This is a genomic window from Porphyromonas sp. COT-108 OH2963, assembly GCF_000768895.1.
Taxonomy (GTDB): domain Bacteria; phylum Bacteroidota; class Bacteroidia; order Bacteroidales; family Porphyromonadaceae; genus Porphyromonas_A; species Porphyromonas_A canoris.
This window is the reverse complement of sequence record NZ_JRAP01000012.1, coordinates 1-57,671: the sequence shown is the minus strand read 5'-3', so window position 1 is coordinate 57,671 and position 57,671 is coordinate 1. Positions and strand designations below refer to the sequence as shown.

Sequence of the window (57,671 nt, the reverse complement as noted above, 5' to 3'; positions counted from 1 at the left end):
GCCTTATATCATATTAGAGTAAGGGCGTCTCGTATATTATGACTAAATTTGCAATGTCTAAAATTATAATGAAGTAACTATATGTTGGCATACATAACATGGGAAGCAGATCCTATCATCCTTACTCTGGGAAGAGTTCGGTTGAGTTGGTATGGTCTGTTGTTCGCTGTCGGACTTTTGGTTTTCGGGTACTACATCCTCGATAAGATGTGGAAAAGAGAGCAGTTACCTGAGAAATGGTTTACCCATCTTGTTATTTATACCGTTCTCGGAACATTTATCGGTGCACGGTTGGGACACGTTCTCTTCTACAATCCATCCTACTATCTGGCAAATCCGATAGAGATTCTCAAGACATGGGAAGGAGGTTTGGCAAGTCACGGAGGTGTGCTCGGTATCATCATTGCCATCTATTTTTATAGTAAGAAAGTGAGTCATAAGAGTATGCTCTGGGTGTTCGACCGTCTTGCCGTACCGAGTGGATTGGTGGCGGCAATGATACGTACCGGAAACCTTATGAACCATGAGATATACGGCAGACCTACGGATCTTCCTTGGGGATTTCGCTTTATCACCAATCTTTACGGTGGTGAGATCCACGGTGGAGAGCCTGTATTCTCTCTTCCGTCCCACCCTACGCAGATCTATGAAGCTCTTGCTTATCTTATCATATTCGCAATATGTATGTATCTCTACTGGAAACGCGATGCGTATAAAAAGACCGGTCTCATCTTCGGAGTGTTTATGACCCTTCTTTTTACTGCTCGTTTCTTCATAGAGTTTTTGAAGAATCCTCAGGAAGATTTCGAGGTAGATATGCTCCTGAATATGGGGCAGCTGCTCAGTATTCCTTTTATCATAGTGGGGATTGCTTCCATAGTGTACAGCCAAAAGGCAAAACAGAATAATATTTAACACTAAAAACTACGATATAAAAATGTATTACATTCCAAAGGTAAACGACTCTACCTACTATCTTGGCGTAAACGACAGAACGAAACATCTCTTTGAAAACCTGTGGCCTCTGCCTGCCGGTGTGGCGTACAACTCTTATCTGATCAAAGACGAAAAGAATGTACTCATAGACACCGTCGATATTTGCTATGCAGACAGATTCCTTAACAATCTTGAGAGAATACTTGGTAACGAACCGCTTCACTATCTGATCGTGGATCACATGGAGCCGGATCACTCAGGTTCTATCCGTGTTCTTAAACACAAGTATCCCGATATTCAGTTTGTGGTGAATAAGAAAAGTGCCGATATGCTTAAGGGCTACTTCGACATCACGGACAATGTCGTGATCGTTGACGAAAGCACTAAGCTCAACATCGGATCCCGCGAACTCCAATTCATCTTTGCTCCCATGGTGCACTGGCCAGAAGTGATGTTCACTTACGATGCTAAGGAAAAGGTGCTCTTCTCTGCTGATGCGTTCGGATCTTTCGGTACGTTGGATGGTGGTATTTTCGATGAAGAGGTAGATCGTACAGCGTTCTACAACGAAGTGTATCGCTACTATTCCAACATTGTGGGCAAGTATGGCTCGTTTACACAAAAAGCGATAGCCAAGTGTGCCGGCCTTGAAATCGGAACCATTTGTGCCACTCACGGACCTGTTTGGAGAAAGTATGCCGGAGAGATCATTGCTCTTTACGACAAGCTCAGCAAGGATGAGTGGGAAGTGGGAGCCACCATTATCTACGGTTCCATGTACGGACACACCGAAGAGGTGGCGGAAGTGATCGGACGTTCATTGGCTCATCACGGCGTGAAGAATGTGGTACTCTGCAACGCATCCACGATGCACCCCTCTTATGTCCTCTCCAATGTCTTCCGTTATAAGGCTGTGGTACTTGGTTGCCCAACGTACAACAACGGACTTTATCCTGTGGTAGAGACAGCGATGAACATGATCGAGAGCCGTGGTGTCAAGGGTAAGCTTTTTGCCTGCTTCGGTTCTTACACATGGAATGGTGCTGCCGTGAAGAATCTCAAACCCTTTGCCGAAACCATGAAATGGGAGACACTCGAAGAGAACAGTGTGGAGATCCAGATGGAGATGAAGGATGCAGACATCGCCGCAGCATGGGATCTCGGAAAGCGTCTGGCAGAACAGCTGTTGAAAGACTAAGATACAGAAGTATATTCCATACAACACAAAAGATTTATGAGACTTATTATCCAACCCGACTATGATCGGATGTCGCTATGGGCAGCAGAGTACGTTGCAAAACGTATTGCCGATGCTGCTCCTACCGCAGACCGACCATTTGTATTGGGACTGCCTACCGGCTCTACGCCGATGGGATTGTACAAGAACCTTATCCGTCTTCACAAGGAGGGTAAGGTCTCTTTCCGCAACGTTGTAACGTTCAACATGGACGAGTACATCGGGCTGCCGCAAGACCATGAACAGAGCTACCACACCTTTATGTGGACCAACTTCTTCTCCCATATAGACATCCCGAAAGAGAATGTCAATATCCTCAACGGCAATGCCCCCGATATACAAGCCGAGTGTGAGGCATACGAGGCAAAGATGAAGCAGGTTGGCGGAGTAGATATATTCCTTGGCGGTATAGGTCCGGACGGACACATTGCATTCAACGAGCCGGGATCTTCGCTTGCCTCACGCACAAGAGTGAAGACGCTGACATCGGATACGATAGCGGCAAACTCCCGTTTCTTCGGCGGCGATATATCTAAAGTACCTGCCACAGCAGTAACAGTGGGTGTGGGTACCGTGATGGACGCCAAAGAGGTTATCATTCTGGTCAATGGCTTAGGCAAGGCACGTGCGCTCTACCATGCGGTGGAGGGAAGCATCAATCAGATGTGGACCATCTCCGCACTGCAGATGCACCCGAAAGGCATCATTGTCTGCGACGAAGATGCTACGGCAGAGCTGAAAGTGGGAACCTATAAGTATTTCAAAGACATCGAGCGTGCAAACCTCTAAGAGGCTTTGAAGAGAGTTCGGTGATGAGATAAAGGTGGCTTGAATAACATCGGTTCAGTGAGAGAAGATTAAGAGCATACCTTTATCCATAAAGCAAAAAAATCACTACTAAAAGGGTTGTAACACCTGTTAGTAGTGATTTTTTTGCTTTCAGACGGCAAACAGTTCCGTTTGAAAGTGTGCTTTCGCACTTACCTGTATGATTATAATATCAATTGGTTCTACTTCTATTTTTGAGAAGCCGGACTCAAAGTCAATACCCTAAGTACCTCGGCATCCTTATTGATGTTTTCCAGATGTAGCTTGTTTTTTGTCCACTCTTTCTTTACAAATACAAACTCCTGCCATTTTTTGAGCCAAGGTTCTTTGTCAATATCGACATAAGTAACAATGCTCAAGGCATCATTTTGGAATCTATACGTTCCCTTTCTTTCCCAAGTAAGCCCTTTTTTGTAGGTAATATAAACAACACCCTCCTCTACATTACCACCGGACTTTCCCTCATTTTCATTTTTTATCGTTGCCTTAGGGTTGAGCTTGGTCAAGTCTCCCGACATAAAAACAAGGGTAACATCTCCGGAACCATCTTCGTGTGTGGCTGTGCCTTGCCATACATGATTTCTTAGAAGAGGTTGTCCGCAATCGGGCACTTGGTTATTTATATCACACGAAACAAAAAGGATCGGCAAGATAGCCGAAACGACCAAAGAAAAAAGTTTAGTAAGTTTTGTTGCATTCATAGCTGTTGGCTTTTTAGAATTTAGTATTGAAAAATAAAAGTTTACGGTCATAAATATAATAATTATTCTCAGAACAAACTCGCCCCGATCCATAAATCTTGCTCCGGACTTTTCGGCTGTGAACGTAGTGCTGTTGCGAAACAGATGGGGTTTTAATGGATCGTGTCGAGGTAAGAGCGTCAGGCTTACTCCCTTGTAATCAGATAGAACCGATATGCCGGGCGGTATCGGTACGGATGATCTGCTTTTTGCAGGTAGAGCAAAATGTGAACCTGTTTACAAGAGAGATTTAATGTGTTTATTTTTGCTTCCGAACAGATTAAAAACTCCAAATCGAGCTTTATTCTCCGCAAATCAAGGCTTGTTCCCTGTAAATCGAGGCTTGGTTTGTAAGATTCAAGATTTGATTTCTGCCATTCGAGCCTTGAAGTCTCATTCTGTTCACTTTCAAAGCAGTTTTTAATGCCTTATAAAAGAGATTTTGAAAGTGAATATAGAAAGATCTTTGCGCCATGCCTCACGCTTCGGTATCTGTTTTTTTGTAACTTTAGGCGCGTTAAACCTTGATGAACAGAGTATTTCTCTTTCGTCTTTGTAAGAATGATACAGGAATAAGATATGAAAAAATACATTGGGTTACTGCTATTCTTTGCCCTTTCGATGAGCATGGCGAGTCAGGAGAAAGAGGTTCTGATCATGGGAACGATGCACTCCGTACCTGCCATTGTAAAGAACAGCTACAAGCCTCTGCTACGCTATGCCATGAAGTATAAGCCGGAAGCGGTTTATGTGGAGTTTATCTGCCCGAACGATACCGTTAGTCTGCAATTTTTTACACCCCGATTTCTCCACATATCGGACTCTCTCAGAGCCGTAAAGAGCATGGACGAGAGCCGATTTGAAGAGCTTCGCACCCTGCCATTGGCAGAGCTGACGGAGGAGGATTTCGGGTTCCTTTCCGAAGCATATCTTATCAAGAGAGACCGGGTAAACCATCTCTACTACAACTATCTGCGAAAGTATGGCGTGAAAGGAGCGGATAAAGCGTTTGGAAATGAGAATGAGGATCTCTCCTTCAAGCTCGCAACTGCAATGAATATCAGGGAACTCTACTGCATGGACGACCAGCAGACCACGGATAAGTACTACAAGGCATGGTCTCAAACCCGTAAGGCAGGGGAGAAGAATGGAGACAACAGAGAGGGGGATCGGTTGATAAAGAGAGACTACAACCGCTCTATCCTTCCGGCTCTATTGGGTCGTCTCGGCAAGTACACCAATAGTCCGGCTTCTCTGTATCGGAAACATCTTGTCAATTCGTTCCGATACGTGAAGTCTTCCACCCCGTACAGCGAAGAGGCTGCAAAGTATTGGGACGAAAGGAACAGCCGTATGGCAAAAAATATTGCTTCTCAAGTAAGAGACAATTCTCACCTGAGAAGCATTGTGATAGTAGGTGCAGGGCACGTTGTGGGGCTGAAAGAGGCTCTCGAAAAATGCTATCCGGAGCTGAAAGTGAGGTTGATGTACCACTAACCTTTCCGCTCCTCTCTATCTGCCCATCCTATTTTTTAGCCAGATTCCACCTGAACGAGAGCAAAACTTCACTCGGTCGGAGGAAGAAGGTAGAGGAGTGAGCGTTCAGACCATTTCGGCTCTCTACGCGGTATATATCGTTCTGTCCCAAGTTCCGAACACTTAGTACCACCGTAGCCCAAGGGAATACATACTGAGATTCTCCATCAAAGAACCATATCCCTCTGCGTTTGCCGCCTTCGATGTCCGAGTTTTTGCTGTCGTACATATTGGCACTCGCTTTCAGTGTCCACAGTGAGGTCGGGCGGGCATACATGGAGAACGAGTGGTACATATTGGTCTGTTTAGCCTCCTTTCTGTCGCTATCCTTCAGTCCGAAAAGGGATAGAGAGTAGTTCCCACTGTATTTGAAGCTCAGTTTTCTCGAAGCCAGCCACTCTATTGTAGGGGATGCCATGACTCCTTGAGTGCGGTGATCGAACACTTTTTCCTGCTGTACGATCTTGCCTTTGGCTATGGAGTGGTTCACCTCTAAGTTGGTCGTGAGACCGATGGAGCGGAAAGACTTTTGCACGGAGAGCGATTGATAGAACGACTCACTATGGGTCTCCCTCCAGTCCGGTCTGGATATGATGTAAATGCCATCGAGGTAAGAGGATGAGCTGCGAGGGGATAGTGCGTTCGTGTATCGCAGATTGTAGGATGCGGAGAAGAAGTTGAGCACATCTTTATAAGCGGAGTAGAGCCATGCCGAAGAGGCTCTTGTCTTCCACCAGGCGGCTTCGCCCGTTCCTATTCTGCCTATCCCTCGGAAGATGTATGGCGTATAAAGAGAGAGAGGATAAGAGCCGTCGCCCTCGTTGTAGCTGCATCCCAGAGTGGAGTAGAAGCTTGAAGATGGCTCGTATCTCAAGTAAAGAGACGGGGTGAAGCGAATATCGTTTTGAGAGATTAGGATAGGCTTCTCTTTCGATCCCTTTTCATTCGAGGAGGCAAGCATCCATGTTACGGCAGGAGTAAGGGAGAGACGGATGTACTTATAGTTCCAAATCAAGGAGGGATTAAGGGTTGTCTTGGCTTCCTGATAGGTAATACTGCCCGAAGTGGGGTGAGTACCGGCAAACTTCAGACCCGTCAATGAGCTGGAGAGTTCCTCTCTGTTGAGATCCACATTCACGCCCAGATCAAGCTCCCATCCCTTTCCGGTGTAGTAGTAAGAGAGAGAAGCCGCATTGCCGAAGCTTTTGCTCTCGATCTTTTGAAGTATGTCCGTGGCTCCGTCAGAGAGTCCTTTGGGAGCATGAAGCGCAAGAGAGTTGGGGCGATAAGTACCAAAAAGATTATCCGAAAACCTTATCCGTCCCTTTCCGAACTTTTTGCTCCACTCTATATCATTGGATAGCGTACCGGATGGAGACTTTGTAAACTCCTCGTAAGGGTGTTTGTTGGCTATCTTTTCTCCTTGCAGCTCTTTGTGCAGAAGCGAAAACTCGGTCTTCACTCTGGTATATCTCGACTGTCCGTTGAACGTATAGCTGCTCTCCAAAGAGAGTTGATGGTGCTTGTGAGACAGGATCTGCTCCTCCTCTATCTTGGTCCGTTCGGTGGGAGAAGTCCTGAAAAGAGTGGTGTATAACGCACGTCTGTCTGCCTTGTCAAAGCCATAGTTCACGTTCATACGCCATTGGGCATCTTCCGAAAACTTCCTTATATGATTGGCAGAACCGCTTGCGGATTGGTTTATTCTGCCTTTGGCTCTCACGATATGATCGCCAAGATCGGCACTTGAAGAGAAAAAGTCGCTGCCTTTACTCTGTCCACGGCTTATGATGCTCCATGGTGAACCATCGTAACCAAAGCGATTCATTTCCGAAAGGATCTCTTTCCCCTCATTATTGCCCTTGGCTATCAGCATCGTTTGAAAGGTCTTTCCGAATGTGGAAGCCGATCCCTCCACCAAATATTGCGGTTTGGCATCTCTGTTGATACCTGCTCCGGTCTCCAACGAATAGATCCAGTTCAACTTCGCTTTCTCGGTCAGACGGATGTTTAGAGCCGTTTCTTCACTTCTGGAAATATCTTTATCCATCTTTATTGCCTCGTGATTTTCCAGTAACTCAACGGATGCAACATCTTCCGTAGTGAGGTTCCTTGTTACCTGCGAATATCGTCCTCCCATCAGATCCATACCTTCGACGTACAGCTTGCTCAGGTCTTTGCCTTGGTATCTTATCTTTCCCGATGTGTCTACACTCATTCCCGGTATCCGCTTTAAGACATCTTCGAGAGAGCGATCGCCTAATGCTTTGAGCTGATTGACCGAATAGCTCGTCGTGTCTCCACGTTGGCGCACGGGAGTGGAGTGTACAACAACCTCTTTCAACTTCTCTGTCCGAGGCTCCATAAAGAAACTCTGACCGTTCAGAACGGCTCCGAGATCCGTTTTGGTCAGCTTCTTATAAGAGAGGTGATTGAATAAGAGGATCACTTTAACCTTACCGATCTCCTGCTTGGTCGTTATTTTGAAGAATCCTTTTTCATCTGTAAATGTTCCGCCGAGTATTTTCCCGTTATCACCGGAAACGACAGACACCGAGACATGATGCACTCCGTTGTTGTTGCCTTTCTCTTTAACCCATCCGGAGATTGTGTTTTGAGCATGAAGCAGAGCGGTAGAGCCTACCAAAAAGAGGGCAAAAAGAGAGAGAATACGCAGGTTTATCTTAGACGTTATCATCTTTCAAGCGGTATATAGTTCATCTTTTCCCAAGTGGGTGTAAGCATTGGTTCTCCATTGGAAATGATCTTAACATCCGGCGAAGTCTGGATCAAGAAGCCGAAAGGATCTGCTATAAAGTTTCCGTAAAGCTCTTCTACCTTCTGCTTCGATGCCTTTTTGCTGCTGATATGAGGCAGAAGAGAGGATCTCGCTTTAGCGTAACTCTTCTGCTCTGTCTGCTCTTCAAAGCCGAGAAAAGAGAATTCAAAAATACCTTCCATATCTTTCGCTTCAAGTATCAGACCCGGCAATCCCCACAGCTTCCAAGGTCCGGCGGAAGACGGGATCTCTTGCGTGTACCACACTTGCCACTCTCGTCCCATGTACGAAGCACGGGCAAGAGTGCAGCTGTATGCTCCAATCCGTTTGGTGCTATCCGCTAAGATGCGCCATTCGGGGGCGGTAACCTTTTCGGTGTAGGAGTACTCCTCTTCGAGTATCCGGTATGAGACCTCACGCTGTTGCTTATCGAACGAGGAGCGTATATATATTGGCTCTCCCTCCTCTTCGATATTCGGATCTTCCCACATCGCCTCTTTTACGCTGCTTCCGGTACTGATTTTGGATAAAAGGGTAGAGTCTATGAAAGCCAATACCTTGCTGTAATAGTGGCTCTCATCGGGCATAATCTCCAAAATCATCTCCTCCGGATCCGGCTTTTTATTCTTTGAGATTTCGTACTGTTTATGCAACAGATAGTGAACTTTATAGCCGTAGGTCTGCCCATAAACAGATAAAGTCGCCACGAAGAGCAGGGCAGAAAGGAGTGTTGCCTTTCTCATTTTCATCACTTTTCCAGATAAACAAAATCTCTGAGCAGATCTTCCTGAGACAGCTTATTGCCATTCTGATCCGTAACGGTAACCTTTGCTCCCGGATATATAGAGCGAAAGTAGCCGACAGGATCGGATATAAAGAAAGCGAAAGCCTCCAATACCTGTTTCTTTTTCCCCATGTGCTTATTTTCCCAAGCATCCTTGTACTTCGAGAAGTCGCCGTACAGCTTTTCCGGAGTAGTGGCAGAGAAAGAGGATAGAGCGAATGAGAAGAGACCTTCACTATCTTTAGCCTCGACGATGAGTCCGGGCAGACCCCACAGTTTCCATGGTCCTGCAGGAGACGGAATATCGGGTGTGTACCACGCTATCCACTCTCTTCCGAGATATTGAGCCTTGGCCATGATGCAGTTGTAACCGCTCTTTACCGCAGTGCTATCCTGCACCACTTCCCAGGCAGGGCGGGTCAGCTCCTCCGTGTAGTGGAATAAATCGACATTGACAGCATGAATAGTCTCTCTGCTGTTGCTCGAAAAATCATTCTTGACACCGATATTCAGACTAGGTCTTACACTCGATCTTTGCCTTGCCAGAACAGCCTTGGTGCGGTCTTTGTCCTTGTCAAAAGAGGATTGATATATGGAATCTCCCACCTCGAACCAGCGGTCAAAGAAGAAGCTCTTATCCGATGAAATCTCCAAAACAGCCTCTGTATATGAAGATTTATTCTTTGCTTTCTTAGGCATATACGAGCCCTGCACCTTGTAGACAGCTCTATAAACCTCATTGTTTTCCGCCATGGCACTTCCTGCCATACAGAACAGCAGAGCAGCCAGCAAGGCAAAAGTAAGATTCTGTTTCGCTCTCATATCGTTATCTTTCCAAATAAACAAACTCGTTCCGTAGCTCTTCTCCGGTGATCTCTCTACCATCTTTATCCTCTATGCGCTTTATTCTTCCCGGCATTGTGGTATGCAGATACCCGACCGGATCGGATATAAAGAACGAAAGAGTTTCCACCACCTGTTTCTTCTTTCTTGTCTGTCGCTTCTTCCAGGCATCTTTATACTTCGAGAAGTCGCCGTACAGCCTTTCAGGAGTAGTGGCAGAGAACGAGGCGAGAGTAAATGAGAAAACTCCCTCACTATCTTTAGCTTCGACGATAAGCCCGGGCAGACCCCACAGTTTCCAAGGTCCAGTGGGAGAGGGAATATCGGATGTGTACCACGCTATCCACTCTCTTCCGAGATATTGAGCCTTAGCCATGACACAGTTGTAACCGCTCTTTACTGCCGTGCTATCCTGTATCACCTCCCAGGCAGGGCGGTTCAGCTCCTCTTCGTAACAGTACAAATCCACTCCGATGACATGGGATGTCTCTCTGTTGTTATCTGCAAAGAAGCTCTTCACACCTATTTTCAGACCGGGAGCCACACCCGTTCTCCGTTTTGCCTGAGCGGCTCTAAGCATATCTCCGTCCAAGTCCAATGATGCTTGGTAAACGGAGTCGCCGACCTGAAACCAGCGGTCGAAGAAGAAACTTCTATCCGGATAGATCTCCAGAACAGCCTCTGTATATGAACCCTTATCTACGGCTTCTTGAGGCGTGTACGAGCCTCTTACCTGATAGATGGCTCTATAAACTTCACTGCTTTGTGCGGTGGCACTTTCCGCTGTTCCGAGTAGCAGAGAGAGCAACAGGCATACAGGAAAAATGATTTGTCTCATAAGTGTATGGTGTATTCGTGGTTGTTTGCTTTGCAAGGTAAGTAAAATATTTCTATAAAAAGTCGGATATTTTCTCTTTTGCACTTTTTTAATGCTTCTTGAATAGATTTGTATTGAAACTCTCATCTTTCAGCTGTTGAAGCCGTTCTGTACGGAGGAAACTTTCTCCCTGTCGAACAACTCTTTTTAACTCGTATAGAAGTTTTGTTTATCATGTTCAGAAGTTCGGATAAACAGGAATAATTGTGTAAATCAAGCCCGGATTTCTGCAAATCAAGGCTTGATTTGTTGCAGTCAAGTTTCGATTTTTGGAAGTCAAGCCCCGATTTACGGTAGTGAAAGTATTCGGAGTGCGTTTTGAACCCGTTAAAAGAGACTTGTAAATAGGTTTGTGTAGATTTTTGAACTCTACCGCCCCACAAACTTTACCGAAAGGGGATAAAAGTAAAGAGCTGATTTCATTACGAAAATCAGCTCTTTATCTTTTTTATTGGTCGGGTATGACATAGTCCGATAAAGTTTAATCTTTTTGTTATGCTTGTTAAAAAACTTTATATTTGCGTCGGATGATTTAATATAGAAGCGGATATTGCAGCCCTTAATGGTGTTTTGCTGTCATTCATTTGCTATTGAATCTATAATATTTGCATTATGAGAAAACTCACAAAAATTTAATTATGAAGAATAGAGATTTTATCATTACAACAACAAACAATATAGAAGGTTATGCTGTTAAGCGTTATGTAGAAACCATCTGCGTAAATATGGTTCTCGGAACCAATTTTTTTTCTGATTTCTCAGCTTCAATAACAGATATATTTGGAGGGTATTCATATTCCTATCAAAAGAAAATGGACCTTATATATAAGGATGCAACCAATAAGCTAAAAGAGAAAGCAAAAAGAAAGGGAGCAAACTGTATTTTAGGTTTCAAGGTCGATTTTGATGAGATTTCCGGAAAGGGGAAATCTATGATAATGCTATCTGCTTCCGGGACAGCTTGTATCATAGAAGAAAAAGAAGATAATAAATTCAAAGTTTTGCGTGAATACTCAATAGATGGGGCTGAGTTGGAAAGGGAAATGCTAAGGCAATCCATCGTTTCCGGTATAAATGATGGAGAGGAGATAAAAGAAGAGTGGAGGACATTCCTTCTTGAAAACCCACAAGAAGAAATAATAGACAATCTATTGGACAGATTTATCCAAAACTCTGGAAGGACAACAGAAGAAATAAGCTTTATCACGCAATATTTGGGAGCGATACCCAAAGAGATGGTTACGAGAAGAGCGTACGAAAAGAGAAAAGAGAACAAAGCAGTCATGGGTGATCTCATAGTTGCTTGCAATCTATTTGACTCGGAGAGAATACTCTTGGCAATAAAAGAAGACCTTACAAACTCTACTTATCTTTTAAGGACTCAATCCGATTCATACGATATTGAAGACCTCAAAAGGATGGAAGAGATGGAGCATATAATAGATAATCTCCCGGATGTTGGTAGTTTTATCTCTACTAAAGGGCTTTTCAGCAAAGGGGAGAAGAGGCAATACATTTGCCCTAATGGACACAAGAATGATGAAAGCAATGAGTTTTGTGAAGACTTGAATTGTGGACTAAACATTAAGGGTCTGTTTTCTTATCAAGTAGATTCAATAAACGAGTTCAAGAAAAAGTTATCAAGCCTCAGGACACTATTTAACAAAGCTTGAAACAGAATAAATGACAAATAGTAGTATTTAAGTCAGCGCCATTGTTGAGACAAAACTATGAATTATGTTGTAAACTAAAGACTTCAAAAATGTTCCCTAAAAACATTTCTCTCCAACAAAATAGGAATAAGTGATATAAAGGAGTGCTGCTTTTGCTCATCTCGATAGACTTTGAAAACAGCTTCGGTACGACTCTAAGGGTAATGCGGAACTTATATTCTATGGATTTGTTCTAAAATCGGTTGCTATCGTAGAAGAACGATTTTCAAACAGGGTAGAAGCGAGGCGAGAAGCCAAACATCTTTTTCCTGAATCGGCTATCTTGAAAAGAGAAACGGTCTTCTCCATTCCAAAGAGTATGGAATGGGGAAGACCGTAATCCGTTTTGATGCAGAGGGAGAGAGGTTATCCGTTGCTCTCTATCTCTTCCACTATTTTGTCTATCTCTTCTTGCAGACTTTTCAGCTCGCCTTTGCACTCTTTTATCATCGAGGCTGTGGCTCTGCTTAGCTTCAAGATCTCTTCTATCGGAAGCTCGTTCCGCTCGATGAGGGAGAGGTTCTCCTCTATCTCTTTCAGCGTTTGGGTATAGTTGAATTTCTTTTTAGCCATATTTTTGTTTGTCTAATCGTTGTACTCTTCTTCTCTCTTTTCCACTCCGGTAACGGTGGCAGATACCGCTCCGTCGCCCAATAATATTTTCACATCTTCGCCCGGATGAGTCTGTGAAGCAGAGCGAATGCTCTTGCCATCCGATCCGACAAAAAGCGCATACCCGGAAGAGAGGATTCTGTCCGGGCTTAAAAGGCGCAGCCGTTCCTCCAAAGAGGAGAGTCTTTGCCGTTGCAGCGGTTCCCATGATGCTATGGAGCGTTTCAGTCGAGCAGTGTCGGATGCTATTCTGCTCTCTGTTCGTGCCGTCAGCGATGCCCAAAAGCGTTGCAGACGGAGGTAGTGTGCGCCCACTCTTTGCTCTATCTCCGAGGTGCGCAGGTATAGTAGCTGTCTCTGTTTGTGCATCAATACCCGGAGTCTGCTCTCTAACAGCTGTTTCTGCCCACCCATCAATCTTACCAAACGCTCCTCTGCGGAGGAGACGGCAGAGATATAGTATAGATTTTTATCTATGAGAAAGGTGGCGACGGCAGTAGGTGTCTTTAGAGCGGTGTGTGCCACCATGTCCAAGATAGAGAGGTCTCTGTCGTGCCCTATACCGGATATGACGGGGTAGGGATATTGTGCAACATGTTCGCAGAGTGTGGCATTGTCAAACGCCAAAAGGTCTAAGCGGCTTCCTCCTCCCCGAATGATGACAACGGCATCGTACTCCTGCCCGGAGTCCATAATGGCATCGAGAGCGGAGATGATGCTTGCCGGCGCTTCATTCCCCTGCATAATGGCAGGAAAGAGTGTAGCTGCAAAGCGGATGTTATAGTCGTTGCGTGTGAGTTGGTTATGGAAGTCGCCCCATCCGGCAGCCGTAGCCGAAGAGATTACCGCTATCTTTCGGGGAAGAGGAGAGAGTGGAAGAGCTCTGTTCATATCCCAAATGCCGGATGCTTTCAGTGCTGCTATGGTAGCCTCTCTCTGCTTTCGCATGGCTCCCAAAGAGTAGGTGGCATCCACGCCGACAATATTCAGAGAAAGCCCATATACCGGGCTGTATCTGACGTAAACCATAAGGAGCAGTTCCAAACCTTCGCTCAGCTCCACCCCTGCCTCTTCGTAAAACTTTTCGGAGATGAGTCTGTACTGACTGCTCCATATCATTGCCCGAATGGATGCTACTATCTTTCCCTGGTCGTTTTTCTCTATCAGATCCATGTAGCAGTGTCCGGAGCTTCTATTGACCTGCATGCCGGAAACTTCTGCCACCACCCACAGCGGACGAGTGAACGATGAAGAGATGAGATCTTCCACTATCCCGGTAAGCTCGCTTAGGCGTAGACCGGATGCAACACTACTGTGCTCATCGGCATAAAAGGTTCTGCTGGGAGGGGGCATATCTGATACTTTATGGCGGTTATCCTCTTAGGGTAGACTCGAAATCTATCCGGTGGTCTATGCTTCTACCGAGAGTGAGTTGGTCTGCATACTCCAGCTCGTCCCCTATGGCTATGCCACGAGAGATCACAGAGACTTTGACATCGAGATTTTTAAGGAGACGGTAGATGTAGAAGTTGGTCGTATCTCCCTCCATGGTGGTACTCAGTGCGAGCAAGACCTCTTCTACGCCTTCGCTTTTGACCCTGTCGGGAATATCGTCGATGTGCAGTTCGGAAGGTCCTACACCGTCCATCGGGGAGATCACTCCGCCCAAAACGTGATATAGACCATTGAAACGTCCGGTGTTCTCAACAGCCAAAACCTCCTTTACACTCTCCACCACGCAGAGGATACGGGAGTCTCTGGCTGGGTTGGAGCAGATCATGCAGAGGTCTGTATCGGAAAGATTGTGGCAACGGTCGCAGTAGTGAATGCCCTCGACCAAAGCATCTATCTTGGCAGATATGTTCTTGGTAAACTGTTTCTCCTGTCTCAGGAGATAGAGAGCCAGCTTCAATGCACTTTTACTGCCTACTCCGGGCAGAGTGCTTAGAGCATCTACCGCTTCTTGCAGCAGGCGAGACTGTTGGTCTAACCGTATCATCCTTCCCGGTTGAACGTGCGTTTGCGGAATACGAAGTCTTTACCCAGATACTTCTCTCTTACGATCTCGTTCTCGGCAAGCTCTTCGGCTGTTCCCTGGAAAAGCACTCGCCCCTCGAACAGAAGATAAGCACGGTCCGTGATGGATAGTGTCTCGTACACGTTGTGGTCGGTGATGAGAATACCGATATTCTTTTCACGCAACTTGGCAACAATACTCTGAATATCCTGTACCGCTATGGGGTCTACTCCGGCAAAAGGTTCGTCGAGCATCACAAACTTGGGCTCTATGGCGAGGCAACGGGCTATCTCCGCTCTTCTCCGCTCACCACCCGAAAGACGATCCCCCAGATTGTGTCTCACTTTATGGAGACCAAACTCGGAGATGAGGCTTTCTAACTTCTCTTTCTGATACTCTTTAGGCTTACTGGTCATCTCCAATACGGAGCGGATGTTATCCTCTACGGTCATCTTTCTGAATACGGAAGCCTCCTGAGCAAGATAGGATATGCCTTTCCTCGCTCGCTTGTAAATGGGTTCGTGAGTAATCTCTTCGTCATCGAGGAAAATCTTTCCCTCATTGGGGAGAACCAGACCAACGGTCATGTAAAATGTAGTGGTCTTGCCTGCTCCATTGGGTCCCAAGAGTCCTACAATCTCGCCTTGAGATACTTCAATGGATACGTGGTTGACCACGGTTCTGTTCTTATATTTTTTTACTAAGTCTTCCGTCCGGAGTTTCATAGGATATATGCTTGCTTGTTATGCCTTTCAAAAATAGACATTTTGCCCCATACAGCCAAGTGCATACGTATGCCCTCTCTTGCGGAGAGTGGCAGACCGGAAGAAGGTAGAAGACAAGCGAGGGATACTTAGGTTTAGGTATTGCATGATAATGATAATTGACGGATATTTGTGTAAGTATATGCGATTAAACAGTTCTATTACAGATATTTTACCGATATGAAAACAGAACACCACAATCACACTCACTCCCATTGTCATGAGCATTCGCACGGACATCACGGGCATGATCACTGCCACCATGGCAAGGATCTGAGGGGAAGAAAGCTGCTATGGGTTACGATCTTGAACTTTTCCATCACGATTTTTCAGATTGTAGGAGGAATACTTTCCAACAGTCTCTCCCTGATCTCCGATGCCATACATAATCTGGGAGACTCGTCTGCAATCTTTATTGCATTCCTTGCAGGAAAGCACGCAGAGAAGCAACCAGATACCAGAAAGACATTTGGCTATAAGCGGACAGAGATATTGGCTGCCCTGTTTAATGCCGTGGTACTTATAGGGATATGCGTCTACCTTTTCGTGGAGGCCTATCACCGCTTTTTGAATCCGGAGCCGATACGTGGGGCGATGATGCTTGCCGTGGCGATATTCGGACTTTTGGCAAATCTGATCTCTGTGGTCATACTCCATAAGGATCGTGAGCACAACCTGAATGTGAAGGCTGCATATCTTCATCTTCTTGGAGATACGCTCTCTTCGGTCGCTGTAATCATGGGAGGTATAGCAATATGGTTGTGGAATCTTTACTGGCTGGATCCTCTTGTAACGGTCTTGGTGGGCATCTATATCATTGTGCATACATGGGGTATAGTGAAGCAGACTGTGAGCATACTGATGCAGAGTGCTCCGGAAGAGATAGATCCTTCTCTGCTGAAAGAGGAGGTAGAGGCAATCAAAGGAATAAAGAATCTGCACCACCTGCATATCTGGAGACTGGATGACGAACACATGCTCTTGGAGGCGCATGTTAATCTGGAAGAGGATCTCAGACTGTCGGAAGCAGGAGCATTGAGAGAGCAGGTGGAGCATCTGCTCATGCAGAAGTTCGGTATAGGACACACGACTCTTCAGATAGAATATGACGGATGCAATGGCAGGCGTGATCTGATACAAAAGGATGAGTTGAGATAGCAGGGAAAGATATTTTTAAGCGTAATTCTTATGTGTAGCGAGCAATCTTCCAAGCCTAAAAATGCCTATAAAAAAGGTATCCGGTTTTACGATAACTTCATTACGGGAAGCACTTGGTGGTCTCATCTCTACATGAACTGCCTCTGGCAGGTGGACGATAATAAGATAGCAAGAGAGGTAATGGGGATGATTCCTTCCGGTTTTTCCGGTCGCCTGCTGGATGTCCCTGCCGGAACGCTAGTCTTTACTGCTTCTACCTATGCCGGTCTACCCAATGCTTCTATCGTGGGAGTGGACTACTCTCGCGAGATGCTTGCTGTGGCAGAACAGAGAAAACAGGATATGGGACTCTCTCAACTCTCGTTGGAATGGGGAGATGTGGGGCAACTGCCGTATGAAGATGAGAGTTTCGATATAGTCCTTTGCATGAACGGATTTCACGCTTTTCCCGATAAAGAGCGTGCTCTTGCCGAACTGTACAGAGTACTGAAGCCGGGAGGTTGCTTTCTTGGAAATTTCTACGTCAAGGGAGAAAGGAGGATCGGTGATGCTCTTGTACGTTTGGTACTGAACCGTAAGGGCGTTTTTGTCCCTCCTCATTTTACCAAGGAGGAGATGGCGGAGAAGTTTAAGTCTCTTTATAAAGGCGGAGTGGAGGTCAGCAACCACAACTCCATAATGGTATTTAGGTGTATCAAATAAGCAGATATGAGAAAAGGCATTCGAGAATTTCCGAATGCCTTTTTCTGCTGAATGAATCGGATAGATTTTGTTTAAGGAGCTAGACTTATGGAAGCTGTCCTTGAATCTCCATCTTCAAAGATAATTTTTACCGTGAGTTCGTATTCCGGCAGATTCACGGGAGGGTTAATCCATCCCAAATAGGCTATCTCGCTTGAATGAAGACCGAACAGCTTGTATTTAGAATAGTCTATATCGGAAACCTTACCATATATCGGTTGTGAGGAGTTCTTTTCTATTCCCAAATCGTAAAGAAGGAACATTTAAGTTAAGTTCATGATAAAAAGAAACGGGTAATTCCTGCCACTATTCCACAGAGTATAAAGCCAAAAGCAATGGGTATTAAGGCAGAGATGGTTGTCCACTTGATGCTCTTGGTCTCCTTGTATATGGTATAGAGTGTGGTGCTACAAGGGTTGTGCAACAGACTGAAAAGCATAACGCAGATGGCTGTAAGCGGTGTCCATCCTCCGGCTCTTAATATGTTTTCGGTAATGCCTGCATTTTCGCCTTCAAAGAGTATTCCGGCACCATCTCCCAATCCGGAGAGTTCGGGTACCGTAAGTATAGTAAGCATAAGTATTGTCGGGATGACAACTTCATTCGCAGGGATGGCTACGATGTAGGCAAGAAGAATAACTCCATTCAGACCAAAGAAAAGCCCAAACTCGTCAAAGAGATCCACAACATGGGCTGCCAGACTGATATTCCCGATTTCGATGTTGCAAATCAGCCAAATGAGAGCTCCTGCCGGAGCCGCAAAAACAACTGCTCGTCCCAATACAACCAGTGTCCTGTCTACCAAAGAGGAGTAGAGTGTCTGCCAAAAACGTGGTGGACGATATGGTGGAAGTTCCAGGTTGAAAGTAGAGACTTCCCCCTTGAGTAGTGTCTTGCTAAGCAGGAAGCTACTGCCAAACATAAATACGATTCCCAAAAGGGCAACAGCCAATACCGACAAGATGGAGAGTGTGCCGGAGAGGCGGGCAGGAACTAAAGGGCCTATGAATATGGATGCCAAAAGTATTTGTGTCGGCCAACGCCCATTGCAGAGGGAAAAGTTGTTGGTGATTATTGCCAACAGCCTCTCTCTGGGGCTGTCTATAATACGAGTAGAGACTATTGCCGCAGCATTGCATCCGAATCCCATGGTCATTGTGAGTGCCTGTTTGCCGTGTGCTCCTGCTCTTTTGAAAAGTCCGTCCATGTTGAATGCCACTCTTGGGAGGTAGCCGAAATCTTCCAGAAGAGTAAACAGAGGAAAGAAGATAGCCATGGGAGGGAGCATCACAGAGACAACCCATGCGGTCGTGAGATAGACGCCATCTATAAGGAATCCGGATAAAAGAGCAGGCAGAAAACTTTCGGTCCAACCTTTTAGGAGAGGGTACAGTTTTCCCACAAGAAAAGAGGAGAGCAGCTGGGAGGGATAATTGCTCCCGACAATAGTAATCCAGAGGACTACGGCAAGAAGAGAAATCATAATGGGATAACCCCATCGCTTGCTTGCCAATATCTTATCCAGCTTGGCATCAAACTCTCTTCTTTTATTGTTCTCTTCGTACTTTATCGCTTCACTGCAGATATCCTCTGCATCGGCATATATAGCTTCGGAAACCTTATCGTGGAAGTCTTTCCCGACTTCCCACTTCCATTTGTTGGCTGTTTGTATAATATGCTCTCTCTCTTTCATATCATTGAAGTAGTATTTCTTCGTCTATCCATTTGCCGCTTCTTACAGCTTCTATAATCTTTGCGTCTCCCTCGATGAGTCTCATCGCAACCCATTTGGCATTGGGAAGATCGGGATAGACATTTTTTACTTCTTGCTCCACAGCCTCTATGGCTTCGGCTGCTTTTCCGCTAAGATTCTGTATTCGATGAGGCCGGCAGACAATATCTCCTTTAATAACCTGAGAAATGGTCTTGAGTAGAAGATCCAAGCCCTCTCCGCTTCTGGCTGAAACAAGTGCAACGGGTATGCCAAGCCTCCTTTCAAGTATTTTGGCATCTATCGTAATCCCCATGGAGCGAGCTTCATCTATGAGATTGACAACCAAAATAGCATTCTCTGTTATTTCCAAGATTTGGAGAGTTAGGTTCAGATTACGCTCCAAACGGGTTGCGTCTGCAACGATAATCGTAGCGTCCGGCTGACCGAAGAGAATAAAGTTGCGTGCAATCTCTTCATCCTCGCTACGAGAAAAAAGGGAATAAGTACCGGGTAAGTCCACAATGCGATACTTCTCTCCTTCATAGGTATAACTCCCTTCGGCTCTTGCTACGGTCTTTCCGGGCCAATTGCCTGTATGCTGATGGAGTCCTGTAAGACCATTGAAGAGAGTACTCTTGCCTGTGTTGGGATTACCGGCAAGGGCTATTGTGTACTTGGTTCCACTGGTATTCGAGCCTCCTTGAAGTACATTTTGTCTTTTCATGACTGCTCAACTTTATCGACATAAATGTAGCCTGCTTGCTCTTTGCGCAGTGCAATGGCAGTATTTCGTACTAAAAAGGCTTTTGTCTCTCCGGTTGGGCTGCAGAGATATAGTCTCACAAGAGAGCCTTTTACAAATCCAAGATCCAACAGACGTTTTCTTCTGTCTCCTGCCAATTGGTAGCCAAGACCTTTTACTTTGGCAACCTCTCCAAATTCAAGATCCCATAATGAACTATTGCCTTTGGGAGTAATATCATACTTATAAGGAGGAGCTATTGGAATCTCTTCGTTTGGCTGAGGTATTGGGGAGCCATGTGGGTCGTACTTGGGGTGATGAAGACTTACAGAGAGCTCTTCCAACTTCTGAGGAGAGAGTTTGTGTTCCATTTTCTCTGCAAGCTTATGCCACTCCTCTGATGAGTATCCTGTCTTTTCGGCAAGATAGGTCTCGTATAGCCTGTGTGCTCTGGAGAGGTGTTGCCCCATATTTTTACCTGCATCGGTAAGAGTGAATGTCTTATAGTCGAGAGTTGTCAGCCATCCTCGCTTGGTTGCCTTCAATAAGAAAGATTGCGCTTCCTCCTCTCTGATATTCCAGAAAGAAGTAGCACAATCCAACGTGATGCACTCCATCTGTTTGGAGTACATTTTTTTCATAAGATCTTCAAGAGGAACGTCTTCCTTCTTGGAGATAAAGAGACTTCTCCTGAGCCAGACTATATATATCAGGCTCAGAAGAAGTAAGAGTATGAGTACTATTGTCATTTAACTTCGATCACGAGGTACTGGCTTAAACTCCAGAACTCTTTTGTGTTCTTAATGTTTAGAGTAAGATTACCGTCGGAACCCTTATCCAATGAGTATGAACTTGCAGGGTGTTTAGTGTGGAGTACAGCCTTTTTCTCAAATAGAGGAATGGTGTGAAGCTCTCTGCGGTCCATCTTGATGAAGTAATCTTTGTTGAAGCCTTCTGCCAAAACTTTTGGAGAGGAGAAGATAGATCCTCCGGTAAGGATTTTGTGCTCCTTAAGTTCCGAAGATGTTCCAAAGCAATAGAACACTGCATTAAGAGCAGCATCTTGTTGTGCAATAGCTGCTTGTTGTGCTGCATTTTCTTGAGCAAGGACATCCACATTTTGAGCAGATCTCACAAGTGCACTATCAAGCTGTTCTATTTTGACGTCTCTCATTGCAAGTTCATTACGAAGAGCAACGAGTTCGCTCTCTTTTCTCTGAATTTCATCGGTCATTCTCTTGATCTTGCTGCCCAAAAGTTTTGCCGCTGCAGAGTTTTTCATCAGCTGCTCATTGAGAAGTTCGATCTTTTCTCTATTCTCTTTAAGAGTGCTTGCAACCAACTGCATGTTATTCTTAATCTGTTCACGAGTAGAAGCAGTAAGCTCACCACTTTTGTGTTTGATCGCAACAAAGTTTTCTGCTGCACGAATCTCTTCAAAGCTTTGTTCTACCTCATTGATTACGGTTAGCATTTCTTCCAGATTGCTTTCAGTTGTTCTGGATACCATTTCCAAGGAATCATATTTCGCTTGCAGGTTCTTATATGCGGAAGAATGCTTTCCACAAGAAGAGACAAGAGTCATTGCGCAAATAGCGAGAGTAATAAATGCTGTTTTTTTCATATTCAAATCTGTTTTAAAGTGATCTTTTCACTTGTTAGACATGAAGGAGATAAAGACTCCTTATACTTATTCTTATGTACACGCTCAGGAGTGGGAGAGGGAGCAATGAGCACCACAATCTCACCACGAGGCGGTTGATTTCTAAAATATTCACACAATTCTGAGGATGTCCCTCTATGGTACTCCTCATGTATTTTTGATATTTCCCGTACCACTACGACTTCTCTTTCCGGCTCAAGAAGTATTGATAGCTGTTCTAATAGCTTTAACAATCTTGTTGGAGCCTCATATAAAATGGTTGTAGTTGTACGCTTGGAAATATCTTCCAACAGAGTTTGCCTTCCCTTTTTCTGTGGTAGAAAACCCTCGAATGAGAATCTATCACAAGGTAAACCGGAGGCAACAAGAGCCGGAACAAAGGCAGTGGCACCGGGAAGACACTCAACCTTAAGATTCAGCAGTAAGCATTCCCGTACCAAAATAAATCCCGGATCTGAAATCCCCGGTGTTCCTGCATCAGAGACCAAAACTACTTTTTGCCCATCCGCGATGGCAGTAGCTATGGACTTTGCCGTAGTATGCTCATTGTGCATGTGATGGCTACGAAGTTCTCTCGGAGAGATCTCGAAATGGCGTAGAAGTTTAAGTGTTGTTCGAGTATCTTCCGCAAGCACGACGTCGGCTTCTCTAAGCAGCCTCAAGGCTCTCAGAGTAATATCTTCCAAATTCCCAATAGGGGTTGGTATGATAGTCAGCCATCCCATTTTGCAAAAGTTTTATGCGTAATATCTTTCCACTATTTCAAGAAACGCTTTTGCTGCCGGTTCATCCGTTTTTACCCAAGGATAGTTAGCTGCAAGATGTTTTGTTGCAGAAGAGAAGTCTACTAAATGAGTCAGTGTATCCAACTCACTTTCAATCAAACTCTCGCTATCCAAGAATAGCTCTCTTCGGAAGTAAAAATAGTCAAACATACTGATGTACTCCCTTAAAGGGTTTACGACCTCCTTTTTTATGCTGTTAGCCATGGTTGGTTTCTCAACCTGACTTGTCATAGCTTTAGGAATGAACATAACATCAGAAGCCGAAGTTTCTTCTTCGATTTGTCTTTCTTCTTGTATCTCAGTATCTGCCGTCTTTAGCTCTGCCTTGAGAGCATCAAGCTTGTGAGACAAATCGGTAATAAGATCTTCTATCTGTTCAATATAACGTTCTATGTTTTTGTTAGATACCATTTATAAGACATTGAAATGTATAATAAACTTCCTGTTTCTGCTGTCGAAAGGTGCGGCTTCTTTCATGATTCGAGCAATATGCAGTTCAGTTGGAGAGAACCATGCATAGCTAAATTGGTATTCATTTGTTACCCCTTCTGCTATCTCTGTCATTGATATGGGAAGATGCTTAGGCTCTTTCAGGGCTTCTGACAGCACATTGTATGTATGAAGACCTAAAGATGGATTTAGCCCAAAAACAGGGGAAATTGCCCAGAAAACTCCAGGTCTGATATTGTTGACACTCACATCCAGACTCTGAACCTCTTGATATCGCAGAACAATCTTTCTTGAAGATATATGGGGGATATTTTTGTTTTCTGTCTTATTGGTTACCGTGTAAGAACTCAATTTCCCTTTGATGTCCCAATCCATAGCAATATCATGCAAGCTATTAGAGATAAGAGTCGGTTTAGAGTTATCCTGTCCTTCAATCTTGGAAGTTTCATGTCCAAGCATATGAGGAATTCTGGTTATGTTTTCTGCAAACTTAACCTCGTATCCCGAATAGACTCCATCTGCTCCTTTTTGCAGCGAAGCGGTGAGATATGGCTTTGTCTCATTGAGCTTTTTTATATTAGGAATGGTTCTTATCTCTACTTTATCCTCTCCTGATCTTACATAACTAAGGGTTGTATGATACTTGATGTCCGGACGAAACAGATCGAGAATATTTGTATTTTCCAATGATAGGTGTCCTTCTTTCCACAATTGTTCTTGCACAAATATCGGAGTATCATCTGAAAAAAGATATTCACGAATCACTACGGATGAGATGTTAAGAGTCTCGGGAGGTGGAACGGGATTTGGGGTCGGATCCGGACCTTTCCCCCCCAAACAACCGGATAAGAGGGAAGTGGCAAACAGCAATCCAACCAGTCTAATAAAGTTTGTGTTCATAGTGCTTTTATGGTTTTTAGATTGGTAATAGTGTAACCAAGTTTTACAAAGAAGACCCTTCGGTTGGGAGGGGATCTGTTATCGTGTCATTCTTAGACTCTCCGGATAAACTCCCTTTTCCTCTCTTACATATTACAAGAGAGTCATAGAATCTCCTGCTTTTCTCTTCTATTTCCGGTGTGAGGTTGTCATTAACCAACTTCAGAACTAAAGTTGCCACGGCAAGGTCATCCGTAAAGCCGAGAATCGGGATCAACATATCCGGAATAATATCTATCGGGAGAATGAAGTATCCTAAAGCTCCGGAGATGTAAATCTTCTTTGCTATGGGAGTAGAAGGTGCTTTCATGACATAGTAAAGCCGTATCATGGGAAGCAAAACACTCTCTCCAACAAGATGTTTCACCTGCAAAAGCTTCTTTCCCCAATCACCTTCCGAGAAGTGAGATGCATAGCTTTTGATATCGCGTAAGCCCTTTATAGCCATCTTTGCATGTGATAGTTTCATAGCTTTTTTGCGTTCTATACACCCCAAAGGTAAGAAAAATCTTCTATAGTAATCCCTCTTCTGCGTAGCTATAATATCCGTAATCAGAGTAGATGAGGTGGTCTAATAACTTAATTCCGATCGTTTGGCACGCTTTATTTAAGGATTCTGTGAGTTGGTCATCCGCAGAAGATGGTAGTAGAGATCCGCTGGGATGGTTGTGTACAAGTATGATGCCGGTCGCATTATGGTACAGAGCCTTTTTGAGGATAACCCTTATATCCGCCACCGATTCAGTCATTCCTCCGGTAGATATTTCCAAAGGTGGAATCGTAAGTTTTTGACTGATGTTAAAGCATAATAGCCAAACACTTTCCGTAGCTAAACCAAAGAGGTATCGTTTCATATAGTTATAGACCTTTTGGCTGTCGTTCAATATCTCTTCCTTTGCTCTGTAAAACTCTTTGTCTTTTTCCAGACGCACTCCAAGCTCTAATGCTGCCAATATCTTTGCTAATTTTGCAGGACCTATTCCTCTTATCTTACTGTCCGATACACGCTCGGCGTGGGTTTTATACATGGAATAGAGGTTGTTGTCATGACTCTTCAAGATATTTCGAGCCATCTCTATTACATTTTGCTCTTTTGTCCCCGTATTAAGGATGAGCGCAAGAAGCTCCGTTGTGTCCAGATTTTTTACTCCATATCTGAGGAGTTTTTCTCTTGGACGCTCCTCTTCCAACATCTCTTTTACTTTCAGATGAAGGTTGGTTTTCTTCTGATTAAACATAAGGAATACGCTAAGTGGTAAAAAGAAAATGACATCTGCCTTCGTATTTTGTGTAAAGGCAGATGTCATTTATACTATTGGAGCACTTTTATTCTTTAGCTCTACTTACATACGAGCCGTCACGAGTGTCTATCACAATCTTTTCTCCTTCTGTTATGAATAGAGGAACACGAACCGTAGCACCTGTTTCTACCGTTGCAGGCTTTAGAGCATTTGTTGCGGTATCTCCTTTAACACCGGGTTCTGTGTATGTTATTTCAAGGATAACATGGGGTGGAAGTTCACAGGTTAGTATTGTCTCATTACCTGCATGTACCATAGCTTCTACCATATCTCCTTCTTTTAGAAACTCCACACCGGAAATGGTCTCTCCCGGAATTTGAATCTGCTCAAATGTTTCAGGGTGCATGAAGTTGTATCCCATATCATCCTTATAAAGGTATTGGTATGGTCTACGTTCGATACGCACTTCTTCCACTTTTACACCTGAGTTCCAAGTTTTCTCCAATACTCTTCCGTTGGAAAGGTTTTTGAGCTTTGTACGTACAAAAGCAGGACCCTTGCCCGGTTTAACATGGAGAAATTCTACGATCGTAAAGTACACGCCATCAATGTCAAGGCACATACCATTGCGAAAATCTGCTGTTGTTGCCATTCTTCTAAAGTATTTAATGTTATTATTCTATTTCTATTCCTCAATGATGAGATCAAAGTCAGAGAGAATAATTCTCTCCACGTTGTCCACAATCTCCTTTGCCACAAGTTTTACCTTTTGTCCTTTGACCGGATGGAATTGTACTGTTTGCAGAACCGGATTGTTCTTGATGTTGGAAAACTCTCCTTCCAATACCTTTGTGTCATCTATGTACAGAACATAAGAGTGGATATGTCCTCTTCCATCCCTTTGTTGATTTGGTAACAGTCTGAAACCCGAGATTTTATAAGGAGTATCGAGAAGAAGCTCCAAGCTCCTTTCTCCCTTTGGAAAGTGAAGTAGAGAATAGGGCTTGCCGTCGAGGAGTTTTTCTTTTGCCTCTTTCTCTTGTGGCGAAAGTAGTGTTATCCTGCTTGCAGAAAGGTAGAATGTCCGCTCTGCCATATCTCCGCTTGTATGGAAGTCGGAGTCATAGGCAATAGCTTTCACCACACCGTGATCTTGCAATCTGAATGGTTTACTGTACTTAATCCCATTCGAAACGGAGGGAGCGGAGCCGTCCGTTGTATAGTATATCTCCAATCCGGGAGAAGACAAAGAGATAGACACTTCATCATTAAGATCTCTGCGTATAACCGGAATATCCGAAACTATCGCCGGAGCCATATAGGCTTCCACCTTATTGATACAGATAGGACCTCGACTCTCTTCAAACAGAATCTTCAAGCCGTCTGTCTTTATGGAATTGAATCTTAACAGTCTTTTGTAGCCTATTGTAGTGGTCTCTTCTGCAAACGAAACAGGCAGCCAGTTCTCTCCATCTTTATAGAAGACCGAGAACTTACGTACTCTTTGTCCTAATGGGATGTACTCTTGAAGCATAAGTCGGTTAATGGCTTGCTTTGTTGGAAGGAAAAAGACTAGCTCTCCGGAAGAAACGCCATCCGCCGTTGCCCAATAGCTGTCATAGTTATCGTCTAGAACATTAGATGCAGACCATTGCTCTCCTCTTACGTTGCTTGCTTTCGCGGAAGCCTTGCCGAGAAGAAGAGGAGAGGCAAATTCACGGTCAAGCAGAGCTTTCCACTCCATGATGCTAGCGCTATCCTTAGGATGAATAGTGCCATTCAGATCAACCGGAAAGTTAAGAAGCAGAGTGGCATTACGCCCTACACTGCCATAATATATATCCATCAGTTTGGCGGGAGACTTCACTTGATGATCCTCTCTTTGGTGATAGAACCATCCCGGACGGATGGAAACATCACACTCTCCGGGAAGCCAATCCTCACCATGTTCCTGTCCGACCATATTTTTACGTCCACCTTCTTCTCCAATGGTCATGGGGCTCCAGTTGGTTGTCCCTGCATAACCTATCTCGTTTCCTATCCAGCGAATATCCGGAACAGTCCCTCCGAATATCATTGCTGTAGGATGAAGCTCGCGGATGATCTTCTTGGCATCTTCGTAGCGGTAGTATGTCTTAGGGTCTATATTCCTGTGCGTATCTGCTCCTCCATACCAACCATCCCCTCCATTGGCTCCATCGAACCAGTACTCGAAGATCGGACCATATCCTGTCAGGAGCTCTCTCATTTGCTCATGGAATATATCCACGTACTCCGACATTCCATAGTGTTTGCTGTTTCGATCCCAAGGAGAGAGGTAGATGCCGAACTTTAGGTCGTATTTCCTGCACGCCTCGGAGAGATCTTTGACCAAGTCTCCTTTCCCATCTTTCCATGGGCTGCTCTTCACACTGTAATCCGTAGTCTTTGTAGGCCAGAGGCAGAAGCCGTCATGGTGTTTTGCCGTCAGCAGTATACCCTTAAAACCGGACGCTTTTATGATTCTTGCCCACTGATCACAGTCGAGACGCTTCGGATTGAACGTCGATGCCGGAGTGTTGCCATAGCCCCACTCCAGATCGTTGAACGTATTGAGTCCGAAGTGGACAAAGGCATAGGTCTCCAGTTTTTGCCACTCCACCTGTTCGGGTGTTGGTATAGGGAATATTGGAGCCGGGGCTTTAACTTTGGCTTGCGGCTGTAAGAGAGAGCAGCCTCCCACGATAGAGGAGAGGGCAATAGCAGCCAAAGAGCCCCATAAAGCCTTCATCGGATGCGAACTATTCTTCTTTTTTATGTCGGATATTTTCATCTTCCTACTTTTCTGTTTGGGCAAACTCCATCAGGTAAGCCTTTATGAAGTCATCTATATCTCCATCCATGACACCACCCACATCCGATGTTTGGTATCCTGTTCTGTGATCCTTCACGCGGCGATCGTCGAATACATAGCTGCGTATCTGCGAACCCCACTCTATTTTCAGCTTAGAGTCTTCTATCTCATTCTGTGCACGACGACGGCGTGCAAGTTCAAGATCGTAGAGCTGACTCTTCAAGAGGCGGATGGCATTCTCTCTATTACCGAGCTGGGAACGGCTTTCGGTATTTTCGATGGCAATCTCCATCGTTTCTCCCGTATCGGGATCTTTGTAGGTATAATGCAGGCGAACGCCGGTTTCTACCTTATTAACGTTCTGTCCTCCTGCACCTCCGCTTCGGAACGTATCCCACGTAATGTCGGAAGGATTGATGTTGATCTCTATACTGTCGTCCACCAACGGAACCACAAATACAGAGGCAAAAGAGGTCATCCGCTTCCCTTGAGCATTATAGGGAGATACGCGCACAAGGCGGTGTACACCGTTTTCGCTTTTGAGATAGCCGTATGCCATTTCGCCTTCTACCTGCAACGTACAGGTTTTTATGCCGGCTTCATCTCCGTCTTGCCAGTTGGTAATGGTAACGCTGTAACCTTTATCCTCACACCATCTCTGGTACATTCTGGCAAGCATGGAAGCCCAATCTTGTCCTTCCGTACCGCCTGCTCCGGAGTTTATCTTCAGTACTGCTCCAAGATGATCCTCCTCTTTTCGCAGCATGTTCTTCAGTTCCAGATCTTCCGTCAGCTTCAGAGCATTGGCGTATGCTTCGTCCACCTCCTCTTCGGAGATGATTCCCTCTTTCAGGTACTCTAAAGAGAGAGCAAGCTCTTCGGTTGCAGTGTCTACCGCATCGAATCCGTTGAGCCAGCCTTTCAGCTCTTTTACTCGTTTCATTACGCTTTCGGCACGTTTTGCATCCTGCCAAAAGACGGGATCTTGCGTGCGAAGCTCTTCTTCTTCTAATTCGATACGCTTCGTATCGACGTCAAAGATACCCCCTTAGCGCATCTCGGCGCTCCAACAAGTTGCTTAGTTGGTCTGTTGTTATCATGTTTATGATAGGTGTTAATACTTAAATTTTCAATTATTTGAACAGCAAAAATAGTAAAAACTTGCCAATACGGGGGAGTTTTAGTGTATATGTTCCAAGATATGAACGTCATGTTCAGGACAATCCGATATTCTGGGAGCCTCCATGTCTTGAGGAACGTCTCCTCTTCCCACTCTCACTCCGCCTCTATACTTGGCTCCCGGAATCAACAGACCATGATAGAGAACCTGCCTCACCCGGCTTCTCTGATCGGCGGTAAACCCAAGGTTTCGACAGTAGAAGTAGTCCATTATGTTGAAAGAGGTAAATATACCCTGAAAATCACACTTGTTCCGTTCAAACAGACGCTTGATATGCTCCGGGTTATTTTTATCAAAAGAGGGAGACGAGACATACTCCTGTACCTTCTTTATGTAGTGTTCTCTGTCGTACTGTTGGGTATCCGGGCAGTGATCACTATCTGTGCAGGGAGGAGGTGGCGGGCTACTTTCTTTATCTTTTTCCGTGAAGGCATGATACAGACCTACATAGTGTCCGAGTTCGTGTGCAAGAGTGTTGCCCACATAGGTGGCTATGTGGTTGGAGTTGTATTTAAGAAAATCGCTGTTGATCACGACACTGCTGGCATAAATCCAGTTTTTGCTTGCAATGTAGTTCGTATTGACCTGCGAAAGACCCTTTACGGGATGAGATTCGGGCATATATGGAAGAGTTGCCACTCCCAATGTTACCGTATTGCTGTTCTTTTTTCTTGTGAATTTGAAGATGAATACATTGATGTACGCATTGAAATCCCAGCACATGTCTATCACATTCTGCGTTTTTGTGCCGACAATCTCATCGAATGGTGTCTCTGCTTTGTGCCACACATGTCTCTTGATACCCTTTTCCGGAAGAGGTTTTCCATCAGAATCCACAGATGCCAAAACAAACTCGACATTGTTATCAACGGTGTTTCCTCCCAGAGCTCCCCGATATCTTTCATTGACATGTTTAAGGTACTCTTCAAGTTTTTCTGTTTTTACGGCTGCAACCTCCGGAACATCTTTGTGCGTAAGGAGGTGGAAGATAACCGGAATTTTGTATCGTGCACTCGCTTTGTCAAGAGGCAGTCCGGACTGCTTTATCTGCAGGTTATCGGAATATATCCCTGAAGAGACCTTTATTGTTCCTTGGCGCTCTAATGAGGAGTCGAAGGAGTTTACGGATACCGTCAGCACGGTGTTGCCTTGTCCGCTTAGAGGATATAGCTTGATCCAATGAGGTGGCTCTTCTATTTTCCAAGCTCCTTGACTTTTTATGGTTACTCTTTTGGTGTTGCTGTTGAAGTCGAAGTCGATACTTTTTTCGGAGAACGACAAAACTTTATCATTTATTTCGTTTCTGTTTTTCGATCGACACCCTCCAAGCAGAAATATGGATGTCAGGAATAGGAGAGGGAAAAGATATTTTCTCATTATTGCTATGCTTTTGGGTTAGATTTTACAGCGGCAAAGAACGCAAAAAAAAGCCATAGTACAATCTTTGCGATCTGTACGGCAGAAAATATGTTCCGATTTCAGCCTTTTTCCTATTGGAGAGATGACCATTCGCAGGGAGCTTTTATATAAAAACGGATGGGTGCGAGATCATCCTCCGAAAACTCTTGGGAGAGCATTTTAGAGAATCGAGAAAGTTTTCCTTTATTTATATCGTTGGTTGTGAGAGGTATAGTGAAAATCGCGAATTTGGAAAAAATTTTTTCTCAGTCCGTTTGATGAGGCTTCTTCGCGTTAATAAGCATGAAATTTAACGCCTGTCTCTGTAAACGTTTACTAATAAGGAAATCTGCCTTTTCAAGGGCTTTTTAGGGTGGAAATACGTAGTTTGTTGATTATTAGCGTTTTGATGTTTTTGGCTAAACACGTTAATCGAATCCGGTAAACGTGTTTAATGAAATCGGTAAACGTGTTCACTGAAAAATTAAACACGTTAAGCCGAAAGAATATGCTCGTTTACTGTTTTTGCTTAACAGGTATCGGAATTTTTGTTAATAAAATGGCACTGATTTAACAATTCGGTCGTGCTCTGAAAATGACCCCTCCGAGCAAAATAGAGAGCGAGAAAAAAGCGGGCATTTTTCGGGATGGAATATATAAAAATGAGGGACGGGATGACTCGCTTGAATGGGGTAGAATAAAAAGAGATCCGGCACACTCGAACCTCCGAAAAGGAGAGTAGAGTGTGCCGGATCGGTATCATCGGTCGGGCATATAAGCCCGGAGTATTTACTTGGCGTAGCTTACGGCTCTGGTTTCACGGATTACCGTAATCTTTACTTGTCCCGGATAGGTAAGCTCGTCCTGAATCCGTTTTGCGATGTCTGCGCTCAACATGTCTGTGTCGGCATCTGTAACTTTATCGGATCCAACAATCACACGAAGCTCTCTACCTGCTTGGATGGCATACGTTTTCACTACTCCCGGATAAGATAGAGCCAGCTCTTCGAGGTCTTTGAGACGCTTGATGTACGCTTCGGCTATCTCTCTGCGTGCTCCCGGACGCGCTCCGGATATGGCATCACATACTTGTACAATAGGGGAGAGTAGGGATGTCATCTCTATCTCATCGTGGTGAGCACCTACGGCGTTGCAGATGTCCGGTTTCTCTTTGTACTTCTCGCAGAGCTGCATACCGAGTAGAGCGTGTGGAAGCTCCGGTTCGTCATCGGGTACTTTGCCTATATCGTGTAGCAGACCTGCACGTTTTGCCTTCTTCGGATTCAGCCCCAGTTCGGCAGCCATAATGGCACAGAGGTTGGCTGTTTCGCGAGAGTGTTGCAGAAGATTCTGCCCATAAGAGGAGCGGTACTTCATTTTTCCCACGAGACGGATAAGTTCGGGGTGGAGACCGTGTATGCCCAAGTCTATCACCGTACGCTTACCGGTGTCTACGATCTCGTCTTCTATCTGCTTGCGAACCTTGGCTACCACCTCTTCGATACGTGCAGGGTGGATGCGGCCATCCTGAACCAGCTGGTGAAGTACAAGGCGAGCGATCTCACGGCGAACGGGGTCGAAGCAGCTGAGGACTATCGCTTCCGGTGTGTCGTCGACGATGATTTCGACTCCGGTTGCCGCCTCCAATGCTCTGATGTTTCTGCCTTCACGTCCTATTATTCTACCTTTAATCTCATCCGATTCTATGTGAAAGACGGTGATGGAATTTTCGATGGCCGTTTCTGTTGCAAGGCGTTGGATGGATTTTATTACCACTTTCTTCGCTTCCATGTTGGCAGTTAGCTTGGCCTCTTCCATGATATCGTTGATCGTTGCAGAGGCTTGAGTGCGTGCTTCGGCTATTTGAGACTCTACGAGCTTTCCCCTTGCCTGCTCTGCGGTAAGGCCGGCTATGTGTTGGAGTTCCAGTAGCTGTTGTTCTTTGATTTGGGCAAGCTCGTCTTCTTTAGCCGTGAGCCCCTCCATGCGCAACTCCAGATCTCTTCTCAACTGTTCGTTGGATTCGATCTTTCTGTTGAGCTCTTGTTGTCTCTCAGAGAGCTGTTCGTCTCTGTTCTTGAGCTTGCTTTCTATGCTTTGGATCTTGGATTGTCTCTGTGCCACTTCGCGTTCGAGAGCGGCTTTTTGCTTTATGAACTGCTCTTTTACCTCCAGCAGTTTGTTTTTCTTTATGACTTCAGCCTCCTCTTTGGCTTTTTGTAGAAAGTGTTGGCTGCGTGTACGGGCTGCATCGGAAAGGAACTTCCAAAGCAATACTCCTCCGATGACGAGGATAGCAATACAGATAAGTACAGGAATAACAATATTGTTCATTCTACTCAAATATAAGGGTGTAACACTGTCTCCCTCCATAGGAAGACCTTTGTAAGTAAATGAACAGGATGAATAAAACAGTGATAAATAGTTGTGCCCCTTTCCCCAATAAATTCAGGCGGTAGTATGGCGGTCTTCAAAACTCTCTAAGGAGTGGCGACGAAGCCTGTCAATGATGCTCTCTATCCGTGTTGCCAATGCTGTCTGACTATCTTTCTCGGCTTTGTTCTCCTCTACCAACGTGGCAAAGTGAAGGGCGACAAACAGAAGAAGCTTGGTGTCTGAGATGGTCGGGAACTTCCTTTTGTAGGCATTGATAAAGTGATTGACTTCTGTCTCAGCCTTGCGAAAGAATATTTCTTCCTCTCTCTGAATGTTGAGCGAGATCCGTTCTCCCATTAAAGTGAGATGGATGGTAAACTTGTTTGCAGGTTTATCCACACTGTTTTCACTCTGTTTAGGGACAGACATAGGGAGGCTCAAGGGTTGTTATTATTTATTGTTTTTATGCATTCTGCCACTTTGCCGGACAACTCTCGAAGGTGATCCCTGTAATCCACAAGGTGTGCCACGGATGTGGGACTCTCTTCCAGGTAAGACTCGGCAATGCTGAGTTTTCGCTTGAGATCCTCTGTCTCTTCATCCTGTTTCCGGCACTTTAGGGAGAGAGCTTTATTCTCTATTTGCAACTGACGCATCCGGACAGACAAATCACTATTTTGTCTCAATAGCTGTCCTATCCTCTCCTCAAGTTCTTCAAGCAGTATGTTGTAGTCTTTCAGTACCATTACACGAAAACTCAAACAAAATTAGCAATTTAACCTTGAAGCACCAACTTTTCTCCCATTTTTCTATATCTTTGCTCCGTACAAAGTATTTAGGTATGAATCCGACAGTTCTGAAAAAAATAATGATAGCTGCCTCTGTTCTCGGATTGATGCTGTTACTGGCAGCCGTTGTATGTTATTTCATTATGGAAGGATGGCGTCAGCTGTTCTTTTCTTTTGCCGGAGCGATTCTGGCGCTGAATATGTTTTTCATCTTTTTCATGGCAAGAACCAACTATCGGAGGCTTGCCCGGAAAGGAGATCGAACGTGATTCTATTTTCAAGACAATATATAAACACAAAGATTTAGATGATTAAGAAAAGTGCATTACAAGTGGCTCGTGCATCTTATATGCCAAAGATGCCTAAGGCACTTAGAGGACAGGTGATTGCCGTGGAGGGCAATGCCACTCAATCGGTAGCGGATCAGGATGCTATCAAAAACTTATTCCCCAACACTTACGGGCTTCCTCTTATAGAGTTTCAACCGGCTAAGGAGACGAGAGAATATGCTCCCATCCACACCGGAGTGATTCTGTCGGGCGGACAAGCACCGGGCGGACACAACGTTATAGCCGGTCTCTTTGACGGACTTAAGGCTCTGCATCCGGACAGCAAGCTGTACGGTTTCCTGATGGGACCAAGCGGACTTGTGGAGCACAAGTACATGGAACTCACGGCAGATATCATAGAAGAGTATCGCAATACGGGCGGCTTCGACATTATCGGTTCCGGACGTACCAAGTTGGAGACTAAGGAGCAGTTCGATAAAGGTTTGGAGGTTCTCCAAGAGCTGAATATCGGAGCTTTGGTCATCATCGGAGGAGACGACTCCAATACCAACGCTTGTGTTCTGGCAGAATATTATGCCAAGATAGGAGCAGGTGTACAGGTGATAGGCTGCCCGAAAACGATAGACGGAGACCTTAAGAACGAGCAGATAGAGACTTCCTTCGGGTTCGATACTGCCTGCAAGGTGTACTCCGAAGTGATCGGCAACATCCAAAGAGACTGCAACTCTGCAAGGAAATACTGGCACTTCATCAAGCTGATGGGGCGTTCGGCTTCTCACATCACTTTGGAGTGCGCTCTTCAGACGCAGCCCAACTATGTGATCATCTCGGAAGAGGTCGAGGCTAACAACCTTTCGCTCGATGACGTGATCACTCGCATCGCACAGATTGTGGCAGATAGAGCTGCGGCAGGGAACAACTTCGGTACGGTGCTTATCCCTGAAGGGCTTATCGAGTTCGTACCGGCAATGAAAGCACTTATAGCGGAGCTGAACGACTTCCTTGCCGAGAATGCCGTGGAGTATGCACGTATCAAACGTTCGGAGCAACGCAACTATATCATTTCCAAACTCTCTGCAAAGAACGCAGCGGTGTTTGCTTCCCTCCCTCATGATGTGGCACGACAGCTTACGCTCGACAGAGACCCGCACGGCAACGTACAGGTGTCTCTCATCGAAACCGAAAAGCTCGTTGCGGAGATGGTAGGCGCGAAGCTCAAGCAGTGGAAAGAGGACGGGCTTTATGTCGGAAAGTATCTTGCCCAGACGCACTTCTTCGGTTATGAGGGAAGATGTGCCGCTCCGTCCAACTTCGATGCCGACTACTGTTACAGCCTCGGCTACAATGCCGCCTGCCTTATAGGCGAAGGCAAGACCGGATACATGAGTTCGATCTCCAACACCACCGCCCCCGCATCCGAATGGAAAGCAGGAGGAGTGCCCATCACAATGATGATGAACATGGAGCGACGTCATGGCGAGATGAAGCCCGTTATACAGAAAGCTCTCGTGAAGCTCGACGGTGCGCCGTTCAAGACAATGGCTGCGGAGCGTGAGATATGGGCGAAAGAGACACTCTATATCTACCCCGGACCCATCCAGTATTTCGGTCCGACAGAAGTGTGCGACCAGCCTACGAAGACGCTTCAGCTCGAACAACAAAAATAATGCCCACCATCTGAGACCTTTGCATTTCGCTTAAACGTGTTGAGTGGAAGCGCAGAGATTTATACTATAAATATTAAACCAGATCGGAGGTCGTGCGATGAATAGCCATCGGCGACCTCCTTTATTTATGTATCCCTTTCCCATATTGTTCCCGAGAGATCTCTCCGGAGGGAAATCCCCTTGCGGAGGGAGAAATATTTTCATCCGAACGAAAAAATATCTGCTTGCGGAAGGAAAAATATTTCTGCATATACGAAAAAATATTTCTGCATATACGAAAATTTATTTTTGCATATACGAAAAAATATTTCTGCATATACAGAAATTTATTTACGTGCGCACAGAAAAAAAGTTTCATGGCATGGAGAAAAATTTCTATGAGCATGGAGAAAAATTTCTATGGGCATGGAAAAAAATTTCTATGGGCATGGAAAAAAATTTCTATGGGCATGGAAAAAAATTTCTATGGGCATGGAAAAAATTTCTATGGGCATGAAAAAAAATTTCTATGGGCATGAAAAAAAATTTCTATGGGCATGGAATTTTTACCCCCTGCCGAAGGCGTTTTTTCTGCATAAGTTTCCGCCAAAAGTTTCTACTCTTTTTGCGGAGACCTTCGAGGACTCTTGATCCGCTTTGTTTGCAAAACATTGTGCCGCTTTGCTGCCCGGTTTCAGGCTGTCCGATGCCGGACTTGCTCTATTTTGTCGCCACAACCGTCCTCCTTTCTGAAATCTATTGTGTAATTTTGTGCCCGAACCGAATCGTACAAATGCCCGCCGGAATGGGCAAAACAACTCAAGACTCCAATGCTGAAAGAACGTAAAGACATAGCTCCCGCCTCGTTTGGCCCCGAACAGCTCAAAGGACACATGGCAATACTGGGGGCAAACATCATTTTCGGTGTCAATACGGCTGTTACAAAGATGATTCTCCATCCCGGAGCTTTGGACCCGCTCAGTATATCGTTCCTGCGGTTCGGAGGTGCCATGCTGTCGTTTTGGATCCTCTCTCTGTTCCTCCCGAAAGAAAGGGTCGCCCGGAGAGACTACATCTATATCGCGTTGGCATCTCTGTTCGGTGTACTGGGCAACCAGATCGCCTTCCTCGTCGGGCTGCAGCAGACCTCTCCCACGAATGCCGCGATGATCGTCTCTTTGGGCCCTGTCGTGGTACTGATCCTCGCCACGGTCGTGCAGAAAGAACCGCTTACTTTCAGGAAAGGGTTCGGCGTTCTGCTGGGAGCACTGGGGGCTATCCGGCTGGCTCTCATGGGCGGTACCGTGGATTTTTCGTTCGGAGGCGACTCTTTCGGCATACTCCTCCTGTTCGTCGGATCGCTCTTCTATGCCTTCTATCTCACTCTGTTCAAGCGGATCATCATGACCTACACACCGGTTACGCTGATGAAGTGGATGTTTCTTTTCGCCACGGTCGCTTCCGTACCCTTTTCGGGCGTGAGTCTGCTCCGCAGCGACCTCTTCGGACAGACTGCTTCCTACTACGGCATGCTTGCCTATCTCGTCTTCGGTGCCACGTTTGTGGCTTATCTGCTCATCCCCATAGCACAGCGGAAGATTCGCCCCACGGTCGTGAGCATGTACGGCTACATTCAGCCGATACTCACCATCGGCATCGCCATCTTACTCGGCTTGGACAGCTGGCAGTGGAGCAAGCTCCCCTCCATGGCTATGATCTTTCTGGGGGTCTATCTCGTAACAACAAGTAAAAAACGTATCGCCTGACAGACGGGAAAGAGTCCGCTCCGAGACCACTCTCCTTCCCCTCTTTTATAGGAATATTCAACAATAAAACGTATCTTTGATAAAGGCAAAGTACCAACTAAATGGAAGAAATTATGAAGAATCTTAATAACAACAGCAAAAAGAACTCCCTGTCGGCAAGTTTCGTTTTTGAAACAAGTTGGGAAGTGTGTTACAAAGTCGGAGGCATACATACGGTCCTCTCCACACGTGCCCGTACAATGGTGGAAGAGCACGGAGCCGATAATATATTATTTGTAGGACCTCTGTTCGGAGACGGAGATCTTGCCAAGCGCGAATTTGTTCCTTTTTCTTCCAAAAGAGGTAAGCACGGCAAATGGTTTTCTTGGGCGGAAAAAGCATCCGAAAGGCTGAATCTCCCCATACGGGTCGGGCAGTGGAATGTTCCGGGACAGCCGTTCGTCGCTTTGGTGGATCACTCCGCGCTGTTCGAGCAGAAAGGAATCCTTTACTACGAAGCGTGGGAGAGATACGGCATAGACGGCAATGTCGGCTACGGTGATTATGACGAGAGCTGTCTCTTCTCCACCGCTGCGGCGATGGTGATGAAAGATGCGTACGACCATCTTTTGTCTCAAGAGCAGAAAGCAAACGCCCTGGCGATCTTCAACGAATGGATGACCGGCTTCGGGCTGCTGTATCTCAAGACACATGCTCCCGAAATCAGACGGATATTCATTACTCATGCCACCTCAACGGGACGTTCCATCTGCAGCAATGGCAAACCTTTGTACAGCGAACTGCCTGCATACAATGGCGATCAGATGGCTTGGGAACTCAACATACAGGGTAAACACAATATCGAAAAGGCAGCAGCACACCATGCCGATGGCTTTGGAACGGTGAGCGAAGTAACGGATAAAGAGTGCGCCCAACTGCTTCAGAAAAAGGCGGATGTGGTACTGCCCAACGGCTTTGAACCGGACTTTGTCCCTGCAACTTCCGCATCGAGAAGTCGCCTTAGAAAGCGTGCCAGAACGCGCTTGATAGAGATAGCATCCAAGCTTTACGGTGAAGAAATACCGGAAGATACTTTTATAGCCATCACCTCAGGGCGAGGAGAGTTTCGCAACAAGGGGCTGGATATGTTTCTGGACGTGATGGGACGGCTCAGCGAACAGCTGCCGGAGGGTGCATCGGTACTTGCAGTGATCCTTGTTCCCGGCTGGATAGAAAGTCCGAGAGCCGATTTGGAATATGCCCTTACCGAGAAAAAGACGCACACCGCCCACATGCAGCACAGATACATAACGCACTGGTTGCATAACCTGCATGCGGATCAGATCGTGAACAAAATAGAGGAGATGAACGGCTACTGGGATAGAAAGGTCAAAGTACTCTATATCCCGTCCTATCTGAACGGACACGACGGTATTCTTAATCTCTCTTACTACGACACCTTGGTCGGTGCCGATCTTTCTCTCTTTCCCTCTTACTACGAACCTTGGGGCTATACACCGCTCGAGAGCCTTGCGTTCGGTGTTCCTTCCATAACCACAGATCTTGCCGGTTTCGGCTCTTGGGTCAATACTCTGTCGGAGGATCAGCCCAAGCTCGATACGGGAGGATGCTTTGTGGCACACAGGGAAGATTATAACTATAATGCCTCTGTGGATCAGATCGTAAGCGCAACGCTCTCTTATCTGAACTGCTTCTACGACAAGAAGACACAGAAGATAGCCAAGTCTGCTCGTACTATTGCCTCTCATGCCGAGTGGAGTAAGTTTTACAAGCACTACTTGGAGCTTTACAGCCGTGTACTAAGCAACGAATGATACAGCCTTATCGAGGCGAAGCGATTTTGTTTTTATTACTTCATGCTCCTGCTTCTATGCTTCATAGGAGTGGGAGCATCTCTGAAAAAAGATGCGCATACCCCGCAACCGGATATTCTTAACAACTAAATACAGATCTATTATGAAGTGGTACAATACGTTGATGGTGAGTCTGCTCTTATCGGCTTTTGGCTTGACTGCCTGCGGAAAAAAATCCTCTGCAACAGAAGAAAAAGCGCAGACAGACTGCGAAAAAGCCGGATATAAAGGTAAAGTGAAAGAGGTGCGAATGTCGAGATATTTCGCCCCGACAGAGGATGAAGAGGATTGGTACACCACTCTTGGTCCTGTGGTTACGATCTTCAACGAAGATGGCAGCCTTAAAGAGGAGAAGTCTTATAGCAATCTTGATGTCGTGATGTACGGCGATTCCCTTGAATATAAAGACGGTAAGCTGGTTCGGAAGGTCTCTCTTTCCGAGTCTTTAGACCCCGAAGAGACACTCTATGCCTATGATAATGCCGGCAACCTGATAGAGAAAAAGACCATAACAAGGGAGATGCCCGAAGAGGAAGGACGGGTTACGGAGCATATCCTCTACTCTTATGACGGAGAAAATCGTCTCATAAAGAAGAGCTCCATCGTATATGAGGGTTACGAAGATCCTTATGCCACCGAGATAAGATACACATACGACGCGGCAGGTCGTAAGATAGAGGAGCATATTCGCTATGCTCTATCGGAGAGTAAACCATTTACGGATGTTATAACATGGAAGTATGATGCAAAGGGGCAACTCTCGGAGAGGTTTTACAAAACCGAAAGATCGGAAGAGTTTGGAAACACTCTCGATCGCTATGAGTATGATGAGCATGGCAACATGACAAAGTCCGTCTGCTTCTCAGATGGAAAAGAGCTTTACTCGTACACCTACAGCTATGTCTACAAGAACGGACGCATCATTGAAAAGACGCAGCAAACCTCCGAAGGGAGTAAGATAGTTAGCTCTTATGATGAGAATGGAAATCCCGTTTGGGAGCAGACTTATGGTTTGGATGGAGTGCTCCTCTCAAGGATAGAGTATGTATGCGATGCAAAGGGAAATATCATAAAGAGCTCTCTCTTCTCGTTGGATGATCGTGGCGTCCTTTGTGAGACAACGAGAGAAGAGTGGATTATTTCTTATTATGAATAGGTTCGTTAAATCTGTTTGACCTTTTTATATTTTATCGCAAACAGATTCAGAGTTCGTAATCGGGGCTTGGTTGGTAAAAATCAAGCCCCGATTTGTTTGGAGCAAAGTTTGGTTTCCATAAAACAAACCTTGATTTTCAAAGTTGAACGGATTCAGCCTATTTTCCGATGCCGTTAAGAAGAGCTTTCAAACAGCTTCAAAACAACTCTTTTGAAGCTTCAACACGAAAGAGAGCCCCGACCTTCATGTACAAGATCCGGGTTCTCTTTTATTTTTATATGCTAAGATCTGTATGATCAGAGACCTAAGCGATCCGATATTTCCAGCATCCTCTGTATCGGTTTTGCTGCTCGCTCTATGACATCGGCAGGGAGAGTTACTTCGGGACACTCGAACTTCAAAGTGTTGTAGAGCTTGTTGAGAGTGTTCAAGCGCATATAGTTGCACTCGTTGCAGGCAGAAAGATTTTCGTCCGACGGCACGGTGATGAACTCTTTACCCGGAGCCTCTTTCTTCATTTGGTGTAAGATGCCGCTCTCGGTAACTATTATGAATGCCTTTTTATCGCTTCGAGAGACAAACTTCAGCAGTGCTGCCGTTGAGCCGATGACATCTGCAAGATCCAAAATATCTTTTTTGCACTCCGGGTGTGCCAGTACGGGTGCATCAGGATAGCTCTCTTTCAGTCTCTTCAGTTCGGTTACGGAAAATCTCTCATGGACGTGGCAACCTCCGTCCCATAGCAGCATCTCTCTTCCGGTAATGCTGTTGATGTATCTGCCAAGGTTGTAGTCGGGTCCGAAGATCAGCTTTGCATCCTTTGGAAAACTCTCCACGATCTGGCGTGCATTGCCCGAAGTAACCACGACATCCGTAAGCGTCTTTATCGCGGCACTTGTATTGACGTAAGAGAGGACGATATGGTCCGGGTGTCTCTTGACGAATGCCTCGAACTCGTTTGCCGGACAGCTTTCAGCCAAAGAGCAGTCTGCATTGAGATCCGGCAGGAGTATCTTCTTGTTCGGACAGAGGATTTTGTTGGTTTCAGCCATGAAGTGGACACCGCACATCACTATGATGTCCGCATCCGTACCGGCTGCCACTCTTGCCAAACCGAGGCTGTCTCCCACATAGTCCGCAATGTCCTGAATCTCTCCCTCTGTATAGTAGTGCGCCAGAATGATGGCATTCTTCTGTCTGCACAGCTCTCGGATTTCGCTTTTAACATCTATATCGCCGGGGACAGGCTCATCGACAAAGCCTTTGTAGCTCCACTCTTGTTTCATTTTTACCGATTAAAAGTTCATACTGATGTCCAAAGCACGTACACTGTGCGTGAGGGATCCTACACTTATATAGTCCACGCCGGTCTCGGCAACGGCTGCAATGGTTCCTTCGTTGATATTGCCGGATGCTTCTGTCTTGGCTCTGCCATTGATTATAGCCACTGCCTCTTTCATGGAAGCGGTATCCATGTTGTCCAACATAATCACATCCGCTCCGGCTTCGACGGCTTCCAGCACCTGTTCCAACGTGGATGTTTCGACCTCTATGCGTATCGAAATGGGCGTAACTTTGCGTACCTGCTGCACGGCAGGAGTGATACCGCCTGCAGCCTTGATATGGTTATCTTTCAGCATTGCCATGTCATAAAGCCCCATCCGATGGTTTGTTCCTCCACCGTGTCTTACTGCCATCTTATCCGTTAAACGGTGTCCGGGAACGGTCTTTCTCGTATCCAGCAGTTTGGCGTTGGTGTGTCCGATCAGCTTGACCAACCTGTTTGTGGCTGTGGCGATACCCGACATTCGTTGAAGAAAGTTGAGCATAATGCGTTCGCTTTTTAGCAAGTGATCGTACCTTGCGCGTATTTTGAGTATATCCTCTCCTTTCTTAACCTCGTCTCCATCCTCTACAAGAGGAGTAAACTCTGCTTCTCCAAGATATGCGATGATACGTTCGGCAATTTTCAGACCTGAGATTATTCCGTCCGCTTTTGCCGTAAGAGTTGCTACCTTGTACTCTTCTTGCGCCATGATTGCTTCCGTTGCGATGTCTCCGGAAAAGAGGTCCTCCTCAAATGCGAGAGAGATAAGCTGTTCCAAGTGTTCGTCTTGAATAGAGTTGAAGATCTGCATGATTATACTGATTGATGTGTGATACTGTTTTCTTTGATAATGGTGTGATATGCCTTTTGAGGGGAAAGCGTTTCGGGATAGTCTTGTCTGTAATGTCCGCCACGGCTCTCTTCTCTCAAAAGAGCAGCTTTCGTGATGATGAGTGCTACCTGATGCCGTTTGTACAATAGCCTGCCATGGAATGAGGTGTCCTTGAACGGCTCAAGCTCTTTCAGGCTATCTTCTATCTTTCTGATACCCTCGTTGAGAGCTTCGCCCTTTCTTACAATGCCGACATTCTGCATCATGGTGTTGCCCAAGGCACGCATCATGGACTCTCCTTTGGTTTTAAGTTCAAGCTCCATCTGCATAGAATCGAGCGTGAATGGCTGTTGAAGAGCCGAGGTGTCCGGGGTAGGGAGGGGCTGATTGTGGATATGATCCGCAATGCGTTTACCGAAAACGAGACACTCTATAAGGGAGTTGGAGGCGAGTCTATTGGCTCCCATCACCCCCGTAGCGGCTACTTCTCCCACCGCATACAGCCTGCCGATGGAGGAGAGACCGTTCCGGTCTACCTTTATACCGCCTACCGTGTAGTGCGCAGCGGGAGCAACCGGAATTTCGCTACTTAAATCCAGACCGTTTCTTCGGCAATACTGCGTGATGGTAGGGAATCTTTCCGCGATGTGTACGGGGTCGAGATGTTTCAGCGATAGTGTTACGTAGGGCATCTTACTCTCTTGCATCGTGTAGAAGATCTCTCTTGCCACAACGTCTCTTGGGGCCAACTCCGCAAGCTTATGCCTTGTAAGCATGAACCTGTTGCCGGTATGATCCAGAAGATGAGCACCTTCTCCTCTCACGGCTTCACTTACCAGGAAAGAGGAGTTATTGGGTATATAGAGAGCGGTAGGGTGAAATTGTATAAACTCCAAGTCCATCAACTCCGCTCCTTGTTCGTATGCCAATGCCAGTCCGTCTCCTACACTTGTAGAGGGATTGGTGGTAGGATTATAGATTGCAGCCGCTCCTCCCGTGGCGAGAACCACTGCAGATGCAAAGAGAGGTGCGATGAGGTGGTTGGCTTCATCATAACACCACACGCCCCGACAACCACTATCTCCCAAGATAAGGTCTGTTGCCGTATGATGTTCCAAGATGGAGACCTTGCCCTCTTTGAGTATAAGCTCGGTGATAAATGAGGTAACAAGACGCCCCGTAGCATCTCCGCCTGCGTGCAGGATGCGTTTGTGGTTGTGTCCGCCCTCTAATCCCAAAGCAAGATGTCCATTCTCCAGATCGAATTTCATACCCAACTCTATCAGTTCGGCTATTCTATCTGGAGCTTCTTCCGTGAGCAGACGCACGGCTTCCTCGTTACAAAGGCCTCTTCCGGCCTCTAATGTGTCCAATAGATGAGCGTGCCGGCTATCGTTTATATCGGTTACGGCAGCCATTCCACCCTGAGCCATATATGAGTTGCTATCGATCAAAGATGTCTTGGCAAGCAGTCCTATACTTCCTTTATCAGATAAAAGATAGGCCGTATATAGCCCTGCCAATCCTCCTCCAACTACAATATAGTCGAATGTGTGCATATCTACGTGGTTATTTTACAGGGAGCAAAAGTATGAATAAAAACTCAAGTTTCCCAGCCCGAAAGTGGAATGAGAGTTTCTTCGACTCTGTTTTATATAAAGATTGTTCTATTCTCTCTCCGTCGACAATCTTTTCAAAAGAATTTATTCGTAAATTGCCGCTCCATTCGGAATAAGGAAAACCAATTATTAAAATATCAATATGAAAAGAATCTATCTGGTCTTGGCTCTGCTTCTATTTGTTCAAGCCACTCCTCCCGAAGTGAAAGAGCTTAACCCTACATCTGTGGAGATTTTGAACCTAAGCCCGCAAGCTGCCAAGGAGTACAGCCAAAAACGGGAAAAAGCACGTGAGATATCGAGCAAACTATCGGATAAAGTAACTTATGAAAGCCTCAGCAAGGCAGAAAAGGAGATCCTTGACAGCTACGATGAAATGGCTTCAGATAACTACTGGGATATATTGGGAGACGGATGTTCCTGGTATTGCGGAGGAGGTCCCAAAGCAGTAACCGCGTCCAGTACACTCAAACCGCAAGGGAAAGTAAACTATAAAGCTGAAAACGCACATGACCTCAACTATCTGAACGTATGGGCTGAAGGAGCAAAAGGATATGGAATAGGAGAGTATCTGCTATACACTTTTGAGGCAGAGAGTGCGAGAATAACCGAAATAATTGTAGTAAACGGATATGTCAAAAGCGAGGCTGCGTGGAAGGACAATTCGAGGGTAAAGAAACTCAAAGTCTATATCGACAACAAGCCGTATGCGATACTGAACCTGAAAGATGTACGGGGCAGCCAGACATTCACAGTGCCTCCGATAGGAAAGCTAACCGGTAAAGAGGACGAAGATCTGAGCGCTCAGCCGGACTGGACGATAAAGTTTGAGATCTTGGAAGTATATAAAGGCGATAAGTACGATGACGTTGTAATATCCGAGATTTTCTTTGACGGCATAGATGTTCACTGCCTGGCAAAAGGAACGCCGGTATTGATGTCCGACCGGTCGGAGATGCCTATCGAAGAGCTTAAAGTGGGAGACGATGTGGCTTATTGGGATTCAACCTCCGGACAGATCAAGAGTGCGAAGGTGGAAAAACTGGAAAAAGCCGTACACCATGCACTGGTAAAATACAGATTTGAAAGCGGCAGAGAGATCATCACAACGCAGGATCACCCTTTCATGCTCAAGGAAAAAGGCTGGGCTTCGCTCCGTCCGCAAAAGTCCGCACAGTATAAAGGCTTTGAAAATGTCGGCAAGATAAGAGTGGGCGACCTCTTCTCCATCATGGGCGGAACGGACAGACTCATTGCCATAGACAAGATCGAGGGAAGCCAAGAGACCTATACTATCTCCAAAATGAGTGCCGGAGATCATTTCATCGCAAATGGTCTGCTTGTGGGAGTAGAGAGTCTGAAAAATTAGGAAATTACTCTCCGTACAAAACCGGATATAGAAGATCTTCTACTTTTAAGAGGTTCTATTCGAGACAGAAACGCAGTCCTTCGGGCTGCGTTTTTTGTTTTGAGATTTCTTTTGCCTTATTCTTAAACTCCGGTTATCACTATCAAAAGTGGAGCTAAAAGGGTATAAAAGTTTCTTCAAAGCCGTTCAGAGTTGAAAATCAAGGCTTGATTTTTACGAATCAGGGTTTGATGGATAAAAAGCGGGACTTGATGTTTACACATCGGAGCTTGATTTTGAATTTTGAACAGGTTAAAGGGAAAAAATAAACGGGTTCGGGGGATTTTCTTAATACGTACAGGAAACATTACAATCCCATAAAGAGAAAGAGAGAGTCCGAAACCGGAACTCTCTCCTCCATATTAACCCAAATTTTTAGACAAGCAAAAAACGTAGCCGTCTAAGGGTCTTAGCAAGACCCTAATATCTTATTATTTGCGGAATGGCAGCTTTATCACCTTTGCTTCTATCTGCTTTCCACGAACCACAATGAATATCTTGGAGTCCGGAGCAGTGTAAGCTTTTTCCAAGTAACCGAGTCCGATACCTTTCTTCAAGGCAGGAGACATGGTGCCGGAAGTAACATGACCTATGATTTTGCCCTCTTCGTTTGCAATCTCATAGCCGTGACGAGGAATACCTTTGCCCACCATTTCAAATCCTGTAAGCTTCTTTTCGGGACCATTGATCTTGGTTGCTTCCAAGATCTCACGTGATGGAAGGTTCTTCTTGTCGTCGGTCAGCTTGGTTACCCAACCGAGTCCGGCTTCGAGCGGATTGGTTGTTTCGTCGATGTCGTTGCCATACAGACAGTAGCCCATCTCCAAACGAAGTGTGTCTCTTGCACCAAGACCGGTAGGCTTGATGCCTGCATCTTTTCCTGCTTCAAAGAGTGCATTCCAGATGGTAACGCCGTTTTCAGGGTAGAAGTATAGTTCAAAACCGCCTGCTCCGGTATAGCCGGTGTTGGAGATGATGACATTCTTCACGCCCGCAAACTCCCCTACTTCAAACGCGTAGAAAGGGATATTGTCAAGGTTTACCGAAGTGAGGCTTTGCAACACAGCCTTTGCCTTTGGTCCCTGTACGGCAAGGATACCGATGTTATCGGATCCGTTTTCGAGGATTACACCGTCCGTAGAGTGCTTTTGCAACCAGGCAAAGTCTTTCTCGATGTTGGAAGCGTTTACGGCAAGCATATACTTGCTCTCTTCGTAATGGTAGAGGATAAAGTCGTCTACAATACCTCCCTTATCGTTTGGCATATAGTTGTACTGCGCTTTGCCTACTGCCACCTTGGAGATGTCATTGCTACAAACATTCTGAAGAAAAGGTAGAGCGTTTGGCCCGGATACCCATAATGCTCCCATGTGAGAGACATCGAACACGCCCATGTTCTCGATAACATTGAGGTGCTCATCGGTAATGCCGCTGTATTCTATGGGCATGTTGAAGCCCGCGAATGGTGCCATCTTGGCGCCCAACGACTCATGAATGGATGTAAATGGGGTTGTTTTCATTTTGTTGTTGTATGTATATAAGTAATTTGTATGTAGTATCTATTTGGTTTGTTCGGCTGCAAGCTTGGCTATTTCACAAACAACCTCGTAGCTTTTAATGAGCGATGGAATGGGAATAAACTCATATCTGCCGTGGAAGTTGTGCCCGCCTGCAAAGATATTGGGGCAGGGCAGTCCCATGAAAGAGAGACGAGAGCCGTCCGTACCGCCTCTGATGGGCTTGATGTTCGGTGTTACTCCCACACGCTGCATCGCTTCGGAGGCAAGATTAACGATCTCCATGCGAGGTTCCACTATCTCACGCATATTATAATATTGGTCTTTCATCGAGAGCGTACACTTGGCTGTCGGGTATCTTTTATTGATTGTCTCCACGGCTTGAGTGAGTTGCTCTTTCATCTTTTCAAACTTCTCTCTGTCGTGATCTCGTATGATGTACTGTACGTTGGCATCTTCCACGCCTCCTTCTATCCCGATAAGGTGAAAGAATCCCTGGTATCCTTCCGTATTGGCAGGCGTGATGGGCGGAAGGAGCGAATTGAGTTCCATCGCCAAGAGGAGAGCGTTCACCATCTTGCCTTTGGCATATCCGGGATGCACATTGACGCCTCGTATGGCAATGGTTGCACCTGCCGCATTGAAGTTTTCATACTCCAACTCTCCTATTTCTCCACCATCGATGGTGTATGCAAAGTCTGCCTTGAACTTCTCTACGTCGAAAAAGTCTGCTCCGCGACCGATCTCTTCATCCGGCGTGAAGCCTACCCGGATGGTGCCGTGTTCTATCTCCGGATGCTCTTTGAAGTAGTGAAGCATCTGCATGATGGCTGCCACACCGGCTTTGTCATCGGCTCCCAAGAGAGTGTGTCCGTCCGTAACGATAAGCTCTTGCCCTTTATACCTGTTCATTTCGGGGAACATGGCAGGGGAGAGCAGGATCTGCTCTTTTTCGCAGAGTGTTATGGCTTCTCCCGTGAAGGGGACTATTCTTGGCTTGACATCCTTACCGCTCATGTCGGGAGCCGTATCCATGTGTGCCACAAAGCCTATGGTCGGAACTCCTTTCTTGCTTGTGTTGGCAGGAAGAGAAGCCATGAGGTAGCACTTGTCGTCTAATGAAATGTCTTCCAAACCGAGTGTCTCCAACTCCTCTTTGAGTAGCTTGGCAAGGTCGAACTGCTTCTTGGTGCTGGGGGTATCGTTTGAGGTAGGATCGCTCTTAGTATCTACAGATACATATCTTAAGAAACGCTCCACTATGGGATGATGAGTATTCATAATAATTTGTATTACGGTTTTACTGAACGGTCCAAGTATCTTTTATCGTACAAACATACTAAAAAAAGCATAGACCTGTCATATCTTTTGGCTATATTTGCTAAACACGAAAACATATATTGAACAATGAAGAATTTTTCTTTTCACAATCCTACTCGAATCGTTTTTGGCAAAGACTGTGTAGCCAAATTGAATAAGTTTATACCGGAAAAAGAGCGCGTTTTGGTCTGCTTCGGAGGTGGATCTGTCCGCTCCAATGGAGTCTATAATCAGGTAAAAGCTACTCTGTCGGGATATACGGTCCATGAGTTTTGGGGTATAGAGCCTAATCCATCAGTGGAAACTGTGCGTGCGGCTGTTGCGGAAGGGAAATCTTTTAATGCCACCTGCGTGCTGGCTGTGGGTGGTGGAAGTGTTCTTGATGCCTGTAAGCTGATAGCAGCAGCTCTTACAACGGATGCGGATCCATGGGAGATCACACGAGCCGGAGTATGTAAGACATATCTTCCTTTATATACGGTGCTTACGGTACCCGCAACAGGTTCGGAAATGAACAGTGGTGCGGTGATCTCGAATAAGGCGACGGGGGAGAAGTTTCCCGTCACTTGCGGTTTCCCCGTAGTATCATTCATGGATCCCTCTTTCTGCTTAACGCTGGGGCAGAGACAGCGTGCATGCGGTATTGCAGATGCTTATGTGCATGTCTTGGAACAGTATCTTACTTTTCCGCAAAGCGGTATCATGGACAGAATGGCAGAGGGTGTGCTGAAACAGTTGATAGATATTGCACCGAAATGCGTCAAGGAAGAGTTGGATTATGATACTGCTTCGGAATATATGCTGACGGCAACCATCGCTCTAAATGGATTCCTCGGCATGGGGGTGGTACCGGATTGGGCTACTCATTTTATCGGACATGAGATAACTGCTCTGACTTCTATCACTCATGCCGAAACGCTGACGATGATTTTGCCGCATCTGTGGTATGTTTTGCTTGACCATAAACAGGAAAAGCTGGCTCAGTATGCACGGCGAGTTTGGCATATTACAGATATAAAGGATGAAAGGAAGCTGGCTCTAAGGGCAATAGAGCGTACCGTAAAATTCTTCCGTGATTTAGGTCTAGCAACATCCATGCTTGAAAAAAATGTCGATCCGGAGGTGGGAAATGAAATTATTGAGCGTTTTTATAAAAGAAATACATCTTTGGGAGAAGGTCAAATATGTACTCCCGAACTGATAGAAGCTGTAATAAGACGATCGCAACAGGTGAAATTTTGAGAAGAATCAAGCTGAATAAATATTAAATTACCACCAAAAGTTTTCTTATTCGTGCTTTTTGCGTAATTTTGCAAAGCAGAAATTCTAAAGAGAGACACTATATGTAATTTCAGGAGGGGATGTGGCTGGGAATAAGGATGGTAAAAGCACTGTCCTTCTATTGTTACACTAAGTATTGTATAAGAATCAGTCAGTATTGTTCTGTATAATGGGACTTCCTCTCAGCTTGTTAGTTAAATGGAGGAGATCTCAATTAAAAATTTGATATAAAGTTATTACCCGTTTCCGGCTATCTCTATTGGTAATACAGATAACCGGAAAAACAGATGTTTAATATGGTACAAGAAAGATGTGTTCCGGATCTTCAACACCACTTTGAGTGTAAACACTATGAGCAAGAGTATTCCTGCTCTTTTGAGTGTGTAAGCGGAGAGGAAGGTAGTGTATTTTACGTGGATAGAAGCGACTTTTACGGTATCGTCTTCTTAAAGAGTGGTCGCCTGCGCTACTCGGATAGCGAAGAGAATAGTATTTTGTTGACAGAAAATACAATGGTCTTCATAGACAAGGTGGTCTCTTATGCTTTTACATTTGAATCCAATTGTGAATTGTATTATTTGCAATTTTATCGTCCGGCTCGCTTGTGCGAGAACTTTAATATAAGAGCTCTCAAATGTTATGCTCCGACTTCGTATGAAGTGTCTGTGCTGTCGATCGTAGAGCCTCTCAACGTTGCTCTCCAAAGTCTTAAGATGTACAGAGAAGATGGTTTGAAGTGTGGTGTCATAATGGATGCCAAACTTCGAGAAGTGTTCTTCGTTCTGAGATCTTATTATGAGAAAGAACCGCTGGCTTCTTTCCTCGCTCCTCTGCTCAGAGAAGAGATAGACTTCAAGGAGTTTGTTTTGACAAACTATCTGCGAGTGAATACGGTACAAGAGCTGGCACAGAAGAAAGGGATTACGTTGCGCCTGTTCAACAAACTGTTTAAGGAGGCATTCAATGCAACTCCTTACCAATGGATGTTGGAGCAAAAGGGCGAGGTGATAAAAGAACGCCTTTCAAGAAGAGAGGTGCCTTTTACAGATATAATAGAGGAGTTCGGCTTCTCTTCTCCTTCTCACTTTACGGTCTACTGCCGCAAGCAGTTCGGTGAAACGCCTTCAAGACTAAGAAAGAAGCTGATCCGGGAATCGAGAGAGGGGATTTGAGGCTTTCTGTTCCCAATTGTTTGTATGATACGTAAATAATACTTACCTTTGCAGCGAATTTCCCTTGTAGGGTCAGATAAGTAGAACTGTTCTCATGGTGCTTATACCGACCGAATAAGCTCACCCTCAAGGCTGCTAACTATACAATATAATATATAAATGTACGTAATTGTAGAGATGCAGGGCCAGCAGTTCAAAGTAGAACAAGGCCGCAGACTGTTTGTTCACCACATCGCAGATGTAAAAGCGGGAGCAACAGTAGAGTTTGATAAAGTCCTTTTGGTGGATGTCGATGGAGCTGTAAAAGTAGGAGCTCCGCACATAGAAGGCGCTAAGGTTGTATGCGAAGTAATCTCTCCATTGGTAAAGGGAGATAAGGTTCTTGTCTTTAAGAAGAAGAGAAGAAAAGGTTACCGCAGACTTAAAGGTCATCGTCAACAGTTTACAGAAGTTACTGTAAAAGAAGTGGTGGCATAACGTTTGTCCTATTTTTATACACTTAAAAGAAAGCATTTGAATCATGGCACATAAAAAAGGTGTAGGTAGTTCTAAGAACGGACGTGAGTCGGAAAGTAAACGACTTGGCGTTAAGATTTATGGTGGTCAAACTGTAAAGGCAGGAAATATCATCGTTCGTCAACGTGGTACAAAACATCACCCTGGTAATAATGTGGGTATGGGTAAAGATCACACTCTTTACGCTCTTACTGACGGAGTGGTAGTATTTACTCGTAAGAAAGACGATCGTTCGTTTGTTTCTGTTGCTCAATAAGAGAGTATAGGCAAACTCACGAACTCAAGACCAAATCTCCGGAAACTCTTGTCGGAAATGTCAAAGAGAAATGGAGAAGAGGCAGATATAAATATCATAATAAGGTCGCTCCCGAAAGAGTGACCTTATTGTGTTTATAGCAAATAGTGTTAGCAGTTTTGCTGATACCTTAAAGAGTCCCTCTCATGAATCGTAAAGTCTGGCTTTTTATCGTATGTCTGTATATTGTTACCGTGAGCTCTTGTAGAACAACAAAAGCTCCCGTTCAACATGTTACGTTTCCGCCCGAAGTGAGATTGTCTCAGATAGAGGCACGAGAAATGGCAAACCTTGCTCAAGAAATATCTGTAGAGATAGGTATGCCGGTTACTCAAGAAGACAATCTGCTGCTTTATGCTTTTATAGCCGATTGGAGAAACGTCCCTTACAGATATGGCAGTGTCGGGAAAAGAGGAACAGACTGTTCCGGTTTCGTGATGAGTCTTTATGAGGCGGTTTATCAAATTCCCATCGGACGAATGTCTGCCGCATCGCTTATGGATAAAACCGTTCCCATAGAAAGAGCCGAACTTAAAGAGGGAGATTTAGTCTTCTTTAATATCAATAACAGATCCGGAGGTCGAGCGTCTCATGTGGGTGTTTATCTGCGAAATGATCTTTTTGTGCACGCAGCCACTAAGACCGGTATTACCATAAGTTCGCTTTCGGAAAGATATTATAGCAGAACCTATTTGGGAGCAGGACGAATCAGAGAGAGAACTTAAAGCCTATACTATCCGGATATGTATCCCAAAGAAGTTTCTACAATACTGTTTGATATGGATGGTGTCCTCTTCAATACCATGCCTGTCCACGTTTCGTCTTGGCTGGAGACTACCAACAATTATGGACTGAAAGCCAAGCCGGAAGAGTTTTACCTGTTTGAAGGTCAGCCAGGAAGAGAAACCATTCGTCATCTATATCTGAGAACATTTCAGACAGAGCCGCCACAGCATCTTGTGGAAGAGATATACAGCTATAAGACTTCTCGCTTTATGGAGAGTGCGGATGTGAATACACTCATTCCGGGGATTACGGATATTTTTGAATTTGCCTCTCAAAAAAGATGGAACATAGGAGTGGTAACCGGAAGCTCTCAGCGAGCCTCTCTTGATAAGTTAAAGCATCATTTTGGAGAATATGTTTCCACCTCCCATATTGTCACAGGAGATGATGTGAAGAGGGGAAAGCCTTCTCCGGAACCATATCAGAAAGGCATGAAGATGTTTGAAGCACTTCCGGAGGAGACATTGGTTATAGAAAATGCTCCGTTCGGAATCCAAAGTGCATCCTTAGCCGGTGCTTATACAATAGCAGTTGCTACGGGTCCTATACATGATGAAGTGTTAAGAGAGAACGGAGCAGACAGGGTATTCCCCGATATGCCTGCTTTGAAGGAGTGGTTGCAGAGCCACTATTGATCGGAGTACCAATTTATGCAGAATCAGATGAAGCCGATAACGAACAACGAAGTCAAGCTGATCTCTTCTCTTCAACACGCTCGATATAGACACCGGCATGGATTTTTTGTGGCAGAGACATGGAAAGTAATCAAAGAGTTACTCCCTTATTTTGATCTCCATCTCATAGCTTGTCATCCCTCTTTCCCTATTCCGGACTCTGTTTCCCTGTCTTTTTCGGCAGTAAGAGAGATAGACGAAGTCCGGCTCAGGAAGTGTTCTTCTCTTCAAACACCGCGAGAAGCTGTTGCGGTATTCTCTTTGCCCTTACAGAAAGAGCTTGATTTTCAAACCCTACCTAAAGGTGTTATCCCTGTTTTAGATCGAATACAAGATCCTGGTAACATGGGCACTATCATCCGTTTGTGCGAGTGGCATGGTTGCTCTACTCTTATTTTGGGAGAGGGATGTGTGGATCCTTTTTCTCCCAAAGTGGTGCAGTCCTCCATGGGAGCTCTTGCAGGGGTAACGCTTTACAGAGATGTTGATCTGCCCGGTTGGATGTCTTTCAATAAAGATAAATCGACATCGGAGATTATTGCTACGGATATGACCGGCACGAGTCTTTACAAGTGGAAGCCGGAAAGGGATACCATCTTTCTCTTATTGGGAAATGAAGGAGGAGGACTCTCCTCCGAACTGAAGCAGTTGGCAGATCATACAATTACAATTCCCCGTTCCTCTCGCTCTTTTTCTGCCGAATCTCTCAATGTCGGAGTAGCTTCCGCCATCATATTGTCTCATCTTACGGCACACTCTTCATTATCGTGAAAGGAAAACTTTATCTTATTCCCTCCGCGCTGTCGGAAGTATCATCTTCCCATTATATCCCTCCATACAATATCGAGGTGATACGCAGTGTGAAGCACTTTATTGTGGAAAATGCTCGCACGGCAAGGCGTTTCTTGAAGTTTGCACTGCCGGAGCTGAATATCTCCGAGCTGGTTATAGTAGAGATGGATAAGCACAATCCTCAAGAAAGCGTTGCAGAGCTGGCAGAGCCACTGCTTCAAGAGTATAGTGTCGGACTGCTTTCCGAGGCAGGTTGTCCTGCCGTTGCCGATCCCGGATCTCGCATAGTGGAGTGGGCACACAAGAAAGGAGTAGAGGTGATACCTTTGGTGGGGCCCTCATCTATTCTGTTGGCACTTATGGGATCCGGCTTTAATGGGCAACGCTTTGCTTTCAAAGGCTATCTCCCGATAGATGATAGAGAAAGAGAATCGGTGTTAAAAGAGATGGAGCGAAGAATATCCAAAGAGGACGAAACCCAGATTTTTATAGAGACTCCATACCGTAACGTAAAATTGATAGAAGAGTTAGTCAGACAGCTTCCGGCGCAGCTGCGTTTATGTGTTGCCGTGAATCTGACGGACGACAAACAACAAAAAATAGTAACAAAAAGCCTTACCGAATGGAAGAAAGAGAAGGATCTCTCCGATTGGTTGCACAAACATCCTGCGATATTCCTTCTTTTTTAATCCTGACGAAAAATAAATCCTTATGTTAGTTAGAGTTTTTGAAGATAATCCCCAGAGCAGTGTTATCGCTCAAGTAGATGAGATTTTGTCTCACGGAGGAGTTGTCATCATGCCCTTGGATGGGCGTTATTGCCTTGTTGGAGACGCACTCCAGCCGCATGCAGTCCAGACTATTTGCGATATAAAAGGGCTTATCAAATCCGTTAAGACACCTTTGACCATTGTTTGTAAAGATCTTTCCCAGGCCAGTACCTATGCCAAGATAGACAATGCCTCTTTTTCCATCATGCGGCAGAATGTTCCCGGAGCATTTACTTTTGTATTGCCGGCGGGGGGAAGTCTGCCTAAGATTTTCAAGCAAAGGAAAGAAGTCGGTGTTCGTATCCCTCAAGGAGGTATCATTAACGCACTTTTTGCTCTCAGGGATGAGCCTCTCATTACGGCTTCTCTACCTTCTGCAAAAGCGGATGAAGATGAAGCATATCTTTACCATCCCGAACTTATAGAAGAGGAGTGGGGAGAAAAGGTGGATTTGATTCTGGATGCAGGAGAGGGAGCAATGGAGAGAACCACCATTGTCAGACTGATGGATCCGGACGAGATAGAGATTATAAGAGAAGGGGCAGGAGAGCTACAACTCTAACCCTAAGTTAAGAACAGATCCATTCTAACTTTTTAGAGGAAGAAAAAAGATATTAAAATTTGCACATCCTTCCGATTGCCGATTGCAAAAATAGTTGTTACTTTGCAGGCGATTTGGAGGATGTTTTTCTTTGGAAACTAAGCTTTTCGTTCACTCGAAAGGCATGCTGCAAATCCTTTACCTTTAGCCGGTAGAATCTTGAATCGAAAAAATATAATACGCTTATCTGAATAAATTTATGAATCCAACTTCCAAAAAGAATTCTCAATTCTTGCGTCACTTTTTAGAGGCAGGGATCTTTCTTTTGCTCTTCTTTGCTGTTTTCGGCTATATAGGCTCTCAGATGGGATTGGCAAATATGCTGAACACCATCATGAACACCTCTTTTCGTCTGCTTATAGATACCGTCTTCTACATCATGGGTATTACCGTATTGAGTGGTGCGCTCGGCAGTTTGTTGGTCGAGTTTCATGTGGTGGACATGCTGGAGCGTGTGCTCCGTCCGTTGATGCGTCCTGTCTACAATCTTCCGGGCGTCTCTGCTTTGGGTGGTATCCTGACATTCCTTTCGGACAATCCGGCTATCATCTCTCTTGCAAAGGATCGTAAGTTTTGCAGATACTTCAAGAAGTATCAGCTCGTATCCTTAACCAACTTCGGTACAGCCTTTGGAATGGGTCTTGTGGTTATTATTTTCATGGCGAGTAAAGGCTATGCATCGGGTGCTTTGGTCGGACTCTTTGGAGCACTTTGTGGTAGTATAATATCCACGCGACTCATGCAACGCTTTACTCTTAAACGGTATCCCGAAATGGACTCGGCGGTAGATCTCGAAGGCACCGAACACGTCGAAGCGGAAGAGAAAAAAGAGAATGCTTTTCTCCGTATGCTCAATGCTATTCTGGATGGAGGTAAGACAGGAGTGGACTTGGGTATCGCTATCATTCCCGGTGTACTCATTATCTCTACTGCGGTAATGATGCTGACAAATGGCCCTGGTGCGGATGGTGCTTTCAATGGAGACGCTTTTGAGGGAGTGGGATTGCTTCCTGCCTTGGCAGACAAAGTGGACTTCCTGTTCAAGTGGCTTTTCGGATTTGAAGACTCACGCCTTATAGCATTCCCGATAACAACGCTTGGAGCTGTTGGAGCTGCACTTGGCCTGGTGCCTAACTTTGCTGAGCAAGGAATATTGGACGGAAACGCCGTGGCGGTCTTCACTGCAATGGGTATGTGTTGGAGTGGTTTCCTAAGCACTCATACAGCCATGCTCGACTCTCTCGGCTACCGCAAGCTCATATCTCAAGCCATTGGAGCCCATGCCATTGGCGGTCTCATAGCAGGCGTTATTGCTCACTGGCTTTTCGTCTTGGTCAGCATGATCTTTTAAGTGGGTTTGTAATCAGTTTTTAATACCCGTATAGAGGCAAAATCGTATCACGATTTTGCCTCTTTTTGTTGGGAGCTTTTATATAAAAATGGAGTTGATAACGGCTCCTCTAAAAGTTTCTTCTTTCATCGTCTTTTGGGGTTGCTAAAAATTGGAGTTGCCTTATCTGTTTGTCGATTAGCTTATTACTGAAAATCAATTCTTCTGAACTTTTCTCCTCTCGGACGGATTTAGGGCTTGTTTTTGAGTTAATATGTGTTGAATTTTGAGTGGTTTGATGTAAATATTTTCTAATTTAAGAAGGTGCCGTAAAATCTCTTCTTTTGGTGTCTAAAAATCTAAATCATTAGAAATGAATACTATAAGGAAAATTCTAAACACGTTAATCGAATTCGGTAAACGTGTTTAATGAAATCACTAAACGTGTTTACTGAAAAATTAAACACGTTAAGCCGAAACAATATGCTCGTTTACTGTTTTTGATGACTTTTTCTGGTTAATAAATGTGAGTAAAACAAGGGCGATTTAACATTCTGATCAGCCTCTGAAAACAACCCTTTCGATCAAAATAGAGAGCAAGAAAAAAGTGAGCATTTTTCGGGATGGAATATATAAAAATGAAGTCTCCAAAAACGGATTCAAACCAACTCTTTTTATCGAAAAAAGTGGTTGAAGAAGTTTTTGAAGCAAAATCCTTGCTCTGAAAATAATTTTATGCAATTTGTTGTTTCATTCTTCTGTTTGATAAACAGGTGGTTGGGTGTTTCTTGTGGATATTTTTGCTGCTAAATTACTTGGAGGTATTTGTACGTTCAAGATATTCTTCCTACCTTTGCATTCGCTAACGGGAAATCCCGGTGGCAAAGACAAGATCATAGATATATTGGATACAAGATTTTCAACAAGTAGTACAAGGGAAGAATCTACATAAGTAGAGGACATTACCCGTCAACTATTACCTGGGAAATAGAGTAAGGATACTGAGCATAGGAATAAATAGAAACAAAATGACAAAGAAGAGTTTGA

General features: G+C 45.2%; 55 protein-coding genes and 1 pseudogene (1 of these 56 running past the window's edge). 26 read left to right on the top strand and 30 right to left on the bottom strand.

Translation table 11 applies throughout. The features are described from left to right. The 4 genes in view from HQ39_RS06750 to nagB are tightly spaced (at most 59 nt apart) and all read left to right on the top strand, a layout consistent with a single transcriptional unit that may run on beyond the window. A protein-coding gene (locus HQ39_RS06750) for a ComEA family DNA-binding protein (protein WP_052079521.1) crosses the window boundary here: on the top strand, positions 1-22 show its final stretch. It extends 650 nt beyond the left edge of the window; 22 of the gene's 672 nt are visible here — the last part of the coding sequence; the start codon falls outside the window, past its left edge; the stop codon is at positions 20-22. Positions 23-81: 59 nt separating this feature from the next. Next, positions 82-915 carry a prolipoprotein diacylglyceryl transferase gene (lgt, locus tag HQ39_RS06745; protein ID WP_036864886.1) on the top strand — a complete coding sequence of 278 codons (834 nt, stop codon included), beginning with the start codon at positions 82-84 and terminating at the stop codon, positions 913-915. 22 nt (positions 916-937) lie between these two features. Next, the gene (locus HQ39_RS06740; protein WP_036844830.1) at positions 938-2,134 is read left to right on the top strand and encodes an FprA family A-type flavoprotein; all 1,197 of its coding nucleotides are present in this window, start codon (positions 938-940) and stop codon (positions 2,132-2,134) included. Between the two features lie 36 nt (positions 2,135-2,170). After that, complete coding sequence (nagB, locus tag HQ39_RS06735) at positions 2,171-2,962, top strand: glucosamine-6-phosphate deaminase (protein WP_036864883.1); 792 nt, start codon at positions 2,171-2,173, stop codon at positions 2,960-2,962. A 227-nt stretch (positions 2,963-3,189) separates the two neighbouring features. On the opposite strand, the gene HQ39_RS06730 is transcribed toward nagB, so the two are convergent. After that, positions 3,190-3,702, bottom strand: a complete 513-nt coding sequence (locus HQ39_RS06730; RefSeq protein WP_036864881.1) for a hypothetical protein — start codon at positions 3,700-3,702, stop codon at positions 3,190-3,192. Positions 3,703-3,857: 155 nt separating this feature from the next. Between HQ39_RS06730 and HQ39_RS09615 the strand changes: the two genes are divergently transcribed. Beyond that, the gene (locus HQ39_RS09615) at positions 3,858-3,995 is read left to right on the top strand and encodes a hypothetical protein (RefSeq protein ID WP_160216116.1); all 138 of its coding nucleotides are present in this window, start codon (positions 3,858-3,860) and stop codon (positions 3,993-3,995) included. A gap of 325 nt (positions 3,996-4,320) precedes the next feature. Next, a complete protein-coding gene (locus tag HQ39_RS06725) occupies positions 4,321-5,238 on the top strand; it encodes a DUF5694 domain-containing protein (protein WP_152565530.1) in 918 nt (305 codons plus the stop codon). Positions 5,239-5,266: 28 nt separating this feature from the next. Here HQ39_RS06725 and HQ39_RS06720 read toward each other — a convergent pair whose 3' ends face one another. Genes HQ39_RS06720 through HQ39_RS06705 form a run of 4 tightly spaced genes read right to left on the bottom strand, consistent with a single transcriptional unit; the run spans position 5,267 to position 10,521 of the window. Continuing rightward, positions 5,267-7,975, bottom strand: a complete 2,709-nt coding sequence (locus HQ39_RS06720) for a hypothetical protein (protein ID WP_036864880.1) — start codon at positions 7,973-7,975, stop codon at positions 5,267-5,269. After that, positions 7,972-8,805: a GLPGLI family protein gene (locus tag HQ39_RS09275; RefSeq protein WP_052079520.1), complete on the bottom strand. Its 834-nt coding sequence runs from the start codon at positions 8,803-8,805 to the stop codon at positions 7,972-7,974. The genes HQ39_RS06720 and HQ39_RS09275 overlap by 4 nt, the downstream gene beginning before the upstream one ends. Then, the gene (locus tag HQ39_RS06710) at positions 8,805-9,725 is read right to left on the bottom strand and encodes a GLPGLI family protein (protein ID WP_036864877.1); all 921 of its coding nucleotides are present in this window, start codon (positions 9,723-9,725) and stop codon (positions 8,805-8,807) included. The genes HQ39_RS09275 and HQ39_RS06710 overlap by 1 nt, the downstream gene beginning before the upstream one ends. Then, on the bottom strand, positions 9,667-10,521 hold the full coding sequence (locus HQ39_RS06705) for a GLPGLI family protein (protein ID WP_036864875.1): 855 nt from the start codon (positions 10,519-10,521) through the stop codon (positions 9,667-9,669). Before HQ39_RS06705 ends, HQ39_RS06710 begins: the two co-directional genes overlap by 59 nt. A gap of 677 nt (positions 10,522-11,198) precedes the next feature. Between HQ39_RS06705 and HQ39_RS06700 the strand changes: the two genes are divergently transcribed. After that, positions 11,199-12,233: a YbjQ family protein gene (locus HQ39_RS06700; RefSeq protein WP_036864873.1), complete on the top strand. Its 1,035-nt coding sequence runs from the start codon at positions 11,199-11,201 to the stop codon at positions 12,231-12,233. A 405-nt stretch (positions 12,234-12,638) separates the two neighbouring features. Here HQ39_RS06700 and HQ39_RS06695 read toward each other — a convergent pair whose 3' ends face one another. The 4 genes from HQ39_RS06695 to lptB are packed head-to-tail and all read right to left on the bottom strand — an operon-like array spanning position 12,639 to position 15,626. Continuing rightward, positions 12,639-12,845, bottom strand: coding sequence for an exodeoxyribonuclease VII small subunit (locus HQ39_RS06695; RefSeq protein ID WP_036790070.1), 207 nt, complete (start codon positions 12,843-12,845; stop codon positions 12,639-12,641). A gap of 12 nt (positions 12,846-12,857) precedes the next feature. Continuing rightward, positions 12,858-14,237 carry an exodeoxyribonuclease VII large subunit gene (xseA, locus tag HQ39_RS06690; protein ID WP_052079519.1) on the bottom strand — a complete coding sequence of 460 codons (1,380 nt, stop codon included), beginning with the start codon at positions 14,235-14,237 and terminating at the stop codon, positions 12,858-12,860. Between the two features lie 19 nt (positions 14,238-14,256). Next, the gene (gene recR / locus HQ39_RS06685) at positions 14,257-14,883 is read right to left on the bottom strand and encodes a recombination mediator RecR (protein ID WP_036864870.1); all 627 of its coding nucleotides are present in this window, start codon (positions 14,881-14,883) and stop codon (positions 14,257-14,259) included. Further along, positions 14,880-15,626 carry an LPS export ABC transporter ATP-binding protein gene (lptB, locus tag HQ39_RS06680; RefSeq protein WP_036844853.1) on the bottom strand — a complete coding sequence of 249 codons (747 nt, stop codon included), beginning with the start codon at positions 15,624-15,626 and terminating at the stop codon, positions 14,880-14,882. Before lptB ends, recR begins: the two co-directional genes overlap by 4 nt. Positions 15,627-15,845: 219 nt before the next feature. Between lptB and HQ39_RS06675 the strand changes: the two genes are divergently transcribed. Together HQ39_RS06675 and HQ39_RS06670 are read left to right on the top strand one after the other, a co-directional pair. Then, the gene (locus HQ39_RS06675) at positions 15,846-16,823 is read left to right on the top strand and encodes a cation diffusion facilitator family transporter (RefSeq protein WP_052079518.1); all 978 of its coding nucleotides are present in this window, start codon (positions 15,846-15,848) and stop codon (positions 16,821-16,823) included. Between the two features lie 30 nt (positions 16,824-16,853). Beyond that, positions 16,854-17,525 (top strand): class I SAM-dependent methyltransferase, encoded by a 672-nt coding sequence (locus HQ39_RS06670; RefSeq protein ID WP_036844855.1) that lies wholly within the window; start codon positions 16,854-16,856, stop codon positions 17,523-17,525. Positions 17,526-17,596: 71 nt separating this feature from the next. Here HQ39_RS06670 and HQ39_RS06665 read toward each other — a convergent pair whose 3' ends face one another. The 16 genes and pseudogenes from HQ39_RS06665 to HQ39_RS06585 form a co-directional block, all read right to left on the bottom strand. Then, a complete protein-coding gene (locus HQ39_RS06665; RefSeq protein WP_036864868.1) occupies positions 17,597-17,827 on the bottom strand; it encodes a hypothetical protein in 231 nt (76 codons plus the stop codon). Between the two features lie 11 nt (positions 17,828-17,838). Further along, positions 17,839-20,002: pseudogene (gene feoB / locus HQ39_RS06660) on the bottom strand (ferrous iron transport protein B). Continuing rightward, positions 19,999-20,769 (bottom strand): DtxR family transcriptional regulator, encoded by a 771-nt coding sequence (locus HQ39_RS09270; RefSeq protein WP_052079517.1) that lies wholly within the window; start codon positions 20,767-20,769, stop codon positions 19,999-20,001. The pseudogene feoB and the gene HQ39_RS09270 overlap by 4 nt, the downstream one beginning before the upstream one ends. Further along, complete coding sequence (locus HQ39_RS06645; protein ID WP_036864861.1) at positions 20,766-21,644, bottom strand: hypothetical protein; 879 nt, start codon at positions 21,642-21,644, stop codon at positions 20,766-20,768. The genes HQ39_RS09270 and HQ39_RS06645 overlap by 4 nt, the downstream gene beginning before the upstream one ends. Before the next feature lie 2 nt (positions 21,645-21,646). Beyond that, positions 21,647-22,408: a 16S rRNA (cytidine(1402)-2'-O)-methyltransferase gene (gene rsmI, locus HQ39_RS06640; RefSeq protein ID WP_052079516.1), complete on the bottom strand. Its 762-nt coding sequence runs from the start codon at positions 22,406-22,408 to the stop codon at positions 21,647-21,649. 12 nt (positions 22,409-22,420) lie between these two features. Continuing rightward, positions 22,421-22,879, bottom strand: coding sequence for a hypothetical protein (locus tag HQ39_RS06635; protein ID WP_036864859.1), 459 nt, complete (start codon positions 22,877-22,879; stop codon positions 22,421-22,423). Then, positions 22,880-23,818, bottom strand: a complete 939-nt coding sequence (locus tag HQ39_RS06630) for a hypothetical protein (RefSeq protein WP_036790101.1) — start codon at positions 23,816-23,818, stop codon at positions 22,880-22,882. A gap of 43 nt (positions 23,819-23,861) precedes the next feature. Continuing rightward, positions 23,862-24,326, bottom strand: a complete 465-nt coding sequence (locus HQ39_RS06625; RefSeq protein ID WP_052079515.1) for a YkvA family protein — start codon at positions 24,324-24,326, stop codon at positions 23,862-23,864. Positions 24,327-24,369: 43 nt separating this feature from the next. Further along, entirely contained in the window at positions 24,370-25,095 is a 726-nt protein-coding gene (gene radC / locus HQ39_RS06620) for a RadC family protein (protein WP_036865093.1), read from the bottom strand. 88 nt (positions 25,096-25,183) lie between these two features. Continuing rightward, on the bottom strand, positions 25,184-25,750 hold the full coding sequence (efp, locus tag HQ39_RS06615) for an elongation factor P (RefSeq protein ID WP_036790107.1): 567 nt from the start codon (positions 25,748-25,750) through the stop codon (positions 25,184-25,186). A gap of 33 nt (positions 25,751-25,783) precedes the next feature. Further along, positions 25,784-27,910 carry an alpha-L-fucosidase gene (locus HQ39_RS06610; RefSeq protein WP_235317649.1) on the bottom strand — a complete coding sequence of 709 codons (2,127 nt, stop codon included), beginning with the start codon at positions 27,908-27,910 and terminating at the stop codon, positions 25,784-25,786. Between the two features lie 4 nt (positions 27,911-27,914). Continuing rightward, positions 27,915-29,031 (bottom strand): peptide chain release factor 2 gene (gene prfB, locus HQ39_RS06605; protein ID WP_152565528.1). Its coding sequence is split into 2 segments (ribosomal slippage): positions 27,915-28,967 and positions 28,969-29,031, totalling 1,116 coding nucleotides; the frame shifts between segments, so codons are not numbered across the junction. 80 nt (positions 29,032-29,111) lie between these two features. After that, positions 29,112-30,488 carry a zinc-dependent metalloproteinase lipoprotein gene (locus HQ39_RS06600; RefSeq protein ID WP_036864858.1) on the bottom strand — a complete coding sequence of 459 codons (1,377 nt, stop codon included), beginning with the start codon at positions 30,486-30,488 and terminating at the stop codon, positions 29,112-29,114. 810 nt (positions 30,489-31,298) lie between these two features. Next, positions 31,299-32,843: a ribonuclease Y gene (rny, locus tag HQ39_RS06595; protein WP_152565527.1), complete on the bottom strand. Its 1,545-nt coding sequence runs from the start codon at positions 32,841-32,843 to the stop codon at positions 31,299-31,301. 114 nt (positions 32,844-32,957) lie between these two features. Next, positions 32,958-33,314 (bottom strand): cell division protein ZapA, encoded by a 357-nt coding sequence (locus tag HQ39_RS06590; RefSeq protein WP_036790122.1) that lies wholly within the window; start codon positions 33,312-33,314, stop codon positions 32,958-32,960. A gap of 8 nt (positions 33,315-33,322) precedes the next feature. Then, the gene (locus HQ39_RS06585) at positions 33,323-33,646 is read right to left on the bottom strand and encodes a hypothetical protein (protein WP_152566509.1); all 324 of its coding nucleotides are present in this window, start codon (positions 33,644-33,646) and stop codon (positions 33,323-33,325) included. A gap of 80 nt (positions 33,647-33,726) precedes the next feature. On the opposite strand from HQ39_RS06585, the gene HQ39_RS06580 reads away from it, so the two are divergent. The 6 genes from HQ39_RS06580 to HQ39_RS06555 all read left to right on the top strand — a co-directional run bounded on the left by HQ39_RS06580 (position 33,727) and on the right by HQ39_RS06555 (position 40,384). Beyond that, complete coding sequence (locus HQ39_RS06580; RefSeq protein ID WP_152565525.1) at positions 33,727-33,942, top strand: hypothetical protein; 216 nt, start codon at positions 33,727-33,729, stop codon at positions 33,940-33,942. A 41-nt stretch (positions 33,943-33,983) separates the two neighbouring features. Further along, positions 33,984-35,630, top strand: coding sequence for a diphosphate--fructose-6-phosphate 1-phosphotransferase (locus HQ39_RS06575; RefSeq protein ID WP_036790212.1), 1,647 nt, complete (start codon positions 33,984-33,986; stop codon positions 35,628-35,630). Between the two features lie 356 nt (positions 35,631-35,986). Continuing rightward, the gene (locus tag HQ39_RS09610) at positions 35,987-36,148 is read left to right on the top strand and encodes a hypothetical protein (RefSeq protein ID WP_160216115.1); all 162 of its coding nucleotides are present in this window, start codon (positions 35,987-35,989) and stop codon (positions 36,146-36,148) included. 291 nt (positions 36,149-36,439) lie between these two features. Further along, positions 36,440-37,375: a DMT family transporter gene (locus HQ39_RS06565; protein WP_052079514.1), complete on the top strand. Its 936-nt coding sequence runs from the start codon at positions 36,440-36,442 to the stop codon at positions 37,373-37,375. 113 nt (positions 37,376-37,488) lie between these two features. Beyond that, complete coding sequence (locus HQ39_RS06560) at positions 37,489-39,189, top strand: glycosyltransferase (protein ID WP_036865088.1); 1,701 nt, start codon at positions 37,489-37,491, stop codon at positions 39,187-39,189. Positions 39,190-39,331: 142 nt separating this feature from the next. After that, complete coding sequence (locus HQ39_RS06555; RefSeq protein WP_036864850.1) at positions 39,332-40,384, top strand: RHS repeat domain-containing protein; 1,053 nt, start codon at positions 39,332-39,334, stop codon at positions 40,382-40,384. A 296-nt stretch (positions 40,385-40,680) separates the two neighbouring features. Here the strand turns inward: HQ39_RS06555 and nadA are convergent, their stop codons facing one another. The 3 genes from nadA to nadB are packed head-to-tail and all read right to left on the bottom strand — an operon-like array spanning position 40,681 to position 44,102. Continuing rightward, positions 40,681-41,670, bottom strand: a complete 990-nt coding sequence (nadA, locus tag HQ39_RS06550) for a quinolinate synthase NadA (RefSeq protein WP_036864848.1) — start codon at positions 41,668-41,670, stop codon at positions 40,681-40,683. Positions 41,671-41,679: 9 nt separating this feature from the next. After that, the gene (gene nadC, locus HQ39_RS06545; RefSeq protein ID WP_036844891.1) at positions 41,680-42,522 is read right to left on the bottom strand and encodes a carboxylating nicotinate-nucleotide diphosphorylase; all 843 of its coding nucleotides are present in this window, start codon (positions 42,520-42,522) and stop codon (positions 41,680-41,682) included. A gap of 2 nt (positions 42,523-42,524) precedes the next feature. Then, positions 42,525-44,102: an L-aspartate oxidase gene (gene nadB / locus HQ39_RS06540; RefSeq protein WP_036844894.1), complete on the bottom strand. Its 1,578-nt coding sequence runs from the start codon at positions 44,100-44,102 to the stop codon at positions 42,525-42,527. A gap of 202 nt (positions 44,103-44,304) precedes the next feature. On the opposite strand from nadB, the gene HQ39_RS06535 reads away from it, so the two are divergent. Next, positions 44,305-45,531: an NADase-type glycan-binding domain-containing protein gene (locus HQ39_RS06535; RefSeq protein WP_036864847.1), complete on the top strand. Its 1,227-nt coding sequence runs from the start codon at positions 44,305-44,307 to the stop codon at positions 45,529-45,531. A 470-nt stretch (positions 45,532-46,001) separates the two neighbouring features. Here the strand turns inward: HQ39_RS06535 and gcvT are convergent, their stop codons facing one another. Both gcvT and pepT read right to left on the bottom strand, forming a co-directional pair. Further along, positions 46,002-47,090: a glycine cleavage system aminomethyltransferase GcvT gene (gcvT, locus tag HQ39_RS06530; protein ID WP_036864845.1), complete on the bottom strand. Its 1,089-nt coding sequence runs from the start codon at positions 47,088-47,090 to the stop codon at positions 46,002-46,004. Positions 47,091-47,129: 39 nt separating this feature from the next. After that, complete coding sequence (pepT, locus tag HQ39_RS06525) at positions 47,130-48,368, bottom strand: peptidase T (protein WP_036790153.1); 1,239 nt, start codon at positions 48,366-48,368, stop codon at positions 47,130-47,132. A gap of 126 nt (positions 48,369-48,494) precedes the next feature. Here pepT and HQ39_RS06520 point away from each other — a divergent pair, with 126 nt between their 5' ends. From HQ39_RS06520 to HQ39_RS06475, 10 genes are all read left to right on the top strand, one after another. Further along, positions 48,495-49,649 (top strand): iron-containing alcohol dehydrogenase, encoded by a 1,155-nt coding sequence (locus HQ39_RS06520; protein ID WP_036864843.1) that lies wholly within the window; start codon positions 48,495-48,497, stop codon positions 49,647-49,649. Between the two features lie 335 nt (positions 49,650-49,984). Beyond that, a complete protein-coding gene (locus HQ39_RS09265; protein ID WP_052089973.1) occupies positions 49,985-50,860 on the top strand; it encodes a helix-turn-helix transcriptional regulator in 876 nt (291 codons plus the stop codon). A 159-nt stretch (positions 50,861-51,019) separates the two neighbouring features. Next, positions 51,020-51,337, top strand: a complete 318-nt coding sequence (gene rplU, locus HQ39_RS06510; protein ID WP_036864840.1) for a 50S ribosomal protein L21 — start codon at positions 51,020-51,022, stop codon at positions 51,335-51,337. Between the two features lie 43 nt (positions 51,338-51,380). Then, positions 51,381-51,632, top strand: a complete 252-nt coding sequence (gene rpmA, locus HQ39_RS06505) for a 50S ribosomal protein L27 (protein ID WP_036790158.1) — start codon at positions 51,381-51,383, stop codon at positions 51,630-51,632. Between the two features lie 185 nt (positions 51,633-51,817). Then, the gene (locus HQ39_RS06500) at positions 51,818-52,396 is read left to right on the top strand and encodes a C40 family peptidase (RefSeq protein WP_052079511.1); all 579 of its coding nucleotides are present in this window, start codon (positions 51,818-51,820) and stop codon (positions 52,394-52,396) included. 18 nt (positions 52,397-52,414) lie between these two features. After that, entirely contained in the window at positions 52,415-53,092 is a 678-nt protein-coding gene (locus tag HQ39_RS06495; protein WP_036864838.1) for an HAD family hydrolase, read from the top strand. 27 nt (positions 53,093-53,119) lie between these two features. Further along, positions 53,120-53,902, top strand: coding sequence for a TrmH family RNA methyltransferase (locus HQ39_RS06490; RefSeq protein ID WP_036865086.1), 783 nt, complete (start codon positions 53,120-53,122; stop codon positions 53,900-53,902). Continuing rightward, entirely contained in the window at positions 53,899-54,612 is a 714-nt protein-coding gene (locus HQ39_RS06485) for an SAM-dependent methyltransferase (protein ID WP_036864837.1), read from the top strand. Before HQ39_RS06490 ends, HQ39_RS06485 begins: the two co-directional genes overlap by 4 nt. A gap of 22 nt (positions 54,613-54,634) precedes the next feature. After that, a complete protein-coding gene (locus HQ39_RS06480; RefSeq protein ID WP_036790164.1) occupies positions 54,635-55,255 on the top strand; it encodes an L-threonylcarbamoyladenylate synthase in 621 nt (206 codons plus the stop codon). Between the two features lie 238 nt (positions 55,256-55,493). Then, positions 55,494-56,645, top strand: a complete 1,152-nt coding sequence (locus HQ39_RS06475; RefSeq protein WP_036790166.1) for a nucleoside recognition domain-containing protein — start codon at positions 55,494-55,496, stop codon at positions 56,643-56,645. The last annotated feature ends 1,026 nt before the right edge of the window (positions 56,646-57,671 follow it).

Excerpts from the sequence above, each read along its gene's own strand:
- xseA (WP_052079519.1), bottom strand. The coding sequence starts at position 14,237 with ATGCCCCCTCCCAGCAGAACCTTTTATGCCGATGAGCACAGTAGTGTT.
- HQ39_RS06490 (WP_036865086.1), top strand. The coding sequence starts at position 53,120 with ATGAAGCCGATAACGAACAACGAAGTCAAGCTGATCTCTTCTCTTCAA.
- HQ39_RS06610 (WP_235317649.1), bottom strand. The coding sequence starts at position 27,910 with ATGAAAATATCCGACATAAAAAAGAAGAATAGTTCGCATCCGATGAAG.
- HQ39_RS06565 (WP_052079514.1), top strand. The coding sequence starts at position 36,440 with ATGCTGAAAGAACGTAAAGACATAGCTCCCGCCTCGTTTGGCCCCGAA.
- efp (WP_036790107.1), bottom strand. The coding sequence starts at position 25,750 with ATGGCAACAACAGCAGATTTTCGCAATGGTATGTGCCTTGACATTGAT.
- nadC (WP_036844891.1), bottom strand. The coding sequence starts at position 42,522 with ATGCAGATCTTCAACTCTATTCAAGACGAACACTTGGAACAGCTTATC.
- HQ39_RS06720 (WP_036864880.1), bottom strand. The coding sequence starts at position 7,975 with ATGATAACGTCTAAGATAAACCTGCGTATTCTCTCTCTTTTTGCCCTC.
- HQ39_RS06555 (WP_036864850.1), top strand. The coding sequence starts at position 39,332 with ATGAAGTGGTACAATACGTTGATGGTGAGTCTGCTCTTATCGGCTTTT.
- recR (WP_036864870.1), bottom strand. The coding sequence starts at position 14,883 with ATGATACGGTTAGACCAACAGTCTCGCCTGCTGCAAGAAGCGGTAGAT.
- HQ39_RS06705 (WP_036864875.1), bottom strand. The coding sequence starts at position 10,521 with ATGAGACAAATCATTTTTCCTGTATGCCTGTTGCTCTCTCTGCTACTC.
- HQ39_RS06645 (WP_036864861.1), bottom strand. The coding sequence starts at position 21,644 with ATGAAAAAAACAGCATTTATTACTCTCGCTATTTGCGCAATGACTCTT.
- HQ39_RS09610 (WP_160216115.1), top strand. The coding sequence starts at position 35,987 with ATGGCATGGAGAAAAATTTCTATGAGCATGGAGAAAAATTTCTATGGG.
- HQ39_RS09615 (WP_160216116.1), top strand. The coding sequence starts at position 3,858 with ATGGATCGTGTCGAGGTAAGAGCGTCAGGCTTACTCCCTTGTAATCAG.
- HQ39_RS06700 (WP_036864873.1), top strand. The coding sequence starts at position 11,199 with ATGAAGAATAGAGATTTTATCATTACAACAACAAACAATATAGAAGGT.
- nagB (WP_036864883.1), top strand. The coding sequence starts at position 2,171 with ATGAGACTTATTATCCAACCCGACTATGATCGGATGTCGCTATGGGCA.
- lptB (WP_036844853.1), bottom strand. The coding sequence starts at position 15,626 with ATGAAACTCCGGACGGAAGACTTAGTAAAAAAATATAAGAACAGAACC.
- HQ39_RS06500 (WP_052079511.1), top strand. The coding sequence starts at position 51,818 with ATGAATCGTAAAGTCTGGCTTTTTATCGTATGTCTGTATATTGTTACC.
- HQ39_RS06695 (WP_036790070.1), bottom strand. The coding sequence starts at position 12,845 with ATGGCTAAAAAGAAATTCAACTATACCCAAACGCTGAAAGAGATAGAG.
- HQ39_RS09270 (WP_052079517.1), bottom strand. The coding sequence starts at position 20,769 with ATGACAATAGTACTCATACTCTTACTTCTTCTGAGCCTGATATATATA.
- pepT (WP_036790153.1), bottom strand. The coding sequence starts at position 48,368 with ATGAATACTCATCATCCCATAGTGGAGCGTTTCTTAAGATATGTATCT.
- rplU (WP_036864840.1), top strand. The coding sequence starts at position 51,020 with ATGTACGTAATTGTAGAGATGCAGGGCCAGCAGTTCAAAGTAGAACAA.
- HQ39_RS06730 (WP_036864881.1), bottom strand. The coding sequence starts at position 3,702 with ATGAATGCAACAAAACTTACTAAACTTTTTTCTTTGGTCGTTTCGGCT.
- HQ39_RS06630 (WP_036790101.1), bottom strand. The coding sequence starts at position 23,818 with ATGAACACAAACTTTATTAGACTGGTTGGATTGCTGTTTGCCACTTCC.
- HQ39_RS06710 (WP_036864877.1), bottom strand. The coding sequence starts at position 9,725 with ATGGTAGAGAGATCACCGGAGAAGAGCTACGGAACGAGTTTGTTTATT.
- rsmI (WP_052079516.1), bottom strand. The coding sequence starts at position 22,408 with ATGGGATGGCTGACTATCATACCAACCCCTATTGGGAATTTGGAAGAT.
- HQ39_RS06675 (WP_052079518.1), top strand. The coding sequence starts at position 15,846 with ATGAAAACAGAACACCACAATCACACTCACTCCCATTGTCATGAGCAT.
- lgt (WP_036864886.1), top strand. The coding sequence starts at position 82 with ATGTTGGCATACATAACATGGGAAGCAGATCCTATCATCCTTACTCTG.
- HQ39_RS06580 (WP_152565525.1), top strand. The coding sequence starts at position 33,727 with ATGAATCCGACAGTTCTGAAAAAAATAATGATAGCTGCCTCTGTTCTC.
- HQ39_RS09275 (WP_052079520.1), bottom strand. The coding sequence starts at position 8,805 with ATGAAAATGAGAAAGGCAACACTCCTTTCTGCCCTGCTCTTCGTGGCG.
- HQ39_RS06480 (WP_036790164.1), top strand. The coding sequence starts at position 54,635 with ATGTTAGTTAGAGTTTTTGAAGATAATCCCCAGAGCAGTGTTATCGCT.
- HQ39_RS06590 (WP_036790122.1), bottom strand. The coding sequence starts at position 33,314 with ATGTCTGTCCCTAAACAGAGTGAAAACAGTGTGGATAAACCTGCAAAC.
- HQ39_RS06495 (WP_036864838.1), top strand. The coding sequence starts at position 52,415 with ATGTATCCCAAAGAAGTTTCTACAATACTGTTTGATATGGATGGTGTC.
- rny (WP_152565527.1), bottom strand. The coding sequence starts at position 32,843 with ATGAACAATATTGTTATTCCTGTACTTATCTGTATTGCTATCCTCGTC.
- HQ39_RS06725 (WP_152565530.1), top strand. The coding sequence starts at position 4,321 with ATGAAAAAATACATTGGGTTACTGCTATTCTTTGCCCTTTCGATGAGC.
- gcvT (WP_036864845.1), bottom strand. The coding sequence starts at position 47,090 with ATGAAAACAACCCCATTTACATCCATTCATGAGTCGTTGGGCGCCAAG.
- HQ39_RS06670 (WP_036844855.1), top strand. The coding sequence starts at position 16,854 with ATGTGTAGCGAGCAATCTTCCAAGCCTAAAAATGCCTATAAAAAAGGT.
- nadB (WP_036844894.1), bottom strand. The coding sequence starts at position 44,102 with ATGCACACATTCGACTATATTGTAGTTGGAGGAGGATTGGCAGGGCTA.
- HQ39_RS09265 (WP_052089973.1), top strand. The coding sequence starts at position 49,985 with ATGGTACAAGAAAGATGTGTTCCGGATCTTCAACACCACTTTGAGTGT.
- nadA (WP_036864848.1), bottom strand. The coding sequence starts at position 41,670 with ATGAAACAAGAGTGGAGCTACAAAGGCTTTGTCGATGAGCCTGTCCCC.
- HQ39_RS06600 (WP_036864858.1), bottom strand. The coding sequence starts at position 30,488 with ATGAGAAAATATCTTTTCCCTCTCCTATTCCTGACATCCATATTTCTG.
- HQ39_RS06625 (WP_052079515.1), bottom strand. The coding sequence starts at position 24,326 with ATGAAACTATCACATGCAAAGATGGCTATAAAGGGCTTACGCGATATC.
- HQ39_RS06560 (WP_036865088.1), top strand. The coding sequence starts at position 37,489 with ATGAAGAATCTTAATAACAACAGCAAAAAGAACTCCCTGTCGGCAAGT.
- HQ39_RS06635 (WP_036864859.1), bottom strand. The coding sequence starts at position 22,879 with ATGGTATCTAACAAAAACATAGAACGTTATATTGAACAGATAGAAGAT.
- radC (WP_036865093.1), bottom strand. The coding sequence starts at position 25,095 with ATGTTTAATCAGAAGAAAACCAACCTTCATCTGAAAGTAAAAGAGATG.
- HQ39_RS06665 (WP_036864868.1), bottom strand. The coding sequence starts at position 17,827 with ATGTTCCTTCTTTACGATTTGGGAATAGAAAAGAACTCCTCACAACCG.
- HQ39_RS06475 (WP_036790166.1), top strand. The coding sequence starts at position 55,494 with ATGAATCCAACTTCCAAAAAGAATTCTCAATTCTTGCGTCACTTTTTA.
- HQ39_RS06520 (WP_036864843.1), top strand. The coding sequence starts at position 48,495 with ATGAAGAATTTTTCTTTTCACAATCCTACTCGAATCGTTTTTGGCAAA.
- rpmA (WP_036790158.1), top strand. The coding sequence starts at position 51,381 with ATGGCACATAAAAAAGGTGTAGGTAGTTCTAAGAACGGACGTGAGTCG.
- HQ39_RS06740 (WP_036844830.1), top strand. The coding sequence starts at position 938 with ATGTATTACATTCCAAAGGTAAACGACTCTACCTACTATCTTGGCGTA.
- HQ39_RS06535 (WP_036864847.1), top strand. The coding sequence starts at position 44,305 with ATGAAAAGAATCTATCTGGTCTTGGCTCTGCTTCTATTTGTTCAAGCC.